This is a genomic window from Acinetobacter sp. YH12218, assembly GCF_013417925.1.
Classification (GTDB): Bacteria; Pseudomonadota; Gammaproteobacteria; order Pseudomonadales; family Moraxellaceae; genus Acinetobacter; species Acinetobacter amyesii.
On record NZ_VPDB01000030.1, the window covers coordinates 1 to 42,368 of the forward strand.

General features: G+C 41.5%; 36 protein-coding genes, 5 tRNA genes and 2 pseudogenes. 6 read left to right on the plus strand and 37 right to left on the minus strand.

Annotated elements, in window-relative coordinates:
• Nucleotides 1-163 precede the first annotated feature (163 nt).
• Both FTV03_RS09780 and FTV03_RS09785 read left to right on the plus strand, forming a co-directional pair.
• Nucleotides 164-1,612 carry a hypothetical protein gene (locus FTV03_RS09780; RefSeq protein ID WP_180041281.1) on the plus strand — a complete coding sequence of 483 codons (1,449 nt, stop codon included), beginning with the start codon at nucleotides 164-166 and terminating at the stop codon, nucleotides 1,610-1,612.
• 98 nt (nucleotides 1,613-1,710) lie between these two features.
• Nucleotides 1,711-2,871, plus strand: a complete 1,161-nt coding sequence (locus FTV03_RS09785; protein ID WP_180041283.1) for a hypothetical protein — start codon at nucleotides 1,711-1,713, stop codon at nucleotides 2,869-2,871.
• Nucleotides 2,872-2,939: 68 nt separating this feature from the next.
• Here FTV03_RS09785 and FTV03_RS09790 read toward each other — a convergent pair whose 3' ends face one another.
• From FTV03_RS09790 to FTV03_RS09815, 6 genes are all read right to left on the minus strand, one after another.
• Entirely contained in the window at nucleotides 2,940-3,215 is a 276-nt protein-coding gene (locus FTV03_RS09790) for a hypothetical protein (protein ID WP_180041285.1), read from the minus strand.
• Nucleotides 3,216-3,368: 153 nt separating this feature from the next.
• The gene (htpG, locus tag FTV03_RS09795; RefSeq protein WP_180041287.1) at nucleotides 3,369-5,288 is read right to left on the minus strand and encodes a molecular chaperone HtpG; all 1,920 of its coding nucleotides are present in this window, start codon (nucleotides 5,286-5,288) and stop codon (nucleotides 3,369-3,371) included.
• Between the two features lie 117 nt (nucleotides 5,289-5,405).
• Nucleotides 5,406-5,753 carry a lysozyme inhibitor LprI family protein gene (locus tag FTV03_RS09800; protein WP_078189819.1) on the minus strand — a complete coding sequence of 116 codons (348 nt, stop codon included), beginning with the start codon at nucleotides 5,751-5,753 and terminating at the stop codon, nucleotides 5,406-5,408.
• Between the two features lie 156 nt (nucleotides 5,754-5,909).
• Nucleotides 5,910-6,524, minus strand: a complete 615-nt coding sequence (locus FTV03_RS09805) for an OmpW family protein (RefSeq protein WP_180041289.1) — start codon at nucleotides 6,522-6,524, stop codon at nucleotides 5,910-5,912.
• A 306-nt stretch (nucleotides 6,525-6,830) separates the two neighbouring features.
• Nucleotides 6,831-8,198 (minus strand): Na+/H+ antiporter family protein, encoded by a 1,368-nt coding sequence (locus FTV03_RS09810; RefSeq protein ID WP_078192837.1) that lies wholly within the window; start codon nucleotides 8,196-8,198, stop codon nucleotides 6,831-6,833.
• A 96-nt stretch (nucleotides 8,199-8,294) separates the two neighbouring features.
• A complete protein-coding gene (locus FTV03_RS09815) occupies nucleotides 8,295-9,170 on the minus strand; it encodes an alpha/beta fold hydrolase (protein ID WP_180041291.1) in 876 nt (291 codons plus the stop codon).
• Nucleotides 9,171-9,298: 128 nt separating this feature from the next.
• Here FTV03_RS09815 and FTV03_RS09820 point away from each other — a divergent pair, with 128 nt between their 5' ends.
• Nucleotides 9,299-9,781, plus strand: coding sequence for a DUF4442 domain-containing protein (locus FTV03_RS09820; RefSeq protein WP_078189823.1), 483 nt, complete (start codon nucleotides 9,299-9,301; stop codon nucleotides 9,779-9,781).
• A gap of 50 nt (nucleotides 9,782-9,831) precedes the next feature.
• Here FTV03_RS09820 and FTV03_RS09825 read toward each other — a convergent pair whose 3' ends face one another.
• The 24 genes from FTV03_RS09825 to FTV03_RS09940 form a co-directional block, all read right to left on the minus strand.
• Nucleotides 9,832-10,188 (minus strand): DNA transfer protein p32, encoded by a 357-nt coding sequence (locus FTV03_RS09825; RefSeq protein ID WP_078192840.1) that lies wholly within the window; start codon nucleotides 10,186-10,188, stop codon nucleotides 9,832-9,834.
• A gap of 129 nt (nucleotides 10,189-10,317) precedes the next feature.
• Entirely contained in the window at nucleotides 10,318-10,860 is a 543-nt protein-coding gene (locus FTV03_RS09830; RefSeq protein ID WP_180026780.1) for a hypothetical protein, read from the minus strand.
• A 160-nt stretch (nucleotides 10,861-11,020) separates the two neighbouring features.
• Nucleotides 11,021-15,220 (minus strand): DNA-directed RNA polymerase subunit beta', encoded by a 4,200-nt coding sequence (gene rpoC / locus FTV03_RS09835; RefSeq protein WP_078192842.1) that lies wholly within the window; start codon nucleotides 15,218-15,220, stop codon nucleotides 11,021-11,023.
• 140 nt (nucleotides 15,221-15,360) lie between these two features.
• The gene (gene rpoB / locus FTV03_RS09840) at nucleotides 15,361-19,449 is read right to left on the minus strand and encodes a DNA-directed RNA polymerase subunit beta (protein WP_180002850.1); all 4,089 of its coding nucleotides are present in this window, start codon (nucleotides 19,447-19,449) and stop codon (nucleotides 15,361-15,363) included.
• Between the two features lie 304 nt (nucleotides 19,450-19,753).
• A complete protein-coding gene (gene rplL / locus FTV03_RS09845; protein WP_078189828.1) occupies nucleotides 19,754-20,125 on the minus strand; it encodes a 50S ribosomal protein L7/L12 in 372 nt (123 codons plus the stop codon).
• A 48-nt stretch (nucleotides 20,126-20,173) separates the two neighbouring features.
• Nucleotides 20,174-20,680, minus strand: a complete 507-nt coding sequence (gene rplJ / locus FTV03_RS09850; protein WP_111885844.1) for a 50S ribosomal protein L10 — start codon at nucleotides 20,678-20,680, stop codon at nucleotides 20,174-20,176.
• 350 nt (nucleotides 20,681-21,030) lie between these two features.
• Nucleotides 21,031-21,726 carry a 50S ribosomal protein L1 gene (gene rplA, locus FTV03_RS09855; protein WP_078189830.1) on the minus strand — a complete coding sequence of 232 codons (696 nt, stop codon included), beginning with the start codon at nucleotides 21,724-21,726 and terminating at the stop codon, nucleotides 21,031-21,033.
• Nucleotides 21,727-21,729: 3 nt separating this feature from the next.
• Nucleotides 21,730-22,158 carry a 50S ribosomal protein L11 gene (rplK, locus tag FTV03_RS09860; RefSeq protein ID WP_004868049.1) on the minus strand — a complete coding sequence of 143 codons (429 nt, stop codon included), beginning with the start codon at nucleotides 22,156-22,158 and terminating at the stop codon, nucleotides 21,730-21,732.
• A gap of 115 nt (nucleotides 22,159-22,273) precedes the next feature.
• Nucleotides 22,274-22,807, minus strand: a complete 534-nt coding sequence (gene nusG, locus FTV03_RS09865; protein WP_078189831.1) for a transcription termination/antitermination protein NusG — start codon at nucleotides 22,805-22,807, stop codon at nucleotides 22,274-22,276.
• Between the two features lie 7 nt (nucleotides 22,808-22,814).
• The gene (gene secE / locus FTV03_RS09870) at nucleotides 22,815-23,255 is read right to left on the minus strand and encodes a preprotein translocase subunit SecE (RefSeq protein WP_078189832.1); all 441 of its coding nucleotides are present in this window, start codon (nucleotides 23,253-23,255) and stop codon (nucleotides 22,815-22,817) included.
• 76 nt (nucleotides 23,256-23,331) lie between these two features.
• Nucleotides 23,332-23,407 (minus strand) — tRNA-Trp (locus FTV03_RS09875).
• A 55-nt stretch (nucleotides 23,408-23,462) separates the two neighbouring features.
• Nucleotides 23,463-24,653 carry an elongation factor Tu gene (gene tuf, locus FTV03_RS09880; RefSeq protein ID WP_078190047.1) on the minus strand — a complete coding sequence of 397 codons (1,191 nt, stop codon included), beginning with the start codon at nucleotides 24,651-24,653 and terminating at the stop codon, nucleotides 23,463-23,465.
• A 154-nt stretch (nucleotides 24,654-24,807) separates the two neighbouring features.
• Nucleotides 24,808-24,882, minus strand: a tRNA-Thr gene (locus tag FTV03_RS09885).
• Nucleotides 24,883-24,905: 23 nt separating this feature from the next.
• Nucleotides 24,906-24,981, minus strand: a tRNA-Gly gene (locus tag FTV03_RS09890).
• A 38-nt stretch (nucleotides 24,982-25,019) separates the two neighbouring features.
• A tRNA-Tyr gene (locus FTV03_RS09895) sits at nucleotides 25,020-25,103 on the minus strand.
• Between the two features lie 54 nt (nucleotides 25,104-25,157).
• A tRNA-Thr gene (locus FTV03_RS09900) sits at nucleotides 25,158-25,233 on the minus strand.
• Between the two features lie 98 nt (nucleotides 25,234-25,331).
• Nucleotides 25,332-26,825, minus strand: a complete 1,494-nt coding sequence (gene trpE, locus FTV03_RS09905) for an anthranilate synthase component I (protein WP_180041308.1) — start codon at nucleotides 26,823-26,825, stop codon at nucleotides 25,332-25,334.
• A gap of 117 nt (nucleotides 26,826-26,942) precedes the next feature.
• Entirely contained in the window at nucleotides 26,943-27,611 is a 669-nt protein-coding gene (gph, locus tag FTV03_RS09910; RefSeq protein ID WP_180041293.1) for a phosphoglycolate phosphatase, read from the minus strand.
• Nucleotides 27,612-27,688: 77 nt separating this feature from the next.
• A complete protein-coding gene (locus FTV03_RS09915) occupies nucleotides 27,689-28,438 on the minus strand; it encodes an FHA domain-containing protein (RefSeq protein ID WP_180041295.1) in 750 nt (249 codons plus the stop codon).
• Nucleotides 28,439-28,515: 77 nt separating this feature from the next.
• Nucleotides 28,516-30,747 (minus strand): type II secretion system secretin GspD, encoded by a 2,232-nt coding sequence (gspD, locus tag FTV03_RS09920; RefSeq protein WP_180041297.1) that lies wholly within the window; start codon nucleotides 30,745-30,747, stop codon nucleotides 28,516-28,518.
• Nucleotides 30,748-30,789: 42 nt separating this feature from the next.
• Complete coding sequence (locus FTV03_RS09925) at nucleotides 30,790-31,656, minus strand: type II secretion system protein N (protein WP_180012118.1); 867 nt, start codon at nucleotides 31,654-31,656, stop codon at nucleotides 30,790-30,792.
• Nucleotides 31,656-32,399: a type II secretion system protein N gene (gene gspN, locus FTV03_RS09930; protein WP_180012120.1), complete on the minus strand. Its 744-nt coding sequence runs from the start codon at nucleotides 32,397-32,399 to the stop codon at nucleotides 31,656-31,658. The genes FTV03_RS09925 and gspN overlap by 1 nt, the downstream gene beginning before the upstream one ends.
• 167 nt (nucleotides 32,400-32,566) lie before the next feature.
• Nucleotides 32,567-32,893, minus strand: a complete 327-nt coding sequence (locus FTV03_RS09935; protein WP_180007248.1) for an H-NS family nucleoid-associated regulatory protein — start codon at nucleotides 32,891-32,893, stop codon at nucleotides 32,567-32,569.
• Nucleotides 32,894-33,035: 142 nt separating this feature from the next.
• Nucleotides 33,036-33,221, minus strand: a complete 186-nt coding sequence (locus FTV03_RS09940; protein WP_373685116.1) for a hypothetical protein — start codon at nucleotides 33,219-33,221, stop codon at nucleotides 33,036-33,038.
• Nucleotides 33,222-33,305: 84 nt separating this feature from the next.
• Here FTV03_RS09940 and FTV03_RS09945 point away from each other — a divergent pair, with 84 nt between their 5' ends.
• The gene (locus FTV03_RS09945) at nucleotides 33,306-34,274 is read left to right on the plus strand and encodes an IS30 family transposase (RefSeq protein ID WP_180171125.1); all 969 of its coding nucleotides are present in this window, start codon (nucleotides 33,306-33,308) and stop codon (nucleotides 34,272-34,274) included.
• A 73-nt stretch (nucleotides 34,275-34,347) separates the two neighbouring features.
• Here the strand turns inward: FTV03_RS09945 and FTV03_RS09950 are convergent, their stop codons facing one another.
• From FTV03_RS09950 to FTV03_RS09975, 6 genes and pseudogenes are all read right to left on the minus strand, one after another.
• Complete coding sequence (locus tag FTV03_RS09950; protein ID WP_180041300.1) at nucleotides 34,348-35,541, minus strand: heme biosynthesis protein HemY; 1,194 nt, start codon at nucleotides 35,539-35,541, stop codon at nucleotides 34,348-34,350.
• 6 nt (nucleotides 35,542-35,547) lie between these two features.
• Nucleotides 35,548-36,390, minus strand: a complete 843-nt coding sequence (locus tag FTV03_RS09955) for a hypothetical protein (RefSeq protein ID WP_180041302.1) — start codon at nucleotides 36,388-36,390, stop codon at nucleotides 35,548-35,550.
• Nucleotides 36,387-37,166 carry a uroporphyrinogen-III synthase gene (locus FTV03_RS09960; RefSeq protein WP_180041304.1) on the minus strand — a complete coding sequence of 260 codons (780 nt, stop codon included), beginning with the start codon at nucleotides 37,164-37,166 and terminating at the stop codon, nucleotides 36,387-36,389. Before FTV03_RS09960 ends, FTV03_RS09955 begins: the two co-directional genes overlap by 4 nt.
• A gap of 3 nt (nucleotides 37,167-37,169) precedes the next feature.
• A complete protein-coding gene (gene hemC, locus FTV03_RS09965; protein ID WP_218950642.1) occupies nucleotides 37,170-38,087 on the minus strand; it encodes a hydroxymethylbilane synthase in 918 nt (305 codons plus the stop codon).
• A 95-nt stretch (nucleotides 38,088-38,182) separates the two neighbouring features.
• A complete protein-coding gene (locus tag FTV03_RS09970) occupies nucleotides 38,183-38,923 on the minus strand; it encodes a LytTR family DNA-binding domain-containing protein (protein ID WP_180012128.1) in 741 nt (246 codons plus the stop codon).
• A gap of 53 nt (nucleotides 38,924-38,976) precedes the next feature.
• Nucleotides 38,977-40,130: pseudogene (locus FTV03_RS09975) on the minus strand (sensor histidine kinase).
• Here FTV03_RS09975 and argH point away from each other — a divergent pair.
• Together argH and FTV03_RS09985 are read left to right on the plus strand one after the other, a co-directional pair.
• Nucleotides 40,121-41,551: an argininosuccinate lyase gene (argH, locus tag FTV03_RS09980; RefSeq protein ID WP_171319324.1), complete on the plus strand. Its 1,431-nt coding sequence runs from the start codon at nucleotides 40,121-40,123 to the stop codon at nucleotides 41,549-41,551. The pseudogene FTV03_RS09975 and the gene argH sit on opposite strands and share 10 nt — an antisense overlap.
• A 27-nt stretch (nucleotides 41,552-41,578) precedes the next feature.
• Complete coding sequence (locus FTV03_RS09985; protein WP_078190466.1) at nucleotides 41,579-41,848, plus strand: oxidative damage protection protein; 270 nt, start codon at nucleotides 41,579-41,581, stop codon at nucleotides 41,846-41,848.
• Nucleotides 41,849-42,259: 411 nt separating this feature from the next.
• Here FTV03_RS09985 and FTV03_RS09990 read toward each other — a convergent pair.
• Nucleotides 42,260-42,368: pseudogene (locus FTV03_RS09990) on the minus strand (IS701 family transposase); the annotation flags it as partial.

A 42,368-nucleotide genomic window follows, 5' to 3' on the forward strand; every position in this document is an offset into this window, starting at 1 on the left:
TGTTCAAATGGCTATTCTACGTTTGATTGGTTTTGGAAAAAAAGAAGAATTTAAGAAAGTGCTAGCAATTTTAAGAAAGAAAAAGCCTGATAGGACAAGGATCCTATGAAATTTGTCGTGTACAGAGAGAAAAAGCACAAAAAGTCCTTTAGGAAGTGGACAAATGAATTTACAAGACAAAGTACAATTAATAAAAGAAATCCATGTACTGACCCATCAACTTGAACATCGTGCTTTGAGTTTTTATGAAACTGCGCTTTCTAAACGTCGGATTCATGAAATTTTTGCCTTATGCGATGAACCGATTTTTCAAAAGCAAATATTAAGTTATCGTGCATTAACTAAGCCACAAATGGCTGCCACTGAATTTTCCAAACAAACGCCATATTCATTGTTATTTCGTGGCTATTTTAACCATGATGCTGCACTTGAAAATGCTTTATATCAATATCCAGAGATGGGTTGGGCCTTGCTGCATGACCATGAATTAGGTTGGCAAGTGTGGATGATTCCAGCCAAACAGCGCACGGCTTTACTCAGTGAATGGGGCAATTTTAACGAATGCTATGATTGGTTAATTGAACAACAACAGCTATATAAATGTTTAATCAGTGATACCGATCTAAGTCTACATACCTTACGCCTAAAGGATGAAATCATTACAGCGCCAAGCTGTGTTGCCGCAAGTGTGGACGACCTACTGCCAATTGAAGCGATAAATAAAGACGGTTCTGTCGATCTAGATCATTGCGATAAGCAAATCAATGAAGCGGATACGTTGCTTGATAACTCAAATACAAATAAACCAGAGCTTTCTGCACCTGATACCATTCCTCTTGTTCTAATTGAGCAGCCAACACATGCGCCATCGGAGGAATATCTCAACTCGACAATGGCAGGCGTTGAACTTCCTGAACAGGTTCAAATCGCTCAATACACCGCTCGCGTTCAAACGCTGCAAAACATCGATGCGCAATTGGCCTTGTATGAATTGCAGTTTATAGATCAGCCTGAACTCACAACACAACTTGATGTTCTATTACATACGACAGATGGTACAGATTGGAAAAACCAGCCACTGTATTTAGCAGAGCAAATCAATACCGAAGGTCGCTTCATCAAATATCTCTTGTTGTTTGGTGCACAAACGCAAATGGAAGCCATTCGACTCTCTCAGCTGTTTTGCCAACAACATCAACATGAACTTGCTGCGATTAAAGTCTTATCATGGGACAATCTAGAGCAACTCTGTGCTGCACCTGATCAGCTCTATCAACAGTCTCAGCATGCTGAAATGATTTGGTCGCAAAACGACTATTATCCATTTATCCCGGCACAGTTAATTCATACGCAAAAATTCATTCATTTTGATGAACCTGAACCGACACTACATACCCCGTTGTTATTATTACAAGAACGTCAAAAAATACGGTTAATCCACGGTCAAAAACGCATGGCACTCTTGCGTACCGAACAAGCCCTTCCCTATTTGATCCTCCATCGACAACAAGGTTTAAATTGGCAGAGCATCCAAAATGTGATCCAACAATTGCCTCAACCCATTGATGTGATTTCGCTTTATCAAGCACTTAAGCAAATGACCGAAGAATAATTGCATTTATTTTGTAGTTTGGCTTGCATTTATCCGACAAAAATAACAAAACTACAGATGCAGGATACTCAGATGATAATTAAATAGAGCCAAAACATATGCATAAAAAACAACAGTACTTTATTCGGACTTTGCTTTTTTCCGCATCAATGAGCTTGATGTATCAAGTTGCTTGGGCCAATGAAACTGATGCTGTCGTCAATGAAACTGAGGGTGAACATTCGCAGGATGTGCCTGTAACTGACCAAAATTCACCGTATATCACGCCAAAGACCTATGATTTTTTAGATCAAATTCCACGTTGGATTGATGCAACACCGACCTTCTTACCTGAACAATCAGATCACCCCATTGTTCCGACAACAGAACAAACGGAAAGTAATAGCTGGACCGATAAGCAACAAAAAAAAGTTCGTCAATGGGCAGATCGCACTGCAGTCAAAATGGACCATTGGTTTGGGAAAAGTGAGCCAGAAAAGCCTGCCAATGCAACCCTACGGGTCATTTTAGATAACAGCTGGGATAAACATGACGGTTACGAAATTAAGCCACGTATACGAGGAAAAATTAAACTCCCGACCTTGGAGAAAAAGTTAAGCGTCGTGTTTGGTGATGACTCTTTGGATAATGAGCTTGAAAATAATGCCGCGATTACCAATGAAAATCCGGATGGACGAAACGATAAACATTATGACAATAAGCAAACCCGTGAAGATAACAGTTCGCTCGCGTTACGTTGGTCAGAAATTTCAGATCGACTGCCCTTCGAAACTGACGTTGATCTAGGTTTACGTTCTGGTGATGACCTATATGTCCGCTTAAAAGCAGCTAAAAAATGGCAACTCGACAATGATTACAGTTTTTTAGCCGAACAAATTTATCGTTATGGTATCGATAGTGAAAATTATCTAAGAACCAATTTAGAATTAACCCATGCTCGTCCAGGCCAACCCTTTATCTCAAACCAATTCAACCTGACCTATGCAGATGCACAGGATGATGATCTGAAATGGGATAACTTCAGTTACCGCCAACACCAATTTTTTAAAGGTAACCGATTCAACTACGGCCTATATACAGGTGGTTTTTACAATAACGATCAACTGCGTTTAAACAGTTGGGGACCCTATGTATCATGGCGACAGCCCTTTCTGCGCGAATGGTTTTATATCCAAGGTGATCTCAACTACCTCAACAACCATCGTGACGATAAAAGCCACTTTGTGGGCGCCTTAGTGCGCCTTGAAGCCTTGTTCTAGAACCCGCTATTTCACAGCGAATAAAAAGCCCATCTCAACAGGATGGGCTTTTTTTAAATAACTCAGCTTCAATTTTTCTTAATCACACGTACACGATCATTACGTACAATACTTGGCTGTTTTTCAGCGACTTTTTTCACTTTAGGAAAACTATACTGAACACGATCATTTCGCATCACACGGCGACTATCTACAAAAGGATTGATATCGTATTGTGCGATCTGCTTTGAAACCTGCACACGGTCATTACGCACCATTTTTTGCTTAGCGCTATCTGCCTGAGCAGATTGCATGAGACCCATAGAGAGCAGCGAGCCCATTGCAGCGATCACTAAAATTTTCATCTTAAGATTCCCAACACTTAATGATCGTTATTATAGATTAATTATTTATTTTTAATTTATTTTAAAGATTAAAACATGGACGTTTTTATTCATGTGCTCTATCGAAAAACCAAATAAAAAACCTCCCGAAGGAGGTTCATTTCATATCTACCGTTACTTCAGCAATAAGCTGTTAATCCGTTTGATGTATTGGGCAGGATCTTCGGGTAAACCGCCTTCAGCAATCAACGCTTGATCGAAGATCACATTCGCCAAATCATCAAATTGCGCTGAACCTTCTAATTTTTGTACCAACGGATGGGATGGATTGATTTCCAAGACTGGTTTTGACTCGGGAACCGCTTGTCCTGCTTGTTTTAGCATACGGACCAGTTGCGGTGATAACTCACCCTCAGCCACCACCAAACACGCAGGAGAGTCCACTAAACGTGTTGTTACACGCACTTCAGAGGTCTTATCTTTTAACGCATCCGACAGTTTTTCAACAACAGGTTTAAACTGCTCAGCAGCTTCCTCAAGTGCTTTCTTCTCTTCAGCATCTTGTAGATCACCCAAATCAACTGCACCTTTTGATACATTCTGTAATGGTGTTCCATCAAACTCAAAAACAAATTCCATCGCCCACTCATCCACTCGTTCAGTCATGAGCAGCACTTCGATACCTTTTTTCTTGAACAATTCAAGTTGTGGTGAGTTTTTCGCAGCATTTAAACTATCAGCAGTCACATAGTAAATTGCCTTTTGGCCTTCTTTCATATTGGCTTTATAGTCTGCAAATGATGTTTTCACTTTATCATTATTTGACGAAGCAAAGCGTAATAATTTTAGAATACGCTCACGATTCGCCATGTCTTCGCCTAAGCCTTCTTTTAAGACTGAACCAAACTCAGCGTAGAATTTTGCAAACTTCTCTTGATCAGCAACATCTTCAGATTTCGCCAAACCATCTAGCACCGTTAAAATACGGCGGGCGTTACCTTCACGAATCGTTTTCACGTCGCGACTTTCTTGTAATAATTCACGGCTTACATTAAGTGGTAAGTCTGCGCTATCCACCACACCTTGAACAAAACGTAAATAATTTGGAATCAAATTATCCGCATCATCCATGATAAATACACGTTTCACATAGAGCTTAATTCCTGCTTTAGCTTCACGTGTGAAAATATTGCTTGGTGCGCGAGATGGAATATAAAGTAACTGTGTATATTCCGTACTTCCCTCTACACGGTTGTGTGTCCATGCAAGCGGGGCTTCAAAATCATGGCTCAGGTTTTTATAAAACTCAGTATATTGTTCTTCACTGATCTCATTTTTATTACGCGTCCATAATGCACTTGCTGAGTTAATCGCTTCCCACTCATCCGTCAGTACATATTGACCAGGTTTTGCTTCTTCGCCTTCGGCAGCTTCCTCTTGTTGCCAAACTTCTTTCTGCATCTCAATTGGCAAACTAATATGATCAGAGTATTTATTAATAATCTGCTTAACTTTGTAACGATCTAAATAATCTAAAGCATCCTCGCGTAAATGCAAAATGATGTCGGTTCCACGTGAAGCCTTATCAATTGGCTCTACATCAAACTCACCTGTACCATTACTAACCCAACGTACCCCTTCAGCGGCATTTACCCCAGCACGACGTGATTCCACTGTAATTTTTTCAGCAACAATAAAACCTGAATAGAAGCCCACACCAAATTGACCAATCAATTGTGCATCTGACTTTTGATCACCCGTAAGCTTCGACATAAAATCTTTAGTGCCAGACTTAGCAATCGTACCCAAATGATCAATCGCTTCTTGTTGTGTCATACCAATACCATTATCCGAAATGGTAATTGTCTTCTGCTCTTTATTTAAATGAATACGCACATGTAAATCTGGATCATTTTCATAATATTCAGGATGGTTAATCCCTTCAAAACGTAATTTATCACAGGCATCAGATGCGTTTGATACTAACTCACGAAGGAAAATTTCAGGATTTGAATATAAAGAATGTGTTACTAAATGCAGTAACTGAGCCACTTCCGCTTGGAAGCTGTGTTTTTGAGATTGTTGTTCGCTCATCAGTCTCTCCGTTCATACTGAGTAAAATTATCAATTGCCTATATGAATGGAGGGACTTCACTATTTTTCAATAGTGTGAATGGAAAATTTTTATTCTATCGCACTAAATTTTAAGGTTTAAAAAGGTCCTTGTTTATAAACGCGGTCCATGTAGAGATCCAGTTTTTGCTGCCGCATTTTATATACATCACTTAAACAACTGACATTGTCACGGCACTGATCGCGTAGTTGTAGCCATTTTATTTGTTGATCTTGAATTGCACCACGTGTCCCCATGGGAACTAAATGACGAATAATCGTATAGGTCGTGGCCATTTTGACATCGGCATCATTAATACTCCGGTTATCACAAACCGCATGTTCGGTAATGGTTTTCGCCTTTTTACAATCAAAACTTGCGGCATAACTTGTCGAAATAAAATAAGCACTGCCCAAGACCAGCATACCCTGAATAATTTTTTTCATCGTCTTTTCTCTTCATCCAACTTGCTGATTTATCTCGACTCTAACACTTCTACCTAAATTTTCTATTGCCTATTTGTTCAATTCGATCAACTGATGAATGGAATATGCTGCATAAAAAACCCTGCCTAATGGCAGGGTTTTAAGATCAGTTACAGCTTAGAATTTGTAGCTATAACCAATTGTATACACCATAGGATCGATATCTAAATCAAATTTAGGTACACCTGTAATTTCCACTTCTGGGCTAATCTGAGCATAGCGTGCATCAAAGAATACGCCCCAGTTTTTAGCATCAGCTGGCTGGTAGTTAAAACCGACTTGACCTGCAAAACCATAAGACTCTTTCACTTTAACCTTTGTGCCTTCTAGCACACCTGAACCATCTTCATCCCAAGCAACAAATGCTGTACCACCCACACCAATGTAAGGTGTAAAGCCAGTTGAATTTTTAAAGTTATATTTCGCAGTAATTGTTGGTGGAAGATGTTTCAATTTAACACCAGCAACTTTTGAACCCGCAGCTGTTACATCCACATCATGACTAATTGGTGTAGCTAATAGTAATTCAGCTGAAATGTTGTCATTAAAGAAATATTCTACAGACGGTGTAAATGCAAACTCATGATCCGCTTTTACATTTAAAGCACCATTAGCAATATCAGTATCTGCAGTTGGAGCAATTACAGAAGCACCAACTTTAACCTGCCATTGACCAGCCATCGCTGAAGCAGACATACCCAATAATGCAATAAGAGCAGCTTGTTTTAACATTTTAAAGCAACCTTCTAGAATGAATAATTAATATTAAACATTAGTATTAAAATTATGCAACATTATTATTTTATAAATTTTTACATTATTATATAAGTCATTATTAATTATATATATTTATTTTAATCATAGTGCAATGCTTGGTTTTATATTTTCACCGTTATAATTAATTTATTATTCATAATATACCAACCTTTTTAATCAGAATTAATAAAATGAATTATTTTAATCCAACCAAAATCCTCAGGATTAAATAAAAAAAAAGGCGATTATATAATCGCCTTTTTATTTATCTTTGAAAATTTTTTAGAGTACCATTGCGGCAATCCAACCAAAGATCATTAATGGAATATTGTAGTGAATGAAGGTCGGGACCACACTGTCTTTCATGTGGTCATGCTGACCATCCATATTAAGACCTGATGTTGGCCCTAAAGTTGAGTCTGATGCCGGAGAACCTGCATCTCCTAAAGCTGCTGCTGTACCAATAATTGCAATCGTTGCCGCTGGGCTAAAACCAAATTGAATACAAAGTGGTACATAAATAATGGCCAAAATTGGGATTGTTGAGAATGAAGAACCAATACCTAAGGTAATTAATAACCCAATTAATAACATCCAAAATGCCGCTAAACCTTGGCTGTTTCCAATCCATTCAACTGAAGCTTGTACCAGTGTTGGTACTTGATTCGTAGCCTCAATCACAGATGCAAAGCCTTGCGCAGAAATCATAATGAAACCCACCAGTGCCATCATGCGCATACCACTGATAATGACATCGTCGGCTTCTTTCCACTTAAAAATACCTGCACAGCTTAAGATCGCAACACCAACGAGACCGGCCAAAATCATCGACTCAGATATGACTTGAACAGAAAGCGTAGCAACCACTGCAACCGCAGCCATAATCAAAGTAAATTTAGCGACTTGTGGTTTACCATTTTCATCTGCTTTTACATCAGAGGAGATGGTGTGCTGTGATTCCTTAACCTGAACGTCAGCATACTCTCGTGGTTTACGGTAGCTATAAAAAACAGCAATTAATAAGCCAACAAACATCCCAAATACTGGAATTGCCATAGCAGTTGGAATTTGATCATAGCTGATGTTGAAACCGTATGGCTTACCAAAGGTATTGATGTTTTGACCTAAAATATCATTAAGGAAAATAGCACCAAAACCAAAAGGTACCAGCATATAAGTCGCCACAAGACCAAAAGTCAGAACACAAGCAATCAAACGACGGTCAAGTTTTAAATGATTAAATACGCTGAGTAATGGTGGAATTAATACTGGAATAAACGCAATGTGCACTGGAATCACGTTTTGTGAACATACGGCGGCTAAAGCGATAGTAGCGAAAATTACGTATTTCACGCGATTCTGGGCTTTCACATTACTGTTACCTTTGAGTTTAGTAATGAGTTGATAAGCCAGTAAATCTGGCAAACCTGAACGCGCAAGTGCCAAAGCAAATGCCCCCAACACGCCATAAGCAAGTGCGATTTGAGCACCGTTGCCTAAGCCACTATTAAACGCTTCGATGGTGCCATGAATACCAAGACCAGCTAACAAGCCACCTGTTACTGCACCAATGATCAGCGCAAATACAACAGGCACGCGTGCCAGCGACAGTCCAAACATGACTGTAATTGCGGCAAGAATAGCAAACATAAGAAAAAAGGGAGTCTGACAAAAAACCGTATTTTATCAGAATTTGCTCGCTATTTAGCCCCCTATCGATGAAACTGCCACTGTTGAACGATTTACTTAAAGCTGCTGTGATTGCGCAAATTGAGCGATGTAACTTGCAATTTTTTCGGGTTGGCTCAGCACGGCCCAATGATTGGCATTGACTTCAACTACAGATAAATCTTCAACCCAATTAGGTAATTCTTTAATGTAATCTGGACTGACAAAATTATCATGTTTCAACACAATCGCTTGTACAGGACAGACCGCATGACGTTGTCTAGGCTGAGTTAAGCGGGGAATAAAATTAGCACGGTAAAGCGCAATACCGTGTTTACCATCATGCTGAATATTATGATTCAAAGGCAATTCTTGAGTACGTTCTAAATCATTCACAATTTTTCCCCAACGTTCAGCATTCAAAAAATGCCACGCGGTCGGTGCCAAAAATGGTAATTGGAATACCCCGATGTACCATGACTTACTTAATAATTTGAGTAATTTTTTCTGCTGATGCTTGAAGCTATTTCTGAGCAAAAATGCCGCATGATCCAAACATGGCCCAGAAATAGTTGAATAAGACAAAATACGTGAGCGAAATTTTGGCTCAGTCACCGATTCCCAAGATTGGATAGAGCCCCAATCATGCGCGGCCAAATGAAAACTACGTTCGCCTAATACCGCTTGCGTTACACTATCCAAATCAAGTGATAATTGCTCCAAACGATAATCTCGTACTTTACGGGGCACAGATGACTGCCCTGCACCTCGCACGTCATAGCTCACAATATAAAATTTAGAACCAAGATGTTCAATAACCGGTTCCCATACTTCCTGATTATCAGGATAACCATGAACCAAAACCAATGCTGGCTTTGTTTCATCACCCCATGTCTTCACATAGAGCCGTTGTTGATCTGTGGTATTCACCCATTGCGTATTTAGTGGTTGCATTCTTCTTGTCCTTTTATCGATTCCATCGAATTGACGTTTTATTTGTGAACATGGGCAATGTGATCAATGCCACAGTTTGGAAACTCATTTAGTATGCAAAGTTCAGCATAAAAAAAAATTGACCCAGTATGAGCATAATCCAGAAAATAATGACAATGCCTATTGTCTCTAAATTCTTACTCAATCATTATGCCCCTTATAAAGGTGCTGGCATTTCGATTGATAAAATTGATCTCGCCAATTATCACATTCGCGTCAAAATGCCATTAACTCGTAAAAATCAAAATATCGTCGGTGTACATTTTGGCGGTAGTCTTTATTCAATGGTTGACCCATTTTATATGTTGATTTTGATGCATCACCTTGGCTCACGTTATATCGTGTGGGACAAAGCTGCAAATATCCAATTTTTATCCCCCGGGCGTGGAACGGTATACGCTGACATCCAGCTCGACCCAAATGAAATCAATCATATTAAAAACTTAGCAGATAACCACGCACCTGTACTACGGAACTATAGCTTAAATATTTTTGATGAAGCAGGCTTACGTATCGCTGAAGTTCAAAAAACCCTATACATTCGTCGCAAGCAACCCCGTCCACGCAAATAAAAAAGGCGCTTATCTTTAAGCGCCTTTTCATTCAAATTTATCGGATTGGATTAGCGATTTTGCTCAATTGCAGCACCTGCACCACCACCGATTGCACCACCAATCGCAGCACCGGTGTTACCACCAAAGATACTTTTACCGACTGCAGAACCAATCGCACCACCTACACCACTATATGTGGCATTTCGGTTTGAACCGTTTTGAGTTTTACTACCGACAGCTGCACCAGCACCACCACCAACGGCTGCACCTACACCACCACCGACATTATTACCCACACCACCACCTATAGCACCACCTAAAGCTGCAGCACCAATACGTTGTTCATTTGGCGACATGCTTTCACAACCAGCAAGCATTAGGGTCGACATCATCGCGACTGCGCATACGCTCATTACTTTTTTCATTGTGATGTTCCTTGTCTTCTTCAATACCTATGATTCTAAAACCATTGTATGAAACAATTAAATATAGCTTGTTACGGCTTGGAGCATAAATGCTGCATTTTGTAAAAACCATGCCTAATCGCTCACGAATCACTCAGGGTTTTCATCCAAAATCATCAAATCTTTTGTGGTTTCACCATTTTCAGTCAGCACAGCATGAGAGAGTTTGGCTTTGCTTTCTGGATCTGTTGCCTGATCTAGTTTTAGCGTGCGTTTAATCGGGTCTTGCCCTTTCTTAAACTCTACACCTTCTGCATCAATATTGGTGTTTTGACGAATAATCTGACCGTCCTGCTTCACCGTAGTCTTGGTTTCAATTTTAGAGGTCGGGACGATGACGCCACCACGTTGAAGTACTGGAATCGATAATTTCTTTTCAGAAAAATCACTTTGATGGTCTGAAAGTTCAATTTCACGTGCCACGATATCCTGACCTTTATTGGTCATTTCTAACACTGTTGCAGTTACTTGGCGTACAGGTTCTTGACCTGCAACACGGCGAATCACTTCTGTTTTTAGTACTGGAACTACAGCTTTATCTTCTACCACAATCGAATTGGGCATAGGTGCAGCAATCGCTGTCAATGAGCTGAATAATGCAGAAACTGCGAATAATTGCTGTGTGAATTTCATCAAAAGACCCCGTTATGTTTAAGTTTAAAAATCAAGAGATTTGTTATGTTCTATTTTTACTATAGGAAATATTTCAATATTAGGAAAGCTTTAATTTTCAATTCATCCACATAAAAAAAGCCACCCGAAGGTGGCTTTTTTGGAATGATTTAAGGGCTAATTAAAGACCGTTAAATTCATCGCTAAATGCTTGGCTTAACGCTTGATCTACATCAGAGAAGTCATTGTGAAGCTCAAGCTCTGCAGCTTCAGACTCTTGACGACGACGTTCTAAGTGGTATGCCAAACCTGTACCCGCTGGGATCAGACGGCCTACAACCACGTTTTCTTTCAGACCACGTAATTCATCTTCTTTACCTGTTACAGCAGCTTCAGTTAACACACGAGTTGTTTCCTGGAACGATGCAGCAGAAATGAACGAGTCAGTAGAAAGCGACGCTTTGGTAATACCCATCAATTGACGTTCAAACTTCGCTGGGAACTTGTTCTGAGCTGCCACAGCTTGGTTTTCTTGAACAACGCGGATGTATTCCACTTGCTCGCCTTTGATGAAGCTTGTATCACCACCGTCAGTGATTTCAACTTTACGAAGCATTTGACGTACGATCACTTCAATGTGCTTGTCGTTGATTTTTACACCTTGCAGACGGTATACGTCCTGAACTTCGTTCACGATGTAATTTGTCAGTGCAACTTCGCCTTTCAAACGTAAGATGTCGTGTGGATTTTGCGGACCATCAGAAATGGTTTCACCACGGTTTACATGTTCGCCTTCGAACACGTTAATCGTACGCCATTTCGGAATTAGCTCTTCGTAAATTTCAGAGCCATCATCCGGAGTAATCACAAGACGGTTCTTACCTTTGGTCTCTTTACCGAAGCTTACGATACCTGAAATTTCAGCAAGGATCGCGTGTTCTTTCGGTTTACGTGCTTCGAACAAGTCAGCTACGCGTGGAAGACCACCGGTAATATCACGAGTACGTGAAGATTCTTGTGGCACACGACCAATAACATCACCGACACCAATTGTTTCGCCATCGCGCACAGTCAGAATCGTGTTTTGTGGTAGGAAGTAGAACTGTTCGCCGCCATCTGTTGTATCCAATACAACAGCTGGACGCATATCTTTACCAGATGCTGGACGTGAAGTTACTGGAAGTACCTCAATAGTCGTCATACCTGTTGCATCATCAGTTTTCGATGTCACAGTTACGCCATCAGCGATTTGGCTGAAACGCACTTTACCTGCAACTTCGGTAACAAGTGGATGTGTATGCGGATCCCAAGTCGCTACGATACCGCCAGCTTCCACAGCTTCGCCATCTTTAATGATGATTGAAGCACCGTATGGAATTTTGTAACGTTCGCGTTCACGACCGATGTCATCTGCGATACCGATTTCACCTGAACGTGAAGTTGATACCAAGTGACCTTTAGCGTGTTGTACTGTTTTCACATTGTGGAAACGTACTGTACCTTTGTTACGAACTTGTACGCTGTTAGCAGCAGAAGTTCGGCTCGCAGCACCACCTACGTGGAACGTACGCATTGTTAACTGTGTACCTGGCTCGCCAATTGATTGAGCAGCCATTACACCCACAGATTCACCTGGATTCACCAAGTGACCGCGAGCAAGGTCACGACCGTAACATTTCGCACATACACCGAAAGTAGATTCACAGTTTACAACTGAACGTACTTTCACTTCATCGACACCTTGCTCTTCTAAGTAGTTTGCAAGTTTTTCGTCGATTAAAGTATTACGTGGAAGAATCACATCATCCGAACCTGGTTTCTTCGCATCTTCAGCAAGTACACGACCCAATACTCGAGTACCTAAGTTCTCGATGACATCGCCACCTTGAATGAACGGAGTCATTACAAGACCGTCGAAAGTACCACAATCTGGCTCAGTAATTACCAAGTCTTGTGCAACGTCAACCAAACGACGAGTCAAGTAACCTGAGTTCGCAGTTTTCAATGCAGTATCGGCCAAACCTTTACGTGCACCGTGTGTTGAAATGAAGTACTGAAGTACGGTCAAACCTTCACGGAAGTTCGCTTTAATTGGTGTTTCAATGATCGAACCATCTGGTTTCGCCATCAAACCACGCATACCCGCTAACTGACGAATCTGAGCTGCCGAACCACGGGCACCTGAGTCAGACATCATATAGATCGAGTTGAATGATTTTTGTTTCTCGTCTTCACCCTGTTTGTTTTTAACAGTTGTGAAAGACAAGTTGTCCATCATCGCTTTCGCTACTTGGTCGTTTGTACGTGCCCAAATATCGACAACTTTGTTATAACGTTCGCCGGCAGTTACGAAACCTTGCTCGAATTGTTGTTCAATTTCGCGAACTTCAACTTCAGCTTTTTCGATAATTGCTTGTTTTTGTGGCGGAATCAACATGTCTTCCATACCAACAGACACACCTGAGTGAGTCGCTTGACGGAAGCCCAAGTACATCAATTGGTCAGCGAAGATAACAGTATCTTTTAGACCTAATTTACGGTAGCAAGAGTTGATCAATTTAGAGATGTTCTTTTTAGTCATCTCAACGTTGATTTGTTGGAAATCCATACCTTCAGGTACAACTTCCCAAAGTAAACAACGACCTGGAGTTGTGTCTACAACAATGGTTTGTTGTTCACGGTTACCATTTTCGTCAATGACAGTTTGGTGTACACGTGCTTTTACGCGAGCGTGTAAATCAACTTGACCTGTTGCAAGTGCACGGTTTACTTCGTCAGTATCCGCAAACACCATGCCTTCACCTTTGGCATTGATCGCATCACGAGTGATGTAGTACAAGCCTAAGACAACGTCCTGAGAAGGTACGATGATTGGCTCACCGTTCGCAGGAGAAAGAATGTTGTTTGTTGACATCATTAACGCACGAGCTTCTAACTGAGCTTCAAGTGTTAATGGTACGTGTACCGCCATTTGGTCACCGTCGAAGTCGGCGTTAAATGCCGCACAAACTAACGGATGAAGACGGATTGCTTTACCTTCAATCAGGGTTGGTTCAAATGCTTGAAGACCCAAACGGTGAAGTGTAGGCGCACGGTTCAACATCACTGGATGTTGACGAATTACGTGAGCAAGTACGTCCCAAACTTCTGGAGTTTCACGCTCAACCATTTTCTTCGCAGCTTTAATGGTTGTCGCTTGGCCAGACGCTTGTAGTTTCGCGAAAATGAATGGTTTGAATAATTCAAGCGCCATTTTTTTCGGAAGACCACATTGGTGCAGACGTAAAGTTGGACCTACAGTAATTACCGAACGACCAGAGTAATCGACACGTTTACCCAATAAGTTTTGACGGAAACGACCTTGTTTACCTTTGATCATGTCTGCCAAAGATTTAAGAGGACGTTTGTTCGAACCGGTAATTGCGCGACCACGACGACCGTTATCAAGCAATGCATCTACAGACTCTTGTAACATACGTTTTTCGTTACGTACGATAATGTCTGGTGCTGCAAGGTCTAAAAGACGTTTTAAACGGTTGTTACGGTTGATTACACGACGGTAAAGATCGTTCAAGTCAGAAGTCGCAAAACGACCACCTTCTAGAGGAACCAACGGACGAAGATCAGGTGGAAGTACTGGAAGTACATTCATCACCATCCATTCTGGTTTGTTGTTCGACTCTTTGAACGCTTCCATCAATTTCAGACGTTTAGAAGCTTTTTTAAGCTTCGTTTCTGAAGTTGTATTTGGAATCTCTTCACGAAGACGTGAAATTTCAGCTTCAAGATCGATGTCTTTCAACAAATCTTGAACTGCTTCTGCACCCATTTTCGCAGTGAATTCATCACCGTGTTCTTCTAAAGCAGTGAAGTATTCTTCATCGTTTAGAAGTTGGTATTTCTCAAGTGGAGTCATACCTGGGTCAGTTACAACGTATGATTCGAAATACAATACACGTTCGATATCACGTAAAGTCATGTCTAAAAGCAGACCAATACGGCTAGGAAGTGATTTTAAGAACCAAATATGCGCAACTGGAGAAGCAAGGTCAATATGACCCATACGCTCACGACGTACTTTTGCAGTTGTTACTTCAACGCCACATTTTTCACAAATGACGCCCTTGTATTTCATACGCTTGTATTTACCACACAAGCATTCGTAATCTTTTACTGGACCAAAGATTTTGGCACAGAATAAACCATCACGTTCAGGTTTGAACGTACGGTAGTTAATGGTTTCAGGCTTTTTAACTTCACCATGAGACCACGACTTAATCATTTCTGGTGACGCAAGACCAATACGGATGCGATCAAACTCTACAGGAGCATGACCGTCTGAATCCGTCTTTTTGCGCATGATATCGAGCAAGTCTTTCAATTTTTTTCTCCGTGTGTTGTGGAGATTTTCACTTCACAACTGGGTCACAAATATTGTTTTTTAACTGAGAAATCCCCCTTGCCCCTCTTGATTAAAGAGGTGAGAAGCACTGCTTCGCAAGGGAGATTCAATGGAGCTAATTAGTCACCATTTTTCAGTTCAATGTTGATACCTAAAGAACGGATCTCTTTGGTCAATACGTTGAACGATTCAGGCATACCTGGGTCCATGTAATGGTTACCATCTACAATGTTCTTATAGATACGGGTACGACCTTCAACGTCATCCGACTTCACAGTAAGCATTTCTTGAAGTGTGTATGCTGCACCGTAAGCTTCGAGTGCCCATACTTCCATCTCACCGAAACGCTGACCACCGAATTGTGCTTTACCACCAAGCGGCTGTTGAGTTACTAGAGAGTAAGAACCAGTAGAACGCGCATGCATCTTGTCGTCAACCAAGTGGTTCAGTTTCAACATGTACATGTAACCTACAGTTACTGGACGGTCAAAACGTTCACCTGTACGACCATCATACAATACTGTTTGACCAGTACGTGAAATGCCACCAAGTTCTAACAATTCTTTAATTTGTGATTCTTCAGCACCATCAAATACTGGTGTTGCTAAAGGAACACCTTTACGCAAGTTACCTGAAAGCACCAAGATTTCTTCATCAGTCAAGCTATCAAGATCTTCTTGTTCGCCACCAACTTTGTTGTAAATCTTGTCTAAGAAATCACGAAGCTCAAGTACAGTACGTTGCTCTTTCATCATCTTGTCGATTTGATCGCCAAGACCTTTAGCTGCCATACCTAAGTGAGTTTCAAGAATCTGACCCACGTTCATACGTGATGGTACACCCAGTGGGTTAAGTACAACATCAACTGGAACACCGTTTGCATCGTGTGGCATGTCTTCTACAGGTAAGATGTTAGATACAACACCTTTGTTACCGTGACGACCCGCCATTTTATCACCCGGTTGGATGCGACGTTTTACAGCCAAGTAAACTTTAACAACTTTCAATACGCCAGTTGTCAGTTCATCGCCTGTAGAAAGTTTGCGTTTTTTCTCTGCAAATTTCTCGTCAATTTCAAGGCTCTTCTCTTTCAAGAACACTTGAATTTGAGTTAAACGTTCAGCAATCGCTTCGTCGACTGGTTGGATTTCAATAAGATCAACCAACTCAAGACCAGACAATAACTCTTCAGTTAATTTGTCACCGCGTTTAGTTGTACCGCCACCGTTAGATTCTTGACCTTTCAATAGACGAACAATACGTTCACGAGCCGCTTCTTCGAAGATTTTGTATTCTTCTTTCAAGTCTTTACGGTAAGCATCAAGTTGTGCTTTCTCAATTGCTTGAGCACGTTCGTCTTTTTCAAGACCGTCACGTGTAAATACTTGAACGTCAATTACAGTACCTTTCACAGATGAAGATACACGTAATGAAGAGTCTTTTACGTCAGCCGCTTTTTCACCGAAGATTGCGCGAAGCAATTTTTCTTCCGGAGTTAACTGAGTTTCACCTTTAGGCGTTACTTTACCTACAAGAATGTCACCAGCAGTTACTTCAGCACCGATATAAACGATACCTGATTCATCCAATTTAGAAAGTGCAGCTTCACCCACGTTCGGGATATCCGCTGTAATTTCTTCAGCACCCAATTTGGTATCACGTGCAACACATGAAAGCTCTTGGATGTGGATAGACGTTAAACGATCTTCTTGAAGTACACGCTCTGATAGTAAGATCGAGTCTTCGTAGTTGTAACCGTTCCAAGTCATGAACGCTACACGCATGTTTTGACCCAATGCCAATTCACCGCCATCTGTTGATGGACCATCAGCAAGAACGTCACCACGTGCAACTTTATCACCTAAACGTACAACAACGTTTTGGTTGATACATGTATTTTGGTTCGAACGTGTGTATTTGATCAGGTTGTAGATATCTACACCTGCTTCGCCTGCCACCATCTCTTCTTCGTTTACACGAATAACGACACGAGAAGCATCAACGAATTCAATACGACCACCACGTTTCGCAAGTACACACACACCCGAGTCATGCGCTACGTTTGCTTCCATACCTGTACCAACAAGCGGTTTGTCAGCACGTAATGTAGGAACAGCCTGACGCTGCATGTTTGAACCCATCAATGCACGGTTGGCATCATCGTGTTCAAGGAACGGAATAAGTGATGCCGCTACAGATACAACCTGCTGAGCAGATACATCCATATGCGTTACTTTTTCTGGTGGAATACGTACGAATTCACCTTGGTGACGTACAGATACGAATTCTTCAGTTAAGTTACCGTCTTTATCGATACCAGAATCGGCCTGTGCAATCACAGTACCTACTTCTTCAATCGCAGAAAGGTATTCAACGTCATCCGTTACACGACCATCAACAACTTTACGGTATGGAGTTTCCAAGAAACCGAAGTTATTACATTTCGCATAAACAGAAAGTGAGTTGATCAAACCAATGTTTGGACCTTCAGGAGTCTCGATTGGACATACACGACCGTAGTGAGTTTGATGTACGTCACGTACTTCGAAGCCCGCACGTTCACGAGTCAAACCACCTGGGCCCAATGCTGATACACGACGTTTGTGTGTAATTTCAGACAACGGGTTGTTTTGGTCCATGAACTGAGACAACTGGCTTGAACCAAAGAATTCTTTGATTGCAGCAGCAACTGGTTTCGCATTGATTAAATCTTGCGGAGACAAGTTATCAGTTTCAGCTTGAGATAAACGTTCTTTAACAGCACGTTCAACACGAACTAGACCAACACGGAATTGGTTTTCTGTCATTTCACCAACAGAACGAACACGACGGTTACCCAAGTGATCGATATCGTCGACTTCACCTTTACCGTTACGGATTTCAACTAATGTTTTCAATACATCAGTGATGTCTTCGTTCGAAAGAATGCCTTCAACTTCACGAGACTTCTGATCCGTACCCACTTCGTAAGGACGACCCAAACGACGGTTGAACTTCATACGACCTACTGGTGATAAATCATAACGTTCAGAAGAGAAGAACAAGTTGTTGAATAAGTTTTCAGCAGCTTCTTTTGTTGGTGGCTCACCTGGACGCATCACTTTGTAGATTTCTACAAGTGCTTCTTCACGACCAGTTGTAGTATCTGCACGTAAAGAATCCGCAATGAATGGACCACGGTCGATATCATTGGTATAAAGTACGTTGAATTGTTTAACGCCGCCTTCAGCCAATTTCACCATAATTTCATGGCTAAGCACGGTATTTGCCGCAACAACTTCGCCATCACGTAACGTTACATCTTCAGCAACAATACGTTCATATAGGTATTCATCAGGAACAGAAAGTTTTTCAAGACCTGCTGCTTCCATTTGACGAACATGGCGCGCGTTAATACGTTTACCTTGTTCAACAATTGTTTTACCGTCTGTACCCACGATATCAAACTGTGCCATTTCGCCACGTAGACGTTCTGGAACCAAGTCAATTTGATAGCTACCCATATCAAGATATACAGGTACTTTTTCGTAGAACATGTCTAGGATTTGTTCGTTGTTATAACCCAAGGCACGAAGCACAACAGTCGCAAGTAATTTACGACGACGGTCAATACGAACATATACAAGATCTTTTGCATCGAATTCAAAGTCTAGCCATGAACCACGGTAAGGAATGATACGAGCAGAATAAAGAACTTTACCGCTAGAGTGAGTTTTGCCTTTATCGTGGTCAAAGAATACACCTGGTGAACGGTGTAATTGAGATACGATTACACGCTCAGTACCATTGATTACAAAGGTACCATTGTCTGTCATAAGTGGCATTTCACCCATGTAGACTTCTTGCTCACGCACATCTTTGATTGTTTTAGTTTCGCGATCTTTAATGATCAGACGAATTTTTACACGCATTGGCGCCGCATAAGTTGAGCCACGAAGAATACATTCGCGCACATCAAATTCAGGCTTACCAAGACTATACTCAACAAATTCTAAAGCAGCATTGCCAGAATAACTTTCAATAGGAAAAACTGAACGAAATGCGGCTTGGAGACCGATATCTTCGCGGTTTTTTGGAGTTTTGCCGTCTTGAAGGAAAGTTCGGTACGAGTCGACTTGAATCGCGAGCAAGTACGGAACATCCATTACCTTGGGCAATTTACCAAAATTCTTACGGATCCGTTTCTTTTCGGTATATGAGTATGCCATCTGGAGTCCTCGGAAAGTAAACTAAGTCCGCCTGCAGAACGAACTTAGAAGGAATTACGCAGGCCGATATGGCCACCACTTTCACAAATGCTGCAATTTTTAGTGGTATTAAAACGCTTAACAATATTTTTTTACTGAAAAATATTGGTAAGCGTTTGGTTTTATAAATTATTTTTAATTTGTATGATTTTTATATCATGCAAACAAAAATCGAGCCGATTATTGTAACGCAAAAAGGCTGATGACCCAAGGGCCATCAGCCATTTTTTGGAGCCGATTATAAAAAAATCGACCCCCCTTAAGATTACTTAAGTGTAACTGTAGCACCAGCTTCTTCAAGTTTTTTCTTAAGTTCTTCGCCTTCTTCTTTAGAAACGCCTTCTTTAAGAACTGAAGGAGCGCTTTCAACAAGATCTTTAGCTTCTTTAAGACCAAGGCCAGTAGCTTCACGAACTGCTTTAATTACAGCAACTTTGTTAGCACCGAAAGAAGTCAACTCAACGTTGAATTCTGATTGTTCTTCAGCAGCAGCACCAGCAGCGCCAGGAGCAGCAGCAACTGCTACAGCAGCAGCAGATACGTTGAATTTTTCTTCGAAAGCAGAAATAAGTTCAACAAGTTCAAGAACAGTTTTTTCAGCAACTGCGTTTAAGATTTCTTCGTTTGTTAAAGCCATGAGAGTAACTCCAAATGGGTATTGAATGGTGTGTAAATTGATTTAAGCTTAAGCAGCTTCTGACTCGTTTTTCTCTTTGAGCGCAGTAATAAGGCGACCCAATTTCGAAATAGGAGCTTGAAGAACGTTTGCAAGCATAGTAAGCGCTTTTTCTTGGTTTGGAAGGTTCGCGATAACGCTAACTTCAGCACCTTGATAAACTTTACCGTCAAATGCAGCAGCTTTAAGTTCAAATGCTTTATTAGTTTTAGCAAATTCTTCGAACAAACGAGCAGCTGCGCCCATGTCGTCTTCAGAAGTTGAGAAAGCTAAGATTGTTGGGCCAACAAGGTTGTCGCTCAAGATATTGAATTGAGTATCTTGAAGAGCACGTTTAGCCAAAGTGTTACGAACTACACGAGTAGCAACACCTAGTTTACGAGCTTCAACACGTAGAGCAGTTAATTGCTCAACAGTTAAACCTTGGTAGTCAGCAACAACAGCAGCATACGCAGTAGAAGCAACTTCAGTTACTTCAGCTACGATCTGTTTTTTGCCTTCGATAAGAAGAGCCATTGTAAAACCTCCTAACGGTGATTTATGCACCTATACAGATGCACTCCCAATTCGTTAGCTCATCACTGAACCAACACGCGGAGGAGGAACAAATCACACCACCGCGTCTACTCAGGCTGGGCTATTAAGAAGAAAGCATAAAACTCCCCTCGCCTGAGGTCTTTGACGCTGATAAATCTAAATTTATCAATTCAAAGTTTGCCTGAGGGGCGATCAGCAAAGTACCGCTTTGCCGACCCGCAAGACGAGAAACTATGCTTCGAGTGAAGCAAATATCTTTTCTTGCGTAAAAATCAAAGCAGCGCTTTGATTTTTACTCAGGGCTTTAAAATTCTGTAATAAGTCGAAACTTATTTAGAAACGTTTGCTACATCAACAACAAGACCAGGACCCATAGTTGAGCTTAAAGTGATCTTTTGGATGTAAACACCTTTAGAAGTAGCAGGTTTTGCTTTCTTAAGGTCAGCTACAAGAGCTTCAACGTTTGAACGAACAGCTTCAGCAGTGAAACCTACTTGACCGATCGCAGCGTGGATAATACCCGCTTTGTCTACACGGTAACGTGCTTGACCAGCTTTCGCGTTTTTAACAGCAGAAGCTACGTCAGGAGTTACAGTACCCACTTTAGGGTTTGGCATTAAGCCACGTGGACCAAGAATCGTACCTAACTTACCAACAACGCGCATTGCATCCGGAGCTGCAATTACTACATCAAAGTCAAGGTTACCCGCTTGGATGCTTTCAGCAAGGTCATCAAAACCAACAACGTCCGCGCCTTCAGCTTTAGCAGCTTCAGCAGCAGCGCCTTGAGCAAACACAGCTACACGTACAGTTTTACCAGTACCTGCAGGAAGTGTAGTCGCGCCACGAACAACTTGGTCAGATTTACGAGGATCAACACCTAGGTTTACAGCAACATCCAAAGATTCTTTGAATTTTACTGCTGGAAGGCCGTTAAGAACTGCAACTGCTTCTTCCAAAGTGTAAACTTTGTTAGCTTCAACAGCAGCAACAATGGCTTTTTGACGTTTAGTTAATTTAGCCATGTCTTATAGCTCCACTTCCAAGCCCATAGAACGCGCAGAACCAGCAATGGTACGTACACGTGCGTCTAAATCAGCACCAGTAAGATCTGGTTCTTTAGTAGTCGCAATTTCTTCTAATTGAGCGCGAGTCAACTTACCAACTTTAGTTTTGTTAGGTACAGCTGAACCCTTTTGGATGCCCGCAGCTTTCTTAAGAAGAATCGCAGCAGGAGGAGTTTTCATGATGAATGTGAACGACTTGTCGTTGTACACAGTGATCACTACTGGAATTGGAAGACCAGCTTCAACTTTTTGTGTCGCAGCATTGAATTCTTTACAGAATGCCATGATGTTAACACCACGTTGACCTAGTGCAGGACCAATCGGTGGAGATGGATTTGCTTTACCAGCTGGAACTTGCAGCTTGATATAGCCGTCAATCTTCTTAGCCATTTCAATTACCTCTGGGTACTAACGCCGCTAGGCTCCCCATACATATAAGTAACGATACCGTTACAACAACAATGCCCGACTCATAACAAATCGGGCGTTTATCAACCAAGTTAAATTAAACCGATTTTTCGACTTGGCGAAATTCCAGCTCAACCTGAGTTGGTCGATTAAATACATTAATCGTCAACGTTAAACGTGACTTATCGTATAGAACTTCTTCCACCACGCCTTTAAAATCGGTGAATGGACCGTCAATTACGAGTAATTCTTCACCTGGTTCAAACATCGTCTTAGGACGAGGTGCTTCGCCAGTATTGCGTACACGTGCAAGAATCGCATCAGCTTCTTTTTGCGTAATTGGTGCAGGTTTTTCTGCAGTACCACCAATGAAACCTAATACTTTTGGACATTCTTTAACAATGTGCCAAGTTTCATCATTCATTTCCATCTCGACTAATACATAGCCTGGAAAGAATTTACGCTCAGATTTACGTTTCTTACCATCCTTCATTTCCACTACTTCTTCAGTAGGGACAAGGACTTCACCAAAGCTATCGGCTACAGCGCTACGCTGGATTCGATCATTAAGTGAGCGTAACACTTGTTTTTCATAGCCTGAATAGGCATGAATAATGTACCAACGTTTCATAGCTCTCTTACCCGATAATAAACTTCATTAACCAGCTCAAAGCATAGTCAAAGCACCATAATAAAATAGATGCCACTAAGACTACCGCAAGTACCTGCCAAGATGTGGTCATGGTCTCTTGCTTGGTTGGCCAAGTCACTCGACGTAACTCAATTCGAGCATCTTTCAACAATCGAACAAAGCCTTTGCCTTGATGGGTGGCGTATAATAAACCTAAAGCCACGATGATACAAGCCAAAATTACCCCAACACGGACCCAGACATCATTCGCTGGTGCCCAGTATGCTGGCAAATGTTGATTCACCATCATAGAACTACCGAGTAAAATCAACGCGATAACCCACAGAACATAGTCTAAAGGGGAACCAGAATTAACAACTTCAGCAGGATTATTTCTTTGAGGAATTGGCGCGTCGCTTAATGCGTCACGCGATTTATCATTCGACATTTTTGTACTCGTCGTAGGATTCGCGACTTATTATATGACCAGTTGAGCCAGCATCAAGCTTCTTTTTAAAAAAATTTGGCAGGCCAGGAGGGACTCGAACCCCCAACATTCGGTTTTGGAGACCGACGCTCTACCAATTGAACTACTGACCTGCAGAGCAAATCGAGAGTCGAAACTCTCGATCTGTACAAAGATAACTGTATTATATTATGCAGTTACTTTAGAAACAACACCCGCACCAACTGTACGACCACCTTCACGGATCGCGAAGCGTAAGCCAGCGTCCATTGCGATTGGGTGGATTAATTCTACTGACATTTCTACATTGTCACCAGGCATAACCATTTCTACGCCTTCTTTAAGCGCGATCGCACCAGTTACGTCAGTTGTACGGAAGTAGAACTGTGGACGGTAACCGTTAAGGAATGGAGTATGACGACCACCTTCGTCTTTAGAAAGTACGTATACTTCTGCGTCGAATTTAGTATGCGGTTTGATTGTACCTGGTTTAGCAAGTACTTGACCACGTTGAACGTCTTCACGTTTAGTACCACGTAGAAGAACACCACAGTTCTCGCCCGCACGACCTTCGTCAAGAAGTTTACGGAACATTTCTACGCCAGTTACAGTTGTTTTAACTGTATCTTTAATACCAACGATTTCAACTTCTTCGCCTACTTTCACGATACCAGTTTCAACACGGCCAGTTACTACTGTACCACGACCTGAAATTGAGAATACATCTTCGATTGGCATAAGGAATGCAAGGTCGATAGCACGTTCTGGCTCTGGAATGTAAGAGTCAAGAGCTTCAACAAGAGCAACTACAGCGTCTTCGCCGTATTGACCAGCTTCACCGTTAAGCGCCGCAAGAGCAGAACCACGGATTACTGGAGTGTCGTCGCCTGGGAAGTCATAAGTAGAAAGAAGTTCACGAACTTCCATTTCTACTAATTCAAGAAGTTCTTCATCATCCACAAGGTCGCATTTGTTTAAGAATACAACGATGTAAGGTACACCTACCTGACGAGAAAGAAGGATGTGTTCACGAGTTTGTGGCATTGGACCATCAGTCGCAGCACATACAAGGATCGCACCATCCATTTGCGCAGCACCAGTAATCATGTTTTTAACATAATCGGCGTGACCTGGGCAGTCTACGTGAGCGTAGTGACGGATTGGAGAATCGTATTCTACGTGTGAAGTATTAATTGTAATACCACGTGCTTTTTCTTCTGGTGCAGAGTCGATTGCAGCGTAATCTTTCGCTTCACCGCCGAATTTTTTTGCACATACAGTTGCAATTGCAGCTGTTAAAGTCGTTTTACCATGGTCAACGTGACCGATTGTGCCCACGTTAACGTGTGGCTTATTACGTTCAAACTTAGCCTTAGCCATGCTTTTCTTCCTCGTTTACGTCGAACACAATTCTGAGTAAAACCCAGCTCCGACATATCGCCTAAAAAAATAAACACCCAATACTTGAAAAGCAGACTAAAAAGCCTGCTTCTGGAATCTTGTGCAACATTTAAAGTTGCTAAACTGTAAAATCTGGAGCTCTTATCGAGATTTGAACTCGAGACCTCTCCCTTACCAAGGGAGTGCTCTACCACTGAGCTATAAGAGCAAATATAAGCACTTCAATAGATATGGAGCGGGAGACGAGGGTCGAACTCGCGACATGTAGCTTGGAAGGCTACCGCTCTACCAACTGAGCTACTCCCGCACGATGTTGGTACAAACCACTTATTGAAGTCTTAAAATTGGTGGTGAGGGAAGGATTCGAACCTTCGAAACTTTCGTAGCGGAGTTACAGTCCGCCCCCTTTGACCGCTCGGGAACCTCACCATTTTACACTTACTTCAGTGTCGTTCTTTCTACTCACTCTCAAACTTTCTAAGATGGTGCCGGCACACGGATTCGAACTGTGGACCTACTGATTACAAGTCAGTTGCTCTACCAACTGAGCTATGCCGGCGTTTCTTAGTGTTTCGTACGTTTCGTATCGGAACGGTGTGCAGTTTAGCAAATCTTGAAATCCTTGCAAGTGTTTTTTCTAAAAAAAACGTGAAAAACTCATAAAATCAATCCATTTGATGATAATTCAACCGCTTTGATCACTGCGCGAGCTTTTATTTGGGTTTCATTCCACTCTGATTCAGGATTTGAGTCATAAACTACCCCTGCTCCAGCTTGAACATAGACCTTATTTTCTCGAATTACACAGGTACGAATCGCAATCGACATGTCCATTTCCCCATGCCAGCCTAAATAACCAACAGCACCACCAAAAATTCCACGTTTTACTGGTTCAACTTCGTCAATAATTTCCATAGCGCGGATTTTTGGTGCGCCTGAAAGCGTACCCGCAGGGAATGTTGCCTTAAAAACATCCAAAGCATCGACATCATCACGTACTTCACCTTGTACATTTGACACAATGTGCATGACATGCGAATAACGTTCGATCACCATTTGATCAGTCACGTGAACTTTACCGATTTTAGAAACACGTCCAACATCATTTCGACCCAAATCGATCAACATCAAATGCTCTGCAATTTCTTTTTCATCAGATAGCAAATCTTTTTCAAGTGCTAAATCTTCTTCTTTGGTTTTACCCCGTGGTCGCGTGCCCGCCAAAGGACGAACTGTTGCTACACCATTTTCTAGGCGGGACAAAATTTCAGGTGATGAACCGACGATATGAAAGGGAATGTCATTCTCAAGTGTTTGCCCTTGCACCAAGAACAAATATGGAGATGGATTGAGGTGACGTAGTGCACGATAGACCTGCAAAGGCTCACCATCAAAATCGGATACCATACGATGGCCCGGCACAACCTGCATCACATCACCGGCTTTAATGTACTCTTTTACTTTTGCAATAGAGTCAATAAAGTTGTCGTGCCCAGTGATGGATTCAAACTGTGGTGCAGTATGCTTATTTGCTTTGAGTGCAATTGGGGTTGCCAAAAGTTCTTCTAGCTCATCCAATTGTTGCTGCGCTTGGGTATAGGCCTCAGCATCATTTACATCGGCATGCACAATTAAGAATAAGGTATCTTTGAGGTTATCAAAGACGATGACGGTTTTAGACAGCATCATCCAAATATCTGGAATCCCGACTGGGTCAGCTTCTGGCACATTATTGAGCTTCGGTTCGATATAACGCACAGCGTCATAACCAAAGTATCCAACCAATCCGCCGGTAAAGCTTGGTAATGCAGGCAAATCTTGCTGTGTAGGCACCTTATATTGTGCTTGGAAGTCACGGATGTATTGAAATGGGTCAGTGCATTGTTGTTTTTCAATCGAGCCATCAACATGCTGAACGGTCAACTGCCCTTCATTACACGAAAATACGGTTGACTCACCCAAACCAATTATTGAGTAACGCGCCCAGTTTTCGCCACCCTCTACAGATTCAAATAAATAGGCTTGTTTATGTTGTTTTAATCGCGCAAAGACAGACAGCGGAGTTTCTGTATCTGCCAAGCGCTGACGATAGACTGGAATCAAGTTATATCCAGCAGCTTTGAGTTGTTCAAATTGAGTTTGTGTAGTCATCTCGGTTTCTCTATATTTCGCGTGGTCAATTTCAGTTAATTTCTTCTCATGCTGATTGAGTGACGCCATCGAAAACCTACACACTTGCTCATTTTCACTTCCTTAACCCTACTTATTTCAACCCAATAATTCTTTTAAGTTATCGACCACATGCTGCGGCTGACAATCTCGAATATTTTCACCATGATTATAGCCATAGCTAACCACAATACAATCAATACCCGCACGACGTGCTGCCTCTACATCATTGACAGAATCACCCACCATCAAAATTTGCTGTTTCGGCAAGGCATAATGCTCCGCACAATACTCTAGCTGCTTGGGATGTGGTTTACGCTCTTCAAAACGATCTCCGCCAATCACATCATCAAAGTATTCATGCATACCTAGTGCCTGCACAATACTGCGTGCAGGTTGCTCTGGTTTATTGGTCACACAAATCAGAATTTTCTCTTCTGCTTTTGCCCAATCCAAGAACGCTAGAATGCCGTCAAAGGGCTGCGTCAAGACACAAGGATCTGCATTGTAAATCTTTAGAAAAGTTTCCAATAAAAGGTGGTGCTGTGCGGCATCCACTTTCCCGGTCAAATATTCAAGTACGCTATGACAAAATAATGAAGTCCCTTTCCCAATCCAGTTTCGTACTTGCTCTTCTGTGACCAAAGGTAATTGCAACGTATTTAGACTCATATTCATCGCACGATGTAAGTCAGATGCTGAATCGACTAGCGTTCCATCCAGATCAAATAAAATCATTTGGCGTTCTGCTAAACGAACTTCAAACATAATGTCCCTCTATTTTTTTGTAAATTTTCCCCATAAAAAAGGCATGCCCATGCATGCCTTTCGAGGAATGTCTCGGTTTATTTAAACAACACCCATGCAATAATTGCAAGAATGATTAAAACAATGACTGAGATTAAGCCCACAGAGGCATTTTTTTGTGCTTCACGTTCTTGCTCTACACATGTCGCTGGAATTTCTACATCACATGCCTCATTTTTCGGAGCAGCAGTAATGTCAATTCCCTCAGGAATTGGCGCAGGTTTAGGCACACCCACATTGGTCGGCATACCATCACGAGTCAATTGAACTGAACCATCACGCTCTTTCAACTCTGGCATACCTTGATCATTCATTTGTTGTGCTGCAGTTTTAACGATAGGCTCTTGTGTCACAGTCTCAGACGCATTTACTACAGGCTCTTGTGCCACATTTTCAGAAACTGCAACAGCTTCAGACGGCTGCTGAACAGGTGTAATTTCTTCTGTTTGCAATGCTTCAACGCTTTGTTCGATATCCGCTGGAATCTGAACAGCTTTAGCTGGAGCCAATAAACTAAACTTCACACTGGCAAACTGTACAATATCACCTTCTTTTAAAAGTGATTCACCAGTCAAACGGACATCATTAATAAACGTCCCATTAGATGAATTGAGATCTTGCAACCAGAGTGCCTGATCTTTCAGTACAAAGGCAGCATGTTTACGCGATACATCAGATTCTTGTAAAACAATATCTGCTTGTTGATGACGCCCCACCAACATATCTCGCTCAATACTAATTTCTTGTCCTGTTAAATCACCAGAAATTGCTTGAATTTTCCAAGTCATGAAGTTAATTCTCTATTGCTCGTTTTTTTCATCATAGCATGCTGTGGTTTTAAAGCTAAACCACCCTGCTGTCTCACCTAAGGCGTGCCCGCTACTTTGCCATTTGGTACAGTAATGGTTTGGCGCTTTACTGCAGGCTCAATAGCGACTGGCGTGGAGACCACTGCCGCTGGCTGTGTCGTTTGTGGTGCTGTGGGTACCGTCTTATACACAGGGGCTGGTGCTATACCCTTTGAAACAGGTATGCGCTGCTGATACACATCATCAACATTTTCAGGTAATTTCGCAAAATTACCGTCATTATCCAGTGCCAGTTGCAGACTATAGAGCTGACTGTAGCGCTGCTGAGACATTTTCTTCACATCAGCAGAATTTCCAACAATAGTCGGATGAATAAAGATCAGCAAATTACGTTTACTGTTGGATTTTCCTTCCGAGCTAAAGAGTTTGCCGAGTACAGGAATAGCCCCCAACCCCGGAACCGATTGACGTCCATGCAATGTATTGTCCGAGATCAAACCACCCAACACAATTGTTTGACCATGCTCTGCCAAGATCGAGGTTTTGATCGCGCGTTTAGTCGTAACCAAATCCGACGCTTGGCCTTTATTGTCTTTTACATCAGAAACTTCTTGCTCGACCTCTAAACGCACCGAACCGCCGTCGCCAATATGCGGCACAACTTTCAAAGTAACACCGACATCTTTACGCTCAATCGATGTATATGGATTGGCTGTACCACCATTGGTGGTGACCGAGCCTGTCACAAATGGAACGTTCTCACCCACCACAATATAGGCTTCTTCGTTATCCATCGTCACAATAGACGGTGTAGATAATAAATTGGATTTGGTTTTTTCTTTTAGGGCCTGAACCATCGCACCATAGAGTTTGCGTGAACCATCACTACCTTCACGATAGTCACCAAGGACCAAAGAAGTACCCGCACTCACCGCGCTACCTGCACCCGCAGCGCCACCAGTTAAATAACCTGCGGCAATATTCTTTAAACTAGAACCAAAGTTATCAAAGTTAATTAAGCCGATACCACTACTGATATCACCCAACGCCCATTGCACACCGAGCTGATCGGTATCCGTGCCTTCGACTTCAATAATCGCCGCTTCAATCAGCACTTGCTGACGACGAATATCGAGCTGCTGAATCGCAGATTCAATTTCACGCATGAGCTGCGGATCTGCTTTCACAATCAGTGCATTTTGTGTGGCATCAGCAATAATACTCACGCCATTGGCATTAAAGCTTGAGATACCGTTTTGCGTATTATTGGAAGAGTTATTACTGTTGAGGTTAATACCTGAACTGGTGTTATTTTGTGAACTGAATGACTGTGAATTCGAACTGTTACTATCATTCATTAAACTGTTCATCGTGCTGCTATTTGAGCTATTCGATGAATTTGTACTCGAAACGGCCTGCCCTGTGACCAAGCCTTGTAAGATTTCTGACAAGTTTTTGGCACTTGCATACTTTAGACGAAAAACTTTCAATCCACCCAATCGATCTGCAGCAGGCACATCTAAGGTCTCAATAATCTTACGAATACGCTTACGTGTCGCTGTATCACCTTTAATGATAATACGATTGGTTCGATTGTCCGCAATAATACGAATTCGTGAACCTTTCGGGTCTTTTGATGCGCCGGTCGAACTCATCGACTCTAACAGCCCAATCATTTCTTCGGCCTGACTCGATTGCAGCGTCACGGCTTCGATATCATTTTGACCCGTTCCATCTAAATTACGAATAATCGTTTCGAGCTGGTAAATATTACTAGCACGGTCTGAGACGATCAGCGCATTGGTCCCCGCCACTGCTGACAAATGTGCAAATTGCGGCATCAGTGGACGTAGGGCTGGAATTAAGTCGTTGGCATTGGTGTTATCAAGCCAAATTACTCGGGTGACAATTTGGTCTCCAGACGCACGGTGGCGCGCATCATAAGGAATGCCCGAGCTTTTTACATTACTGTCTGGAACCAGTTTAATGGTGTTGCCCGATGGAATCGCCACCACGCCATTGACATTCAATACACCGAGAAACAGGTCATAGACTTCATTTTTATTTAAAGGCTTATTGGAAATAACCGTTACATTTCCTCGTACCCGTGGGTCAACTGCAAAATTTTTCCCCGTGATATCTGCGACTTCATTAATGAATGCCGTAAGATCTGCATCACGTAAATTGATTTTCCATGTTTGTGCATAACTTGCTGTGCTGACCATAGCAACCAAGGGCACCATGGCATAGGCAGCTAAAGTTGAACGGTTATTATTAAATAAAGCCATATACGCCTGTGTTTCCTAACCCTATAAAGTGATGAAACATCACTAAAAATCCTGTTGTATGGTCATCACTTGATCACCACGTTTGACTTCAAGTTTCACCTGCCCTTCACGGCGGGCTTGTTCTAATAATTGCGCCTCAGATTGTCCTGCACCGACTGCCTGCCCATTTAAAGACATAATGCGGTCACCCGGTTGCAAACCCAATTTATTTCTCAAGGCAGCAGGTGTTCGATTTGAAATCTCAAACCCACCATTACCTGATGGATTCACCCCCATTTCCTGCAGATATTGCTCACGATTTTCTGTCATGCGTTGTACGGCCTGACCAATCGCGGACTGCGTCGTGCCTTGCCCTGAATTTGCAGGATTAGCTGCATTTTGCATGCTGTTATTTTGCAAAGATCCGCCTGATGTTGCATTGGCTGTAGGGACAATCGGTTGATCTAATCCGTTTTCAATACCTTGGAACGCTAATTCACGCCGTGCACCATTACCCTGCGTTAAAATCACCTTATCCCAATAAACTTCAGCCAGTTGATATGATGAACCTTGAATGGTTTCTCCAACCAAGTAGCGATCTGAACTCTCATTGACCTTAATCACTGCCGACGAGTAGCGACTTGGCTGTCCAACCACCACACCTTGTAACACCATATTTAACTGCGCGTCAGCTGCTGAACTGCGGTTTTCCTGAAACAAGGCAAAAGAGCTAATATTAGGAACTTGCGTTTGCTGTGAACCCAATTCAACTCGGTCTAACTGCATGGCTTGTGGCGGTGCAATCAATAACCAAAATAAAGCGGCTAACTTCCAGCACAGGTACAAAATTATTAAAGCCAAGACCACAGGTGCAAGTCGATCTGTTTGCTTCCAATTGATCTCGCGGATTTTTTCGAAATAGTCAGCCATCAGTTCACCCCACTCAATAGAGGTTGACGCGAACTAATCACATACGTATCTAATCCTGCCTTACCTTCATAGGAAGCAACATTCATCAAAAAGCGCTGGGTTAATTGCACATCCAACATGAGGTCTGGCTCAAGTGATAAATTCATCATCTTTTGTTCGCGTTGATCTCGAACATCAATCGACAATTTGCCATTATCATCTTTTAATTGAGCTAACATGGCAGGCACATTCATTGACTCTTGACGCTGTGCAAAGCTAAAGGATAAATCCCCACCTGCCCACTGCATCTCGCCTAATGACTGACTAAATCCCTGTTGTGGCTTATATTTAAACTGCACATCTTTTAATTGAATGGCATTCGTTGGCCATTGCCAATCGGCAAAACTTTTTAAAGTTTCAGGGGCAATTTGACCCTCTAAGTTTTTGATGCTGATACTTTTGCCAAAACCATACCCCATAACACCTTGCAGTTTGGTATTGCCACTATGAATTTCAACATTTGCACCCAAGCGTAATAAAATCAAGTCCCACGGGCGTGTGTTCCAGTTTAACGAGCCTTTCAAATTTCCTCGTGTCCAATCTGCTTGCCCATGCCAAATATTGCCACTGACGTTATGTAGCATTTGGTTATTTTTATAAAACTTTGTAATGAGCCACGCTGCTGGCACTTGCAGCATAACGAAAATTAAAAAACTGATCGCAGCAAAAATGAGCCACCGAATATTATTAGTTTTATTGATCATCCCACCACAACCGATCCATCAATTTTTTTCCATCATTTAAACATTTTTCTTTATAGACACATTATGCATACTTTTTCTGCATAGCCAATTCAAAGAGATAAAAAAACCAGGCATTTGCCTGGTTTAATTATCCTGAACTCAGGATATGACGATTTCATGAATTGTTCTTAAATTAAGAAGTCTTCTAGTTTCGCGCCTTTTTCTAACTCAGCCACTAACCAACGTGGTTGTTTACCACGACCAGTCCACGTGTCATCTGCATTGGTTTTGCTACGGTAACGTGGCTCAACCGCTTTACGCGTTGATTTTTTACGTTTGCTTAAACCAAATTCAAGAATTTGTTCAACGCTTAAATCTAAATTTTCTGCAATTTCAACAATACGGTTATACGCATCTTCAATCGCTTGATCTTTTTTAGATGCAATCAGTGCTTCAGCTTCTACTTGAAGCTTCTTTAACTCTTCAACTGATAAATTACTAATATCAGGCATAATCTTTAACTCCGAAATTTCATTTTAATAATGCTTATGAAAACTCGCTCATAATATTATAATAAAATTTTTATTCAATAAATAATTTTCATTTTACTACAATATTTTAACACGACTCCTTAAAATATATAAAGTTAAATTGTATTTAAATATTATTTCCCACTGAATTTTCTAAGGCTTTTATTTTGGTTTTAATATTTTCTGGAATAGAGGTTTTTTGCAGGGTCATTTTATCCACGCACACAATAACCGCATCGCCTGTTGCAACGATTTTTTGTTGCTGTTCACTCCATAATATATAACTGGCAGAGTAAAACTTGAAGTGCGACATAAACCACCTAATTAATTTAAAGGGTTTATGGAGTATATAAAATTGTCATACCATCATCTTAACTTTGAAGATCGTACTGCATTAATGCTTGAGTCAAGAAAAGAAGGCTTTTCACCCAGAAAATTTGCTGAACTCATTAAAAGACATCCTAGTACGATCTATCGTGAGCTTAAAAGAAATAGCATCAATGACGTTTATCAAGCTCAATATGCTTCTGATAACACCTTCGCTAGACGTAGACGTGGTCACAGAAAACTCAAAATCGATTCAATCCTCTGGAAATTTATTGTTGAAGCGATCCGTTGTTTATGGTCTCCTCAGCAAATAGCAAAGCGTTTAAAGAGATTTCCTGATTTGGATCAAACAATGAATGTAAGCCATACAACGATTTATTCAACGATACGAGCATTACCAAAGGGTGAGCTGAAAAAAGACTTACTATCCTGTCTGCGTCATGAAAATAAAAAGCGAAAAGCTAACGGTGAACCTAAAAAAGATTCTATATTACAGGATATTAAAACTATTCATGAGCGCCCAACCGAAGTTCAAGAAAGAAAAATACCGGGTCATTGGGAAGCCGATTTAATTAAAGGTAAAGACAATAAAAGTTCGATAGCAACACTTATTGAACGAAATACACGGCTCTGTATCTTGGCAACATTACCTGATGCAAAGGCAGAATCAGTGCGCAAGGCTTTAACTGAAGCTCTGAAATATTTACCCGCAGAACTGCGTAAAACATTGACCTATGACCGTGGACGTGAGATGTCAGAACATAAAATCCTCGAAGAAGATTTAGGCATAGATGTATATTTCTGTGACCCACATTCGCCATGGCAGAAAGGCACATGCGAAAATATGAATGGTTTAATTAGGCAATATTTACCTAAAGGGATTGATTTAAACCAGGTAGATCAGCATTATTTAAATCAAGTTGCCATGTCACTGAATACTCGCCCTAGAAAAGCGTTAGATTGGCTTACACCATTAGAGAAATTTGCTCAGCTTGTTGATTATCATAAGGCTTTTGAAACTGTCGCACCTCATGTTTGAATTCGCCCCCCCAAGCTACGTGTTGAGTATGAATCAATGAATATTGAGCTAAATCTTCTTGCATATAATATCCTTATATTCGAATTTCCATAAAATTGGCATTATTTTCAAATACTAAATTTAATTGTTTGATCAATTCATCCTGCTGATTTAAAGCTGACTTGATGCGTAAATAACTCATTAATACATCATCTGGATATAATTCTAACAATGCATCTGCTTCAGCTTGGCGTGCTGTCGCTTGGTAAATATTCCATTTTGCAAAACTAAAAACAGGCAGCGCAGGATACTTTTCTTCCCAACGTTGAATCTGCTGTTCTACAGCCACATAGTCAGGGTTTTGCTTCAGCATTTTTTGCTGGAACCACAAAAAGAACACTTCTTTGTTAAATTGCTGTTCCAGTAAATGAATAGCCAATTGCTCATGTTCCTGACTCATCTCTGGCATACGAGACAAGACTTTTAACCACAACACTTTGACCGCATATTTACGCTCTGTTATTTGATCTTGCAAATCCAAATAACGCTGCTTTAAATGCTGTAAGTCATCGACATCAGCTTGATCAAATGCAGATAATAATTGCTCCAACCAAGCTTGTTTTGTCAGCTCATCTAAATGTCCATAACGTGTCGAACGCAAATACAACCAAGGAAACTGCAACGCAAACATGCCCCATAGCGTGGTTAAACGCTGCTCATAGGCAGTGCTGACTTTTTGCAACCATGGCGATAATTCATGTTGATTCAAAAATTCGAGATGCGTTAAAGCCTTTTCACCCTCTTGTTGGGATAAATAAATTTCAATCCGTTGCAATTCTGCGAGTTCAAAAGCCATTGGATTGGTCTGAGTTAATGCATTTAATGCTGTTTCATATTGTTGCTGAATCCAATATAAACGCGCATCAATCACCCCTTTTAATAATCCAGACTCAGTAAAAGCTTGCTGAATAAAGTTTTTTTGATCTTGCGCAGCATTTAAAAGCCAAATGACAGCCAATTGTTCATAGGGATGCAGTTTATTAAAACTAAAGACTGTTTCAGATTTACGCTGCTCTCGACTTAAATAGCGTTTAACCGCATACCAAAGCATTTGCACGAACAAACTCAGTAGTGCCAGCAATAATGCTAAAAACCAAATATTGGATTGAACTTGCCATTCACGCCAGTATAAATAGACATAGCCTGCACCATGTCCAAAACTCAGCAAACTAATAATGGCAACAACCAATAAGCTAATAAATAAATAGGCCAATAAAATATGTTTCATAGTCGATTATCCTATGAGTGCCCGAGTATTTAATAGCGGTACAGAAATAACCGGAATGTCCTTTAATTGTTCTAGACGTTGGCGTATCGGTTTTAATGAAGCATCTGGCAATTGCTGCATAATTTGCATAATTTCAGTGATTTCTTGTTGAAATTGAGGATATTGTCCTTGATTTAAAACTTGCTGAGCCAAAATTAAACGTAACTGCATTTCTTTTAATACCAAGCTACGCTGCATTAATACGGGACTCGGTTGCTCGACCGATTCGACTTGAATCCATTTTTGCCAAAAAGAAAGACCCTTTTGCTGCTCTTTAGAACTATAGGGCTTTAATATTTCTTTTTCTAACAATTGATCGATCGATTGCAGGGTATTTTTCACTTTATCAGATTGCAACTGACGCTCTGTCACATATTGCTTTAAGGTCTCACGATCTTTTTGAATCACCTGATGCAAACTCATGCGAAGTGCAGGTGCCAAGCTCAACTGATCTAATTGTTGGTCTAATTGGTTTAATTTTTCCAAAGCGACAGCAAATTGTTGTTGCTGCATGGCAAATTCAACCAAATCAAGTTGCTGGCCCACAACCATCATTGGCTCAATGCTATGGGTTGCCTCAGCAGCAATCGAAGTATTCGATGTCGTTGCAGCCGCCATCTCGGTCGTTGTGCCGCTCAACTGACGTTTCAAAGCCACGACCTGATCATTCAAACCTGCATTGCGCTGTTGCAATAAAGTTTGCTGTTGCATCAGTTCGGTTTGTTGAGCATTGACTTGAAATAGGTCAAAACTGAGTTTAGCCAACCAAAGTACGGCGACAATGACCACAACGACAAACAACTTCTTCATGTATTTCCCTGCACGACTTGCACATGCTGCAATATGTGTGTCGCGTTTAAATCTTCGAGTTGAATAATTTTAAAATCTTTGTTCAGTGTTATACGACTTTGCTCAAGTAGCTCGAACAACCTTACACCTAAAACTAAAAAATGTGCATGGCGCAGTACTGATAAATGCGACTGAATCAGGTCAAGCCAATTGAGCCAACTGGCCTCACTGGTGATCAACATACAATACGGAGATGACAACTGATGTTCAGAAATGAGTGTTTTTACTTTTTGAGTGGTCTCTTCCGGTAGATGGCGTTCGTATAGCACAAAATTAAGAATCTGAATGCCACGTGCTAGCAACTGCTGCATCATAAATTGACGACCACCTTCACCGCGCCAAAATGCAACGCAAGCCCCGGCCTCCAATTGTTCTAAATGGCTTAAAGTGAGCATTCCCTCCGAGGTTTCCACCTGCGGTACGACACTGTGAATGCCATAATCAGCCAGTTTTGCTGCGGTTGCGTCACCAACTGCAACCCATTGAATATGTTCGAGCTGCTCAAGTGAAATGCCTGCCTTACGCAAACCTTGCATACCAAAGGTGACCGCAGAGGGGCTCACCACAACCAATACATCCGCAGCACTCAACTGGGCATAGCACACTGCCAATGCTTCTGACCATGCCCGCGGCTTAAGCTCAAGTAATGGAAGCTCAGCCACAGCAACACCCGCAGAGCGCAGCGTCAAGCTAAGCTGCGCTGCACGATCTGTCGGACGTGTATTGATAAAAAGCATGTATTAATACAGTGCCTTTAAAATTTCACCGGCACCTTGGGCTAACAAGTCTTGGGCCAATTTGACACCGAGCTGTTCAGCCTGTTCGGGAAGACCTACTTGCTGTGCTTTCAACAAGGTTTGACCGTCAACACTACCGACTCGACCTTCCAAATGAATCTGACCATTTTCTAAGGTTGCATAACCTGCAATCGGTACTTGGCAGCCACCTTCTAGATATGCATTAAAAGCACGTTCTGCACGTACACAAGAATTGGTCTCTGCATGCATTAAGGGCAAAATTAAATCCAATACAGCTTGATCTTGGCTACGACATTCTAGGCCCAATGCACCTTGTCCAACTGCAGGTAAACTCACAACAGGCTCAAGAGTATGACGAATACGCTCTGCTAAGCCCAAACGCTTCAGCCCTGCACTCGCCAAAATAATCGCATCATAGTTACCCGCATCGAGTTTAGATAAACGCGTACCCACATTGCCACGCAGATCAATAATTTCAAGGTCTGGACGTTGTTTTAAAATTTGGCATTTGCGGCGCAAGCTCGACGTCCCCACCTTCGCACCCTGGGGTAAATCATCAAAACTGTTATAAGTATTTGAAACGAAAGCATCTAATGGGTCTTCACGCTCACAAATCACGGCCAAGCTTAAACCTTCAGGCAAAGCCATTGGCACATCTTTCATCGAATGAACTGCCAAGTCTGCACGACCATCCAACAACGCCGCTTCTAATTCTTTTACAAATAATCCTTTTCCCCCAATTTTGGCTAAAGGGGTATCTAGAATCTTGTCACCTTGGGTCACAAAGGTCACCAACTCAACTTTCAAATTTGCATGAAGTGCTTCTAAGCGTGCACGAATATGTTCCGCCTGCCAAAGTGCAAGCGGGCTTTGTCGAGTTGCGATCTTAAGGATATTCATAAATTTTAAAATACAGTCTATAGGGCTATTATTCTAAACTTAACTTGCTCAGTTGAAAATGCAAGCTTAATTCGCAATGTGCTTTGACCCTTGCCCTATAATTTTTGTATTCGCTCACGTAAATTTGGTAAATGTCGACGGCTGACCGCCAAACGCTCTTCTAAATCTCGACAACGCACCTGATATTGCCCTGAGCTTACGACTTCCAAACCATCTAAAAAGCTCACAGACACCAAGGCATTGCGATGAATGCGTATAAAGCGATCACCAAATTCATGCTCTAAATCCTTCAGCGTTTCATCAATAAGTACATTGCCATTTTTATGCCGAACAGTGACATATTTCTGATCTGCAAGAAAATAATAAATATTTTCCACAGGGACCAGTTCTACACCACGATAAGTCTTTGCCGCGATTTGATGGCGGCTGATTTTAATTTCGTCCATATTTTCTTTTTGTTTTATCGTGCTCAATTGAGCTTGGGTTAATTTAGTTAAATGATCTAAAACCTGCTGCAATTCCTGTTGCATAACTGGTTTTAGTAAATATCCCTCTGCATTCGATTTAAATGCATCAAGTGCATGATGATCATATGCAGTGCAAAAAATAATAGCGGGCATGGGGTCTAATTCACGCAACAATTTCGCGCAAGTCAACCCATCCATTTCAGGCATTTGTATATCTAGTAAGATGACATCAGGCTCGAGGCTTTGAGCCAAGTCAATCGCTTGTTGACCATGTGAAGCTTTCGCAACCACTTGATGTCCAAGTTGAGTGACTAAACGTGACAATCGCTCTACTGCTAGAGGCTCATCATCACAGATTAGGATGTCCATTTCTCCTCCTTATCTCGTTAACGTCATTTATTTTTATTGGTCAACTGAGATTTCTATTTATATTGATATTGCACCACAGTCGTATACATCCCCTCGCCTGCGTAGGTTTGAAAAGTGACATGCTGACCATAATATGCCTCAAGTCTCTGTTTCACGTTTTCGATGGCAATACCATTCCCCTGACGTAATTTAATTGTATCCTGTGTATAGGGATTTGTAATAACGATATTAATTTGATTTTGTAATATTTCAATCAATATATTTATCGTACTCTTTGTCAAAATCTTTTCAACTCCATGAAAAATACTATTTTCTAATAAAGGTTGTAAAGTTAATAGTGGAATTTGTACTTGAGCGTATTGTTCAGTACCTTCTAGTTTCCACTCCACCTTAAGCCGATCACCTAAACGCATTTGTTCAATGGCCAAATAACGCTGACACAGATCGATCTCATCTTTGAGACTTACCAACTTCAATTCTTGAAAACTTGCACGGAATAATCGAGATAAATTCAGTAGCATTTGCTCCGCTTTATCTGGGTCAATCGCAATCAAGCTAATCACATTGTTTAAGCTATTAAATAAAAAATGTGGATGAATCCGAGCTTGCATAGCCTGAATGCGTGAGTTTAATTCACTATGATGTTGTCGACCCCACTGTTCTCTTAAATATAAATATCGAAAACAAAATGCCCCAAGTAATACCCCATAGCTCAGATTTAAAACCACACCAGCAGTTAAAACGTCTGCACTCAAACCAGCTAAACTGAAATTTTCACCAAAATAGATCAAAACATTTAAAGTTATGGTGGTGAATAACACCAAAGCTTGCAATAAAACAAACCCGCTAAACATGAGCATTTTCATGCTTAAACCACGCGTCTTGCTCTGCAAAAGCTCTGAAAATGCTGCAAATGCCAATAATATCCAGTTAATAAACAACACATGCTGCATGACACTGGAAACACTTAAGGCTTGCCACGATTGAGCTTGGGCCAAGACCAAAACCAAAGCCACAATATTGCCCGCAAGAAACAGCTCCCACAGATAGTGCCAACGGCCCATTTTTCCTGAAAATACAGAAATTGTCATAGACCTAAACCCTGTCTAAAAGTTTGATCAACTTGCCCTTCGGCAACTGGGTTCGAATTTGCTATACTCTTGCTCAGTTCTATGCTTTTTATCTTATTGAGCCGACATGACCACATCTTCTAATTCCTCAAATCCGTCACAAGCCCAAACTTCAGGCATGTGGGGCGGTCGTTTTTCCGAAGCTACTGACGCTTTTGTTGCTGAATTTACAGCATCTGTACAGTTTGACCAACGCTTTTATAAACAAGATATTGCAGGTTCAATTGCACATGCAACCATGCTTGCAAAAGTTGGCGTTCTAACTGAACAAGAGCGTGACGATATTATTAATGGCTTAAACACCATTAAAGCAGAAATTGAAGCGGGTAACTTCGAATGGCGCATTGACCTAGAAGATGTGCACATGAATATTGAGTCACGCTTGACTCAACGTATCGGTATTACAGGTAAAAAACTACACACCGGTCGTAGCCGTAATGACCAAGTTGCAACCGATATCCGTCTGTATGTTCGCGACGAAATCGATGCGATTTTAGAATTATTGAAAAAATTACAAAAAGGCATCCTAGGCTTAGCGGCGAAAAATACCAATACCATCATGCCGGGCTTCACGCATTTACAAACTGCACAGCCAGTGACTTTTGGCCACCACCTAATGGCGTGGTTTGAAATGTTGGTTCGTGACTCAGAGCGTTTAATTGACTGCCGTAAACGTACCAACCGCATGCCTTTAGGTTCTGCTGCACTTGCTGGAACAACCTACCCGATCGACCGCGCATTCACTGCAGAATTACTAGGTTTTGAAGCCGTTGCAGAAAACTCTTTAGATGCTGTGTCTGACCGTGACTTCGGTATTGAATTCAATGCTGCGGCATCACTCATCATGATGCATTTATCACGTATGTCAGAAGAAATGATTCTTTGGACATCGGCTCAGTTCAAATTTGTGAACATTCCTGACCGTTTCTGCACTGGCTCTTCAATCATGCCGCAAAAGAAAAACCCAGACGTTCCTGAGTTGATCCGTGGTAAAACTGGCCGTGTATATGGTGATTTGATGAGCCTATTGACCCTGATGAAAGGTCAACCATTGGCATACAACAAAGACAACCAGGAAGATAAAGAACCACTATTCGATGCAATTGATACTGTTCGTGGCTCACTCATGGCATTTGCCGACATGATTCCTGCACTAGTACCAAACATTGACATCATGCGTGAAGCAGCGCTGCGTGGCTTCTCAACTGCAACTGACCTTGCCGACTACCTCGTTAAAAATGGCGTAGCATTCCGTGATGCACATGAGATTGTGGGTAAAGCAGTTGCTCTCGGTGTTCAAGAAGGCAAAGACCTTTCAGAATTAACCCTTGAGCAACTTCAACAGTTCTCTGACTTGATTCAGGCCGATGTCTTCGAAAAAGCTTTAACACTCGAAGCATCTGTCAATGCACGTAACCACATTGGTGGTACTGCACCTGCTCAAGTTGAAGCAGCAATTGAACGCGCGCATGCACGTTTAGAAAAACTTTACGCATAACTTTTTCAAGTTAAATGGAGTATTGATATGTCTCGACAAGTTTTTTGCCGTAAATATCAGGCTGAAATGGAAGGTTTAGACTTTGCACCATTCCCGGGTGCAAAGGGACAAGAATTGTTTGATACGGTATCTAAACAAGCTTGGCAAGAATGGCTAAAACACCAAACTACGTTGATCAATGAAAAACGTTTAAACGTGTTTGAAGCTGACGCGAAAAAGTTCCTTGAAGAGCAACGTGAAAAATTCTTCAGCAATGATGAATCTTTAGAAAAAGCCGAAGGCCTAAAGCCTGAGTAAAACTTAAAGCGTTGCTTTAAGTTTTACTCAAGACAAGTGAAGCGCGTAGCTTCAAATGTCATGAAGGAGTCCAATGGGACTCCTTTTTTGTACTCAGGAGCACTGCTCCGCCACGCCGCAAAACAAGCAGCTATGCTGTGCGTAGGCTTTAATTGAAAAGAATCTCCAATCTTGGGGATTCTTTTTTATTGCTCTAAAAATTACGTAAGACAAGCGAAGTGCGTAATTTCAAAATAAAGTCTGAAAGGACTCTTTTTTGCTTCGGAGCACTGCTATTTTCGCAAAACCAAGATGACGTCTGTGTAAGCTTTCATTCAGAAATGATCTTCATCATTGCTGGAAAATCTTTTATCCATTGATCAATTTTATTTAAACTTAAATAAATGAACTTATTATAGGACTTACGCACTATTATTTAAAGATTCTCTGTGGTAGCAGATGATTTTTATCGAGAATAAAGTCATCAATGAAGCTTTTGATAATTGGTCTAAATAATTTCTTCTGCCAACGATATACATTT

Excerpts from the sequence above, each read along its gene's own strand:
- FTV03_RS09970 (WP_180012128.1), bottom strand. The coding sequence starts at position 38,923 with ATGGACATCCTAATCTGTGATGATGAGCCTCTAGCAGTAGAGCGATTG.
- gspD (WP_180041297.1), bottom strand. The coding sequence starts at position 30,747 with ATGGCTTTATTTAATAATAACCGTTCAACTTTAGCTGCCTATGCCATG.
- argH (WP_171319324.1), top strand. The coding sequence starts at position 40,121 with ATGACCACATCTTCTAATTCCTCAAATCCGTCACAAGCCCAAACTTCA.
- FTV03_RS09800 (WP_078189819.1), bottom strand. The coding sequence starts at position 5,753 with ATGAAAAAAATTATTCAGGGTATGCTGGTCTTGGGCAGTGCTTATTTT.
- FTV03_RS09830 (WP_180026780.1), bottom strand. The coding sequence starts at position 10,860 with ATGAAATTCACACAGCAATTATTCGCAGTTTCTGCATTATTCAGCTCA.
- rplJ (WP_111885844.1), bottom strand. The coding sequence starts at position 20,680 with ATGGCTCTTCTTATCGAAGGCAAAAAACAGATCGTAGCTGAAGTAACT.
- htpG (WP_180041287.1), bottom strand. The coding sequence starts at position 5,288 with ATGAGCGAACAACAATCTCAAAAACACAGCTTCCAAGCGGAAGTGGCT.
- FTV03_RS09950 (WP_180041300.1), bottom strand. The coding sequence starts at position 35,541 with ATGAAACATATTTTATTGGCCTATTTATTTATTAGCTTATTGGTTGTT.
- rplA (WP_078189830.1), bottom strand. The coding sequence starts at position 21,726 with ATGGCTAAATTAACTAAACGTCAAAAAGCCATTGTTGCTGCTGTTGAA.
- FTV03_RS09790 (WP_180041285.1), bottom strand. The coding sequence starts at position 3,215 with ATGAAAATTTTAGTGATCGCTGCAATGGGCTCGCTGCTCTCTATGGGT.
- FTV03_RS09805 (WP_180041289.1), bottom strand. The coding sequence starts at position 6,524 with ATGTTAAAACAAGCTGCTCTTATTGCATTATTGGGTATGTCTGCTTCA.
- rplK (WP_004868049.1), bottom strand. The coding sequence starts at position 22,158 with ATGGCTAAGAAGATTGACGGCTATATCAAGCTGCAAGTTCCAGCTGGT.
- hemC (WP_218950642.1), bottom strand. The coding sequence starts at position 38,087 with ATGAATATCCTTAAGATCGCAACTCGACAAAGCCCGCTTGCACTTTGG.
- gspN (WP_180012120.1), bottom strand. The coding sequence starts at position 32,399 with ATGATCAATAAAACTAATAATATTCGGTGGCTCATTTTTGCTGCGATC.
- FTV03_RS09955 (WP_180041302.1), bottom strand. The coding sequence starts at position 36,390 with ATGAAGAAGTTGTTTGTCGTTGTGGTCATTGTCGCCGTACTTTGGTTG.
- FTV03_RS09985 (WP_078190466.1), top strand. The coding sequence starts at position 41,579 with ATGTCTCGACAAGTTTTTTGCCGTAAATATCAGGCTGAAATGGAAGGT.
- FTV03_RS09785 (WP_180041283.1), top strand. The coding sequence starts at position 1,711 with ATGCATAAAAAACAACAGTACTTTATTCGGACTTTGCTTTTTTCCGCA.
- rpoB (WP_180002850.1), bottom strand. The coding sequence starts at position 19,449 with ATGGCATACTCATATACCGAAAAGAAACGGATCCGTAAGAATTTTGGT.
- trpE (WP_180041308.1), bottom strand. The coding sequence starts at position 26,825 with ATGACTACACAAACTCAATTTGAACAACTCAAAGCTGCTGGATATAAC.
- FTV03_RS09780 (WP_180041281.1), top strand. The coding sequence starts at position 164 with ATGAATTTACAAGACAAAGTACAATTAATAAAAGAAATCCATGTACTG.
- FTV03_RS09945 (WP_180171125.1), top strand. The coding sequence starts at position 33,306 with ATGCTTGAGTCAAGAAAAGAAGGCTTTTCACCCAGAAAATTTGCTGAA.
- FTV03_RS09810 (WP_078192837.1), bottom strand. The coding sequence starts at position 8,198 with ATGTTTGCTATTCTTGCCGCAATTACAGTCATGTTTGGACTGTCGCTG.
- FTV03_RS09960 (WP_180041304.1), bottom strand. The coding sequence starts at position 37,166 with ATGCTTTTTATCAATACACGTCCGACAGATCGTGCAGCGCAGCTTAGC.
- nusG (WP_078189831.1), bottom strand. The coding sequence starts at position 22,807 with ATGAAACGTTGGTACATTATTCATGCCTATTCAGGCTATGAAAAACAA.
- tuf (WP_078190047.1), bottom strand. The coding sequence starts at position 24,653 with ATGGCTAAGGCTAAGTTTGAACGTAATAAGCCACACGTTAACGTGGGC.
- secE (WP_078189832.1), bottom strand. The coding sequence starts at position 23,255 with ATGTCGAATGATAAATCGCGTGACGCATTAAGCGACGCGCCAATTCCT.
- FTV03_RS09925 (WP_180012118.1), bottom strand. The coding sequence starts at position 31,656 with ATGGCTGACTATTTCGAAAAAATCCGCGAGATCAATTGGAAGCAAACA.
- FTV03_RS09915 (WP_180041295.1), bottom strand. The coding sequence starts at position 28,438 with ATGACTTGGAAAATTCAAGCAATTTCTGGTGATTTAACAGGACAAGAA.
- FTV03_RS09825 (WP_078192840.1), bottom strand. The coding sequence starts at position 10,188 with ATGAAAAAAGTAATGAGCGTATGCGCAGTCGCGATGATGTCGACCCTA.
- FTV03_RS09820 (WP_078189823.1), top strand. The coding sequence starts at position 9,299 with ATGAGCATAATCCAGAAAATAATGACAATGCCTATTGTCTCTAAATTC.
- FTV03_RS09815 (WP_180041291.1), bottom strand. The coding sequence starts at position 9,170 with ATGCAACCACTAAATACGCAATGGGTGAATACCACAGATCAACAACGG.
- gph (WP_180041293.1), bottom strand. The coding sequence starts at position 27,611 with ATGTTTGAAGTTCGTTTAGCAGAACGCCAAATGATTTTATTTGATCTG.
- rplL (WP_078189828.1), bottom strand. The coding sequence starts at position 20,125 with ATGGCTTTAACAAACGAAGAAATCTTAAACGCAGTTGCTGAAAAAACT.
- FTV03_RS09940 (WP_373685116.1), bottom strand. The coding sequence starts at position 33,221 with ATGTCGCACTTCAAGTTTTACTCTGCCAGTTATATATTATGGAGTGAA.